Raw genomic sequence first — 57,671 nt, 5'->3', positions numbered from 1 at the left:
GTCCTGCATGGTCGAAACCAATTTTGCGAAATCCACAAGGAAAGTCTGTTTCATCTAAGAGATGTTCAAAGAGATTTTTATGAAAACAACCATCATTTAAACCATAGAGAATTTGTGTTGGAACGGTAATTTGTGAATCTAAAATTCCTAATATACTTTCTCTACCTGATTCAGTAAAAAGATCATTTAAGTTTCTATAATAAGCAAGTGCTGAAGATAAAATTCCGGGGTTTTGGAAATTGGCTTTAATCTCTGCTAAATGATCTTGGTTTGGCGAATATCCAGGTGACCAATCTTTCCATAAATAATCTACCAAAGCAAATCCATTGGATCGGATGGTTAGTTCTGCCAAAAATGGAATTTGAAATAAAACTACATACCATGAATGGATCGTTTGTTGTGGGGCCCAAAAAAAAGAATCTTGGTAAGTTCGAAGGAGAGGTACTCCAATGCTTGTGATGGATTTGATACGATTGGGGTAATACATTCCTGCAGCATAAGCAATGACAGCACCCCAGTTGTGTCCTACCAAATGGACCCTGTCCCATTGTCTGTCTTCCATCCAACCAAGGATATCATCCACCAAATCCACTACATGTAATTTATGAGCATGCGAGATGGTAGAAGGTTCATAACCACGCATAATAGGTGCTATGCACTGAAATCCCTTTTTGCCAATGGATTCCATTATCGGTGCAAAGCTCTTATGGTTATCAGGAAATCCATGTAAAAAAAGAACAGGATCACCTGTTCCTGTTTCTAAAGTTGTAAATACAGTAGAAGAATTTCTAATTTCCGAATGGTGCATTGTTATTTACCAACTTTTCTTTTTTATAAGTCGTTCGAAAGAATTGTAACACAATCTCTCTTGTATCCAAGTCCTTACTTAAGTATCCGTATTGTTTTTCATTTTGGTAATAAAAACCGTTTGGCCAAATATGCCCTCCCTCAGGGATTAAATAACCTTCAACAATTTGGTCAGACAAACAATCCGTAAATTTAATGTATTGAATGTCCCTTTTCCAAAATTTGTTGAGATGTCTTTTTCTAGATTTTGTTTCTTCCTTACAGGAAAAACTTGAAGTCCAGTATTCTAATGATTCAAAGTAGGAAAGAACGTCACCTGCTGCAATTCGTTGTGACTGGTTATTTGGATTGGAAGGAATAGCTACGATTCCTCCTTGGTAAGGTACCACATCATCAGACATTCCCATTATAAAGCCGATTGATTTCTGAGGGGGAGGATTACAGATTTCTTTTAATCCTCTAGATGTCACTGCGGCAACTGAGTATCCAGAACTAAATAAATCTGGTGCTTCACATAACAAACGCTGCGTCATAAATCCGCCGTTAGAAATCCCAACCGCATGAATTCTATTATAATCAATGGGACGTTCTGTATCTAAATGGCGAACCATATCACGAAAAAATTCGACATCATTTGTGTTTCTTTTATCAGTCAGCGAATGAGGAATTTTTCTACCGTCGTTCCATCGGTTTGCATATCCATCTGGATAAACTGCGATAAACCCATACTCTTCTGCTTTTTCTGACATTCGAGTGAGGTATATCATACCTTCTCCAGTCCCTCCACCACCATGTAAAAGAAAAACCACTGGCAACTTATCCTCTTTCGTTTGTTTGGGAATGTAATAACGAAAGGTTCGTAGAATTCCATCAGAGGAAATCGATTGTTGTTTGTGTTCTTTGACAGGAACAATTGAAGGTAATGATTTACAAAAAAAAGAAAAGGAAATCATAAATACGAAAAGATAAAACGCATTCGGCAAAGATAACCTAGTCATAAAAAAAGTGATTCAAAGAATTTGATGGTTTCGATAAAATTTGAGTCACCTTCTAACGGATACTTTGGATGAAATTCTTTATCGATGTTTGGATCATACGGTCCGGACTTTCCTTCAAAACAAACGGCTGTTTCGGACAAACAAACCAAACTATGCCAAACACCTGGTTTTAAATCGATTCCACGTTTTGGCCCTTTGGCAGAAAGTTTATGCGTTTCCTTTACTTCACCATTTTCATTGAAAATTAAAAATCCAATTTCACCTTCTAGGATGATGAAGGTCTCTGGTTTTGGGTCCGACAAATGTCTATGAGGTGGAATGTATGTATTTTTAGAAAGTACGTTTAAAAATCTTTGGTAGACTTCCTTTTGTTCATGGAAGTTGTGATTCGTCCGTTTTCTTTCGGTGGTTTGGGCTTTTTTAACGAGGGTTCCGATTAAGTCGGAATCAATGACTTGTATTTCCTGCAAGTTGACCTTCCAATTCCTGCTCGATGAAGGCTAACATATCCGGAACACATGCCGTACAAGTATCAGCCGCTCCCATCTCACGGGCGACTTCTAGTATAGGCCGGTTCGTATCTTTGACAACATTTAAGATAGATTCAAAGAAAACTTCTGCACAGTGACACTTGATCATGGTTCTGAGAATCAGTCTCTTAGTTTCCGAATGGTACGACAAGAATTTTTTTGGGACGTAATTTCGTAAAATTTCCAGAAATTGCTTAAATGTCTGAAGGTTTTTCCGCTGTTTTTGGTTTTAGCAGCGATTCGTAGACCTGGTTTAAGGACTGGATTGCCAATTTCCATTGGAAACGTTTGGCATTTTTTTCTCCTAAAACTTTCAACTGACTGAGCCGCTTAGAATCTTTTAGTAAAGTGAGTAATTTGCTTTGGAAGGAATCGGAATCCTTTGGACCAAAGGCCTCGTAACCATTTCCCAGAACTTCTGGCAATACACTGGCGTTAGATGAAAAAACGGGAGTGCCCACACTCTGTGCTTCTAAAACGGGAAATCCAAAACCTTCAAATAAGGATGGATAGAGGAATACTTTTGCAGCTTGGTAAGCCAGTGGAAGTTCAGAGTAAGGCAGATGCGATAAAAAATAAATTTTGTCAGGAAACTTCTTTTGGATTTCTAAAAAATCTTCTGGGACTTCTTCCCTTAAACCACCTACGACTAAAGGTAAGGATAGTTTTTGTTGGTTCCAAAGTTTTTCTAAATTGGATAATAAAAATGGAAAGTTTTTATGTGTTTTGCCAATTCCTACAGTGAACAAATAAGATTTAGGAAGCTTGTGTTTTTTGATAAATTGAGAAACTTTTGCAGGTGGTTGTTTTGAAAAGTTTTGTAAGTCGATTCCGTTATAAACAACAGAAATTTTTTCTTTTGGATATCCAAAACTTTTTACTAAATCTTCTTTTGTGTATTCCGAAACCGCAATGATTTTGTGAGCAAACCATTTGATCCAACGAAATACAATTTGCATATACACCCGTTTGACGAGAGAACTATGTGCCGCTTTGAAATGATAAGGAATGAGATCGTGAATGGTAACAATGCATTTACGAATGTATGGAAAGGGAATATTAAAATGAGGGATGTCTAAAAAATCCATTTCGGCCATTCTGGAATGACCTAAAAACTCTTTAGGGGAATAGATATTTGTTTTGTATTCTATGATTTCCGCATGATTTGGAAGTTCGTATTTTTTTAATACAGAGGGATCACCAAAAATAAATAAATCGGCTATCTTTGCAGAAATGGGCCAAAACTTCAATATATGTTGGATCCGAATCCCAATCCCTGAGTTTTCGATCATCCTTGCATCGTATCCAATTTTAATCCGCATTCTGATTTGATTATGTCCTTTAGAATTAATTTAAAAAAAAGGAAATGTATCTTTTCCCGATGAGTCAAGTCTAGTCAAATTACTAGTAAATATTCTGCATTCATAATTTGGAAGGCAGGATCACGACACCAGAAACATATCTGTCAAAAGGAATCGAATGGAAAACTTAATCGAAGAAATCCTAAAACAAATTGGTGAAGATCCCTCGCGAGAAGGTCTTGTGAAAACGCCTAATCGTGTGAAGAAGGCTTATGATTTTTTAACCAGTGGGTATAAGGCTGATTTAAACCAAATTGTGAATGGTGCGATTTTTGAGGAAAGCACAACCGGTATGGTTTTGGTGCGCGACATCGAAATGTATTCTTTATGCGAACACCACTTACTTCCTTTTTATGGAAGGGCCCATGTTGCTTACATTCCAAATAAAAAAATCATAGGAATTAGTAAAATTCCAAGAATTGTTGATGTGTTTGCTCGTCGATTGCAGGTGCAAGAACGACTTACTGACCAAATTGCCCAAGCCATCCAAGAAACTTTAGATCCACTAGGTGTAGGTGTTGTTATCAAAGCCAAACATTTATGTATGATGATGCGTGGAGTGGAAAAACAAAACTCAGAACTTTTTACTTCTAGCCTACTTGGTCTATTCAAAACAGACCCTACCACGCGAAGCGAATTTTTGGATCTGATCCGAACCGGCTCGCATTAAGTTCATTTTTTAAATTCAATTTTTCAGATTCATGCTGGACTTTTTTAAAAAAAAGTTCAGCATTCTTTCTCTAGAGGGAATCTATGCCGAAAGAAAGAATCGTGGCACCGTCCAAAGACTTCGCTAAATTAGCGAACGTTAGTTTAAAAGAATATAAAACTAAATACAAAGAATCAATTGAAAAACCAGAAAAGTTTTGGGCTGAACAAGCCAAACGCCTGACTTGGTTTAAAAAATGGACTAAGGTTCTCAAACACGATTTTGCCAAAGCAAAAGTAGAATGGTTTGTTGGTGGGAAACTCAATGTTTCTTATAATTGTTTAGACAGACATTTAGATTCGCCTCTCAAAAATAAAGCAGCTCTCATTTGGGAAGGGGACAATCCTGATGAATCCAAAGTCCTTACTTACCATGACCTCCACCGTGAGGTAAATCATTTCGCCAATGTTCTAAAAAAGTTCCATGTGAAAAAAGGGGACCGAGTTCTCATTTACCTTCCTATGATCCCAGAACTTGCCATCACTACGCTTGCTTGTACACGAATTGGTGCGGTACACTCTGTTGTGTTTGGTGGATTTTCGCCAGAAGCCCTACTCGGCCGGATTGAAGATTGCAAACCTACACTTGTGATTACTGCTGATGGTGGGTATCGCGGTGGTAAACCAGTCGAACTGAAAAAAAATGTGGATGTTGCATTAGAAGAAAGTAAATACAAAGTCAAAGACGTAATCGTTGTTAAGCGAACTGGAGACGAAGGAAATTTGAATTGGAAAGAAGGTAGAGACCACTGGTACCACTACCTGATGAAAGAAACGGATATCAAAAAAGAATGCCCTCCTGTCGTCATGGATTCCGAAGACCCACTTTTCCTTCTTTATACTTCAGGATCTACGGGAAAACCAAAAGGTGTCCTCCATACCACAGCAGGATATTTGCTCGGTGCCAATCTTACCTTTGCCACCATCTTTGATTATAAAGATACAGATACATATTGGTGTACGGCAGACATTGGTTGGATTACGGGACACAGTTACATTCTCTATGGACCTTTGTCCAATGGTGCCACATCTCTCATGTTTGAAGGTGTTCCGAGTTATCCGGATGCCGGTCGTTTTTGGGATGTGATTGATAAATATAAGGTCACTGTATTTTACACAGCACCGACGGCCATCCGAGCACTGATGCGAGAAGGGATCGAACCTATTAAAAAAAGATCCTTAGCTTCTTTAAGACTTCTTGGTTCTGTGGGTGAGCCTATCAATCCAGAAGCTTGGGAATGGTATCATACCAATATTGGTAAATCAAAATGCCCGATTGTGGATACTTGGTGGCAAACAGAAACTGGATCCATTATGATCTCTGGAGTTCCCGGAGCCATCCCACAAAAGCCAGGTTCGGCGAGTTGGCCATTTTATGGAATCCTACCTGTTCTTGTGGACAACGAAGGGGTGGAGATCAAAGGCAAAGGAGAAATCTCTGGAAATCTATGTATCGCGAAACCTTGGCCTTCCATGATGCGAGGTGTGTATGGCGATCCAAAACGGTTTTTTGATACCTACTTTTCGCAATTCAAAGGGTATTACTTCACAGGTGATGGTGCCAACAAAGACAAAGACGGATACTTTCGCATAACAGGAAGAGTCGATGATGTACTCAATGTGTCGGGACATAGAATTGGTTCTGCAGAAGTGGAGAGTGCTCTTGTTGAACATAAATCAGTTGCCGAAGCTGCGGTTGTGGGATTTCCACATGATATCAAAGGCCAAGGGATTTATGCTTATGTGACTGTGAAACATGGAGTGACCACCAATGATGCCTTAAAAAAAGAACTCATTGCCATGGTAGAAAAAGTGATCGGTAAAATTGCAAGGCCAGAAGTCATCCACTGGGCTCCGGGGCTTCCGAAAACTAGGTCAGGGAAAATCATGCGCCGAATTTTAAGAAAAATTGCCAATAACGAATTTGATACTTTGGGAGATATCAGTACCCTCGCTGATCCATCCGTAGTACAGTCGTTAATTGATGATAAGAAAAAATTTCATAGTTAAGATTAGGTTTTCGGAAATATCAGTTCTTCTTCCTTCGGTGAAAACTAACTAGGAAGAAGATGGTTTTAAAATCCCAACTTCTTCTATGAGTTGGGTCCTACCTGTTTTAAAGATCCTGCGGGAGAGCGGAAAATACTCCCATCACCCGCAGGAATTCAGATTCTTCGAATTCCAAATCCCTATCTTTTAATTTTTTCCGATATTCGTTTGCTTTTGTTTCATCTCGTTTGGAAAACCAGTGGATACAAAATAACAAATACTCTCTGTTTTTACGATACGTGTATTGGTGGTTTTCTAATTCTGTAGCAGTGAGTTTGTTTTGGTTTTTAAAATCTTTCACCAAAGAATCGATGGCAAGGGTGTCTCTATCTTTTCCAAGATTCGCATAACTTTGACGAATGAGAAATAAAATTTCACCAGCATCCGAATCTGGATAAAATTTGAGTAAATTGTAAAATCCCCGGCGAAATAAAGATAAGGCTTCCAAGTATCTTTGTTTTTCTTGAAGAAACACTCCATACCTCGTAAAGTATCTGGTTTCATTTAAAAAAACTGTAGATGTCCATTGGTAGGCTTGTTCTAAAAGTTCAGACTGCCTTCCTCTCCGAGCCAAAATTAAGGTTTCGTACATCCCTTCTTCACGAGGAAAATAAACCAAATACCGCAAACTCAAATCATCTGCTTCTTTCCATTTTTTGCTTTTGATATTTTTTAATAGACTTGTTTGTAAGGCATCTTTTTCAGAAACAAAAGTTTTGTCTGATTCTAATATTTGAATATAGGATTCGTAATCGGATTCTAAACCGAGTTGTCTGGATAAAATGGCCGCGGTATACAATCTGTACTTAGCATTTGGTTTTTGTTCTAAATACAATTTGGTATAGAACAAAGCTTCTTTTTGTTTTCTTTCTTTTTCGTAAAAATCAGCGACATACAAAACCAAATCAAGTTGGTCTTTTTTCTTTTTGATAGATTCTTCATAGGAATGGATTCCATCAAAGACCTGCCCTAACTTCATATGGGCGCGTGCGGCTAAATTATAGTACCGATAGTCCGGATCTGGATTTAATTCTTTGGCTTTGATGAGAAAATCAAAGGCTTTGGCCGGTGTTTCTTGGACAATTTTATCTTCAGCCATTCGCAAAAGATCTTCGTATCCATAAAAAACCTTAACGGGGTTCAGAACCTCTGTCTGCGCTAAATTTGGCCTCGAAACCAGAAATAGACTTGTTACCAGAACACCAAATTGCCATATTCTCCTAGACCGAAGTATCATCTATGGATTCTCATCGGTCATCTTCTAAATAATCTTAGAAATTCAAATAAACAATCTCAAAGAGGATCTCATGAATGTAGAGTTAATCATCATCGTCATGGCACTGGTTTCCATAGTCACGGCGATATTCTACGCAGCTCGGGTGGTTCGCATCCAAGTGGGCGCAGGCGGCGGCAGCGAAAAAGAAACCGCTAAATTGAAAGAAATCTCCGCTGCGATCGCAGAAGGGGCAATGGCCTTCCTTCTCAGAGAATACCGAGTCATTTTGCTATTCATCAGTTTCATGACGGTTCTCATTTATTTACTTTTGGATAACCCAAAAACTGAGTTCAACGAAGGAATTTATACTGCTGTTGCTTTTGTTTCCGGTGCCCTCATTTCCTGCCTTTCTGGTTTTATAGGAATGAAAATTGCGACTGCTGGTAACGTTCGTACAGCAGAAGCCGCAAAAACTTCTCTTTCCAAAGCTTTCCGTGTTGCTTATGACTCTGGAGCCGTAATGGGTTTTGGTCTCATCGGTCTTGCGGTTCTTGGAATGATCGGTCTTTTCCTTCTATTCACAGGAACAAATGTAGGTGTTGCGAAACACATCCTTATGGAATCACTAGCTGGTTTTGGTCTTGGTGGATCATCGGTTGCTCTCTTTGGTCGTGTGGGTGGTGGTATTTATACCAAAGCCGCTGACGTTGGTGCTGACCTTGTGGGTAAGGTAGAAAAAGGAATTCCAGAAGATGATCCTCGTAACCCAGCAACCATTGCTGATAACGTAGGGGACAACGTGGGTGATATTGCTGGTATGGGTGCTGACCTTTTTGGTTCTGCTGCGGAAGCAACTTGTGCAGCTCTTGTGATTGGTGCAACAGCATCGGCACTTGCTGACAATAACTCGGCGCTCCTCTATCCGCTATTAATTTCTGCGATTGGAATCCCAGCTTCTCTTATCACTACTTTCTTTGCTCGAGTGAAAGAAGGTGGAAACGTAGAAAAAGCTCTCAAACTCCAACTTTGGATTTCTACATTCATCGTAGCTGCAGCTCTTTATTTTGTAACTGATATCTTTATGATCGATAGTTTCCAAATCGGAGACAAAACTATCACTAAGTGGAATGTTTATACATCAGTCGCATTAGGTTTGTTTGCTGGTATGTTCATTGGTTGGATCACTGAGATTTACACTTCTCATTCTTACAAACCAGTACGCGAAGTGGCTGACGCTTGTGAAACCGGTGCGGCAACAAACATCATTTATGGTTTGGCACTTGGTTACAAATCCACTGTGGTTCCTGTGATTTTACTTGTGATCGTGATCGTCGTTTCCAATATCCTTGCGGGTATGTATGGAATCGCAATCGCTGCTATCGGTATGATTTCTACCATTGCAATTGGTCTGACGATTGATGCTTACGGCCCTGTTTCTGATAACGCGGGTGGGATTGCTGAGATGGCCGAGCTTGGAAAAGAAGTTCGTGATAGAACGGACAACTTGGATGCAGCGGGAAACACAACTGCGGCCGTAGGAAAAGGTTTTGCGATTGGTTCGGCGGCTCTTACTTCCCTTGCCTTATTTGCAGCGTTTATCACTAGAACACAAAATGCTTCTAAAGAAATGGGTGAAGGTGCGATTGATTTAACTTCGATCGAACTACTTGATCCACTCGTATTTGGTGGGCTTCTTTTTGGTGCTATGCTTCCTTTTATCTTTTCTGCGATGACTATGAAGTCAGTAGGAAAGGCAGCTCTTGATATGGTAAAAGAAGTTCGTCGCCAATTCAAAGAAATTCCAGGCCTTATGGAAGGAACTGCAAAACCAGAATATGCTAAGTGTGTGGATATTTCTACTTCAGCTGCTCTTCGGGAAATGATTCCTCCAGGTCTCCTAGTTCTTCTAAGCCCGATTGTCGTTGGTTATTTGTTTGGCGTGAAGTCACTTGCTGGTCTTCTTGCTGGTGCCCTCGTTTCTGGTGTGGTTCTTGCGATCTCATCCGCAAACTCCGGTGGAGCTTGGGACAACGCTAAAAAATACATCGAAAAAACAGCTGGTGGAAAAGGTTCTGAAAAACACAAAGCTGCGGTTGTGGGTGATACAGTAGGAGATCCGTTCAAAGATACTTCTGGCCCTGCGATCAACATTTTGATTAAACTTATGGCGATCACATCACTTGTGTTTGCTGAGTTTTTTGTAACCAAAGGCGGGATCGTTTTAAATTTCTTTAAATAAGAAATTAAGTGAGACCATAAAAATTTAGTAGAGGTCTTTGATTCAAAGGAATCTACCGAATACAAACAATCAATTCTAGTTTCCTTAAATGGGGAATGAAAGAGAGAAGCCGGCGGAGACGTCGGCTTTTTTTATAGAGTTGTAAAACTGAAACTGGTGTTGGTGCCGAGGGTTAATCCAAAAATAGATTGAATGTTCTGATTTAAAGTGATGGTGTAAGTGGTTCCGGTGATCAGAGCACTGGCTGGAGTTAGGGTGATGGTTCGGTTGGAGGCACCACCGCTGAGACTTGGGCAAGAAGGAGAACAACTAATATTTGTATTGAGAGTTGTGGCTTCGATTGCCTGGGTCATTACAATAGTGATTGTGGGAGTTAATGAAACACCTGTCGCACCATTACTAGGGTTTGTTGTTTCGATGGTAAAGTTAGCTGAGGTCTGAGTGACTAAAGGTAGAACGAGGATTCCTAAAAGAGAAGGTTGCGGCTCCGGAAGACAGTTTAAGGAGGAAAAAACTAACAAGAATGATATATGAATTTTCTTCCATGCACTCATAGGTTCTAGATTTAGTTTCGACTAATTTCCCTTGGTAATTGTGCATAGTTTTGCGTAAATCCCCAAGAAATTGTAAGTTTCTAGTTCAATAGACGCAATTTCTCTGATATTTCCATTGTTCTGAGAGGATTCTACGGAAGCATCTCCTAGAGCTAGAAGGCCTAAATAGGATTTGGCACATGCAATTCCCTCTTTGGAAGCAGAAAGTCCGGTTTCCATCATGCTAATCTTTTGGTCTTCGTAGAGAAGGCCTTGTGTTCCAAAACCAGAGCTTGCACAAGAGATGGACAAGAATGAACAAGCGATTGCAGTAAAAATCAGAGTCCTATGTAAGATAAGTTTATTTGTTAAGTTCCTGGTCCAAAATTTTGGAAAGTTTGTTTTGTAGTATAATGATATCATCATAGAGTTTTTCAATTTGTTCTTCTTTTTTTCGAATCTTGTTGGTTAAAGCATCCAATGATTTATTCGATATATTGTTTTTTTTGGAATGGAATTCTTTTAATTTGGATTCGATTTCTTCGTAAATGAGTCCATTTTTAATTTTTTTTGCGAACTCGCTCAGTGAATCAATATTCTGTTTCATCGGCCTGTGATGCGTAAACAAAGTTCTTGGAAAAAGAAATACTGATTTTTGTAATAATGATCCAAACTATGAATTTCTTTCGGTCGAGAATGGCGAGAGATATAATCTAAACTTGCATTTCCAATACTCACCAAACCGAAGTAGTTAGTTGTACATGATTCTACGTATGTATCAGTTGGTGAAGGTACCTTTCCCGGAGAAAACCAGCCCTCTTGGCCTTTATTTTTAAATAAAGTCCCCGATGGATTTCCAATTTGAATGCTCAAACATTGGAAAAAAAAGAAAACCAACGGGAAAAATAAATTTAATCTCATATTACTGGCTTGTATCGAAGAAGTAGAAATATGAAAAACGAACTCCTCTATCCATTGCATTATCTGCTTTTGGTAAAACACCCAATAACACAGAAAAACTAAATGTTCCGAAACTTTCTGTGTTCATTGAGATCCCGGGATAAAGATTAAAATACCTTAAGTTTTTATCAGCGATTTTGTCCAAAGGTTCTCTATATTCTAGTTCTGTAAAAATTCGAACTGAATCTGCGATGGCAAAGGAAGGAGCAATCCCAACTTGGTAATAGCGTTTGAATTCTTCAAAATGTGATTCTTTGCCATGCTTATTCGTTTCTGTCTGAAAACGAAACTCTGACATAATCTGGAAGATACCAAATTTGTAGCCTAATCCAAAATTAGGTCGGATTAAGTAAAAATCTGGATTTTCTCTTTCTCTAAATTCTGAATTTCTTTTTTTATCATAAAGTCGTAATCCAGCTCCAATTAAAAATTGAGAAGAACCGTTTTCAAAAATTTTACCATATTTAATTCCAGCGTTCCAACGATCCCATGTGATTTCTTTCGCCGTATCTGTTTGAGAATATTGATTTCGCCCAATAGAAGAGACAACTGAGAACGATTCGGTGAATTTATACTCGCCTTCAATGTTTATATTTTTGTTAATTTCTTTGACTTGATTGAAGTCTTTGTCCCAGTAACTGAGATTACCCCGGAGTTTAGTATAGACAGCAATTGGCTCAATTTGAAGGGGATGCGCAAAACCAGAGTTTGACGATTGCGACAAGAGAGGAGCAGCTAAAGAAAGAAAGGAGAATATTAGAATAATTTTATTTTTCATTGTTAAAATCCTACATTTGTAATCGGATAAATAGCTCTAGCCAGTTTATCCGCTAACATCGTAAAACCTAAGTTATTTGCATGAATGCAATCCAACATAAGCTCTGCACGAGAATTTGGTTTTCCACCTAAAGTGTTTCTTAAATCGACATAAATCAGCGCAGGTTCTTCACGAGTAACTTCTACAAGTAGATTGTTAAGTCCATCCACCTGAGATGCTGTAAATACGGCTGCATCAGAAACAATCAGACCCACCCTATCAAATTTAGATTTACAACCTTCATCGGATCCAGCAATTACTGGTGACATATAAGGATTTGGGTAGTCATACCCGTGGATGATCCATTTTAATGGAGCTCCTCCAAAGCGAGCAACTTTATATGCATTGCCCGTAATGATTAAATGTTTAAGGTTTGCTTTTAATGTTGCTAAGCGTTGTGCCTGGACGCTATCTATCTTTCCAATATATTCGGAAAGGTTTGCTTGAATATCATTTCCTCCTAAAGATAGAATGACAACTTTCATGTCAGCTCCACCTTGATCGATGACTTGGAATTGAAGTCCTTGACTGACTACTTGCTGTAAAGTTCGTCCTCCTAAAGTGGCACCTACAAATTTATACTGAAAGCGATTTTCTAATTGTGGTCTTAGTGTTTCTACAAAGGGAAATCCAAGTAGAATGTCTGTCCAGCTGTCGCCAATAATGCCGGTTTTGGCTGGAGTTTCACCTTTACATACAGCAAATGATGTACAAAGTATATTGGCTCCAATACCATCAAGATAGTCTTTTTTTGTATCACAATGCGTTAGGAACGTTATTATCCCTAACAAGAGTGTGTATTTAAGTTTTTTCATTTGGTTTTGTTTCCTTCCAGATATAGTCCATGATAAATGCGCAAGATAAATCGCCGGTCAGATTTACTGAAGTTCTACACATATCTAAAAAGCGGTCAACCCCAAAAAGAATTGTGATTCCTTCGATTGGGATTTGGAAAGTATAAAGGATAGAAGCAAGAATGACAAGCCCAACTCCCGGTGTGGCAGCAGTGCCAATCGAGGCCGCAGTTACCGTACCAACTAACAGAAACAAGTCTAAAGGGCTTAAAACTACTTGGTATACTTGGCTTAGAAACACTGTTGCAACTGCTTGGTACAAAGCAGTTCCATCCATATTGATTGTTGCGCCAAGAGGAAGAACAAAGTCAGCGACTGTTTCTTTTAATTTTAATTTTTCCTTTGCCAGTTTTAAGGAATAAGGAAGTACGGAGCTGGAACTGGAAGTAGAAAAACCAAGTAAAGGAATTTCGCGAACTTGGTTCAGAAAACGGACTGGATTTTTTCTTGTAAAAAGAAAAATCAAAATCCCATAAAAAATCAAAATACAAAAAAGTCCAAAGAGAACAGTTCCAATATACGAAACAAGTCCAAGTAAAAGAGAAAATCCAATTTGAACCATTGCATAACTCATAAGTCCCAAAACAGCTAAAGGAGCCAGTTTCATCGCTGTTGCAACAACCCAAAGACAAAAACTTTCTAGCGAATGACAAAATGCTTTTAGTGCAGCTCCCGAATCCCGTGAGGTTAGGAAAAAAATTCCTAAGATCATTCCGAAAAACACAACAGATAACATTTGTTGTTTGGACCAAACATTGACTAAATTTTTCGGAATGATGTTGGCAATGATTTCCGGGATGGATTCGCTTTTTTCATCCAAGTTTGTAGAAGTTATGTTCTGAGTTGTTACGTTTGTTTGATTTTGGATATGGTTTCCAGGTTTGATGATCAGAGTCAGCGTAATCCCAATACTTACCGAAACGATTGTTGTAAAAATAAAATACAAAAGTGTTTTACTTCCCAAACTCCAAAGATCTTTTAAATTTCTTAGACTAGAGACTCCAAGAGCAATGGAAACAATCACCAACGGAATCATAATCATTTGGAGTAAGTTTAGAAAAGTATCTCCAGGTAGTTTCATCCATGGTAGATAAGGTTTTAAAGTAAGAGCAGAGATATAGCCCGTTTCAGGATTCAATAGGATCCCAAAAAACAAACCTAACATTAAGGATACGAGAATCTGAATCCAAAAAGGAATTTTGGCAAAGAACATTCCCAAAATCTAACTTTTGGAAATTCTATGTAAATGAATTTAAATACTTATGTAAGTTTGAAAAAGTCGGATTTTGTGGAAAATTTTTGCCCCATTTTTGATTTTGCGAACTTCTATTGTATACTCATCCTTTGCTCTTTGGATTTCTTTCATTGTTTTATGAAGTACTGCTTTTTTTTCAGGACGATTGTCCCATTTATAAGCGGCTTCTTGGCGCATTAATTTTTCTTCGAGTTGTCGGATGGTTTTTTGGTGAGAAAGTTCTACTTTGTATTCTTCTTTTTGAAAAATAGACAATGTTTCCTTTCTGAGAATTTCTTTTTTTGTTTCTGCTTCTGTTTCAACAATCGGATAACAATGAATAAAGGCTTCTTCTAACTTTGACAAAGGAATTTCTTTTTCTGGGACATATGTCTTTGCTTCTGTCCAATCGCTTGGTTTTTCTGTAAAAACTAGAGTTTTCTTTTTCTTTAGATCAAATTCGATAAAGAAAAGATCTTTTCGTTTGAGAGAAAAATCGAATTCCACTTGGAATACAAAAAGAATTTTTTGGCCTAAAGTATTTGAGTGTAAATATTTCTTTTTACGTCCCACATCACTTTGAGTGAGTAACTCGGTAACTTTTTCTACAAATGGATGACCAAAGGCCATAAATTCGAGAGAGTCATTCGTTAGCGCCAGGTCGGAATCAAAGGTAGCTTTTTTAACTTTACCTTCGGCATTTTTATATTCGTAGGATCCTTTGCCAACAGAAGTTAAAGTTCCTGGAAGATGTGCTTGGAAAAACTTGGAACCTTGGGCTACCACTTCTTCAAGATGGCTATTGTTCCATTCTCTTTCTTCGAGAGTGTGATCGTAATAATCTTTTAAGTTAAAATCTAAAACTTTTGGTGTTACAAGTGCATTGAGTTTTTCAAAACCTTTCTGAGCAACTTGGATGCGAAGGTCAAATTCCGTTTCTAATTCTTCTTTGGTTTTTGTACCCGTTACAAATTTCATTAAGCTTGAATTGAAATCAAGTTCCTCTTCGATGGTTCCAAGTAAATCATCAGAAGCACCAATGGATTCTTCAAACAAACGAATTTTATTTGTAAGTACTTCTAAAATTCTTTCTGCTACTGTATCTTTGGAAGCAAAGTTAAAGATATAAACATTATCTTTTTGACCAAAACGATGGATCCTTCCAATTCGTTGTTCGATTTTTAGTGGGCTCCAAGGTAAGTCATAATTAAAAAGTATATTTGCAAATTGTAGGTTACGACCTTCCCCACCTGCTTCCGTACAAATTAGTATTTCGAAATCTTCTTTGAATTTTTGAATCGCTACTTCTTTTTCATCCATACTTAAGGAACCATGGAAAGGTGAAACTTTGAAGTCAGGTTCTAGTACCGATTGTAAATGGTCTTGTGTGGTTCTGAATTGTGTGAAGATGATGAATTTTTTATGACCTTCTTTTTTTAAACGATAAAGAGTTTCTTTTAGTTTTTGAGTTTTTTTATCTTCTTTGATTTGTTTTCCCAAATGAATGAGTCGGTTCAAAGTAAAAAGCTCTCGTTTGATCCTTTGGAAACTTGACATCTCTTCATCTTCTAATTCGGTGATGAAGTCTTCGACACCTTCCGTTTCATCTAAATCCCAATCATCCAAAGTGGTTTCGTGTTCTTTCATGTAATGGAATTTGGATTCCAGCATAAACTTTCTTTTTTGTAAGGCAGAAAGAAGTGCAATGACAGAGGAATCCAAAAGTTTTTGGAAAACCACCATTACAAATCCAATGGCACGGTTTTTAGTTCCCATTGCCATATTGTATTCTCGTTTTACATAATCAGTAGTTTCATCATAAAACGCACGTTCAATGGGAGATAGATCAATACGAACCGTTTTGGCAAAACGTTTGGTAAATCCACCCACTTCTACTTTACGGCGACGAAGGAGAACTTTTGAGATTTTTTCTTTTAAATCACCTTTTTGACCAACCACATAGTCGTTTACGAAAGTATGATACGGCCCAAGGATATTCGGATCAACCAAGTGCATCAGGTAAAAAAGTTCTTCTAACTTTCCGCGAAATGGTGTAGCAGTAAGGAGGAGGAGACATTCTGTTTTTCTAGCAATTTTCTCTGCAAACAAATATCCACGAGTAATCTTAGAATAATCACGACGAAGTCTATGTGCTTCATCAAAAACAACAATATCCCATTTGGTTCCTAGGATTTCTTCAGCATATCTTGGGTTTTTGATAAAATCGATGGAAGTAATGATTTTATTAAAATTTCTCCAATGATCTGGACCATTTGTAACAAAATTTCTTCTGCGAACAATCGCAAACTCTTCATTGAATTTATTTTTCATCTCTTGTTGCCATTGGACAAGAAGAGGAGAAGGCGCAACTACGAGCACACGTTTGAGGCCACGACGAAACATAAGTTCCTTTACCGCAAGACCAGCTTCAATGGTTTTTCCTAGGCCCACTTCATCCGCCAAGATAAATCTTGGTTTTAAACTATTAGCCACAATGAATGTGGACTCAATTTGGTGAGGTAACAATCGAGTTCTGGAATTCGAAAGAGAAGAAAGTTTATTAAAATTATAAGTGAGTTTAAGTTGGCTTGCCGCAAGTGCCAAGTCCATTGCCTTTGGAAATTCTTCCCAAACGCGCAGAGAATCGGGGTATTGATTTAAAAACTGTAAGTTTTTGTTTGATTTGTTAACGTTTCGAAAAATTTCTTTCGATTCAAAAAATAGTTCCACAGAAGTGGGAGACTCTTTTGTAACTTTTGCTAAACCTAACTCTGGTTCATCGATGAGAAACCCATACTCATTTGTTTGTTTTGGTTCAACCGTTGTTTCAAAATCTAAACTTAATTGAGTAGGGATGTCCATCAAACTCCTTTCTGATTTCCCCAAAGCACTTTATGAATTTGAAGCGACAAACGACACTTAGGTGGGTTGTCTACTTTGATCCATTCAACTAGTTCTTTGGCATCCACTTCACCGTGGACTGGCGAATACAATATATTTGTGTGTATTTTTTGTTCGCGAATGACTTCGATACTTCTATCAAAGTCGATTCTATCTCGCACAACGAACTTGATTTCGTCAAGTGAATTATGTCTCTTTTCTAGAATCCGAAAATTTTCCTGATCCATTCGGTCTTCCATCCCAGAACCCGGTAATTTGTAGTCCATTGTGAAAATAAAATAAGGATCCTCGGTGATTTTTTCGCTTCCGTTTGTTTCCACACGTGCCGCAGGGTAAGGCAATCCCGCGCTTGTTCTATGTTTGTAGATTTTGTTCGCAATTGTAATAGAGAGATCTCGATTTTTTCCTTCTAAAGGTTCGCCTCCAGTCAGCAGGACTTGGTAGCCGTGATGTGGATCTAAGTTTTCTAACTCTAACCAAATTGATTCTAAACTTTTTTCTATACCTTGGTTTGGTCCCAAAGCATAGGCAGTGTCACACCACAATGCTCTTGAATCCGTTTTGCCACAACGTAAGGAACAGCCGGCAAATCTGATAAAGACAGTAGGGATTCCCTGTGAAATTCCTTCGCCTGAAATGGAAGAATAAACTTCATGAATTTTTCCAAACATTGTGATGATTCCTTCTATGTCAGATTATGGTAAATTGTTCTTGCGAAAACATTAATTCAGAATTTGCTTTTTATGGTCATGTTTATAGACGCAAAATTGGAATACCCGTTGATCCAAGAAAAAGAAGTACAAGAGAACCACCTTTTACTTCGGTTTCGAACCCCGGCCAACCCGAAAATCAATGAACGCAAACCCTTGGTCATTGGGTTAGCTGTTGATAAAAGTTGGTCCATGAAGGGTGAAAAAATGGAATCTGTCATTGACGCATCCTGCGCTTTAGTAAACTGGCTAACAAGACATGATGCTGTAACTATCATCGCATATTCGGCTGATGTACAAATAATTCAACCAGTCACTCACCTAACAGAAAAAGTATCAGTTACCGATAAAATTCGGAACATACAAGTTGCCACTTCCACAAATTTAAGTGGTGGATGGCTTTCTGCTTTAAAAAGTCTAAGCCAATCAAAAATCCCAAACGCATACAAACGAGTTTTATTACTGACCGATGGAAATCCTACATCTGGCATCAAGGAAAAAGAAGCACTCGTAAAAATTGCCGAAGACCATTTGGCAATGGGAATCTCTACTACAACCATTGGTGTAGGAAACGATTTCAATGAAGAGATGTTAATGGAAATTGCAAAAGCGGGTGGGGGAAATTTTCATTATATTGACAATCCAGAAAAAGCATCCGACATTTTTTTCGATGAATTTGGTGATATTGGGGCCTTGTATGCTCAAGCTATAGATGTAGAGTTACAACTTGCACCCGGCGTTCGATTGAAACAAGTTTTGTCCGAAACTTCTCATCAAATAATGGAAGAATTTGACGAGTTTCTCGGTGATTCCAAAACTATATCGAGACAAAAAATCAATCTACAATTAGGAGACCTTAGAGCGGACGACATTCGAAATTTAGTTTTGAGAATGGAAGTAGATGATAGGATAAACCAATTCGAATCTCCTTTCTGTGAAGTAAATGTATCTTATTATAATTTATTACAACAAAATGCTTTAGAATCTGTAAAAGAATCTTTTCGGTTTCCAAGAGGAAACAATCGAGGCAAACAAGATCCCGATGTTTTAGTAGAAATATTGATTGCCAACGCAACAATAGGAATTAAAGAAATTACTGATTTTATAAAACGTGGGCAAGTGGAAGACGCTAAAGTATTATTATACGGTCTAATTCAAGATATTAAAAATAACTTACACTTTGCTCCCAATGCACTGGGTTCTGTCCTTAGTCGCCTCGAAGTTTTAGAAACAAAAATCACAACTAAGTCCGATGATTTGAAAAAACATCTGTTTATGAATTCGCAGATCATGATGAAAGGATCGGAAAAGTTAGATTTAAAAGATGTCGTTTTGCATAACGATATTTTTGAATATCGAATTAACGGGGATATTGATTTGTACAAATGCCCCGAAATTAAACTTCTTTTAGAGCAAAAAATGTCCGAAGGCTTTCGGTATGTAGTTTTTGATTTTTCTGATACATCACATATTGATTCCTCTGCAATTGGGATGGTGATTCAGATTGTAGGTTGGTTACGAAGGCGGGGTGGAGAACTTGTGGTTGCCAACATTCATGATTCTGTCAAAAAAATTTTTGAAATCACTAGGTTGTACAACCACATCCGTGTTGCAGAATCTGTTTCCTCTGCTAAAGAAATTTTACAAAGATTGATTTATGCAAACGAAGGAGATAAAAACTAGTTGGTTTAGGCAAGCCAACGTTCTGCTTCTTCGATTGCTTCTTTTAAGTCACCAACAAGTGTCGGCGCAATAGCGATTCCTTTTTGAGTGGGTTTTAATTCCCCGTTCGGATCTGTATACCATACCCGAATGTTAAAAAAAGTTTGCCCTTTGTATTCGGAGATCTCCACGCGGATGACTTCTCCTCTTCCTTTGTCAATGTCTCGAATGATTCCTGTTTTTGCCATGTTAGTACGTCTCTACAAAAAGTTGTTCTTTTTCCTCTAATTGTTTTTTGAATTCATCATACGAAAGATCCGTTCCACAAGCAGACATGATCTCTTGTATCACCCCTTTTTCCATTCCTTTCGGACCGCCACAAATATAAAACTTACCGTTTCCATTGACAGCATTTTTAATAGATTCTGCGTTTTCTTTTGCACGGTGTGTGATGTACATCTTTCCGCCATCAAAAGTGTTTTTTTCCTCTCGGCTAATGGCTGTTAAAAAGTGGAAATTTGGATGATTTTTTGCTATATCTTCAAAATAATCGCGAAGTACTATTTCGTCAGAATATGGTGCTCCGTAAACCAACCAAACATTTCCTTGGAAAGTAATTAGCTTCTGAACGAGGAGTTCCTCCACCATTCCAAAAAATGGACTAATTCCGGTTCCTGTTGCAAAAAAGAAAATATCTCCCGAAAAGTCAGTTTGGGGCAATAAGAACTTTTTCCCTGCAGGACCCGTCATTGTCACAGTGTCTCCTGGTTTTAAATCACATAAGTAATTAGAACATACTCCTTTGTGGAGGAGATTTCCGTTTTCATCGTACACATTGTCCCTTTTTACAACAAATTCAATATTGTCCTTGGTTTGACCAAAACTGAACGACGGTGAGGCGATGGAGTACAAACGGATGGTATATGATGGATCAGCTGATCCCTTGGCTTGTTTTTCGGGATCCACTCCAGGGGGAATGATTCCTGCGCTTTGCCCAATCATATAGGGATAAGTATTGTGATCGACGGCAATGGTGATTCGGTGAACGGCAGAATCTCCTTCCTTTGCCGGGCGTTTTCCTTTTCCTGGTTCTGGGGTCAAACGGGTATTGGCAATGACTTGGGCTAGGATGGGATTGGATTTTTTAAAAAGATTAATTTGAGGGGTAAGCAAGGTCGTCCTCGTAACAGGTGGTTTTTGGTCAAGTTTGGCATTCCGATGGTTCGGGAAAAGGAGAACTTAGAGTTTTCATTTTTCCTCCTCAGAATTATGTCTCTTCTTGACTCCTTTTTTAGAGTTTTTAAACTTTAGTCATTCCGGCCCCCTCGCCGATCCTAAAGACAACCGGGAAAACAAACTGCATGAGATCGACTGAAGCACAAGAAAAGAAACCATCATCATTTCCAAATACCGTTCTTCATCATAAATTGGAATCATTCACAAATACGATGATCCAATCTCTACAGACAAAATCGAAAGAGGAAAGAACTTGGGCTGTACTTTCGATGTCTGGAGAAATTTTAGCCCAAGGACAGCAAGTTCCGAGTGTTGACTACAGTTCGGAATCCTTATTTTCAATTTAACTACGGAGGGTTTTATGTTCACCCGAAGTTTTTTTCCTTATTTTAAAATTCAACTAGCAACCGTTATTTCTTTTGGGCTAATCATTTTGGCTCCGATAAATGCGGAACCATATGGAATGGCAGGTTGTGGACTCGGTTCAATGGTTCCTGTATGGAAAAATGATATTGGTCAAGTCCTAGCAGCCACAACTAATGGGAGTTTGTCTTCCCAAACATTTGGAATTACTTCAGGTACATCTAATTGTACAACAGATGGAATCGTGAGAGCTGATAGGGCTCAAGAGGTTTTTGTTGCCTATAACGAAGGTCCACTAGAATTAGAAACAGTTCGTGGAACTGGTGAAAGGGTTCAAGCCATTGCTTCTTTGTTAGGTTGTCCGACTCATAGCGATGAGTTAGGAAAATTAATGAAAGAAAAACATTCATTTATTTTTGATCATTCAAAAGAAGGTGGACCAAATGTTCGTTCTAAACTTATTTTGGCTCGATTGAAGGCAAAAATAGCAGAGAATTCTGAATTAAAACAAGTTTGTTTATATTAATCGCCTATCACTCGAGAAATTTCCGAGTTATAACGATGCGCTGCCTCTGTTTGGTTGAGATACCCATAAGCACCTAACTCAAATAAAAATGCAGCAGTAATTCCATAACCACCGTCTGAAACGGAGTCACATCCTTTTTTCCCAGCGGGATGGATCTTCCAGTCGCGCGGATTCAGAAATTGAAAATTCTCTGGGCAGACTACGTGACCATAATTTTTACCATCTGCATGCCTTGCTTCATGTAACAAAACAAGAACCCGGTCCAATCGGTTTAGATTAAAAAAACTTCTACCTAACAATACATCACCATCATGGTACATGGCTACATAATCTCCAGTAGACCCGTAAGAATATTTTTTGATTCGCAATTGAATCCAACGGGATAACTTTTTTCCAGAGAAACTAAACTTAAATATAGATTCAAATTGTGTAAGATGATTGTAGGTAGACTTATCGATTTTGATTCTTTTAGGTTCTAGAGATTCTAAATAGGAAAACGATTCTTTTAAAATTTTTGACTGTTTTCCACTTAACTTTGATTCGTCGGAGTATAGTGAAACTGCCGATAAACAATAAAGAACAAAAACAATGAAAACTGTTTTATACGAATTGTGTTCAAAAAGTGGCTTGAAGTCCACCATAGTAAAACCTGGGCCGAATAGGATTGTAAGTAAGCTCGTATTGGTCAAGGACGTTGTCTACTCCTAAAAACAGAGACATCCTTCCATCAAAGAATTTTTTCTCCATTCTTACGTTGAGTAAGGTAAACGGTTTCCCATATACTACTTTGTTATTTTCTTCTACGCTTTTGGTTTGTTGGTCGATGAGGGCAGTACTGGAACCCGCTGTAAATTCGTTGGTTGTACTATAAAACGGCCGTTTGTCTAAACGTTTGGCACGAAGGGCAAATTCCCAACCACCAGGAGCATTCACAAAAAAGTTCATTGTTCCTTGGTGTAAGGCCCTGCCTTCTAATGGTCTATCGGTTGTTAGGTCTCTGGTATCGGTTTGGTTGTAACCTAATTCTAATGCAAAGTATTTTAGAAATCGAACTCGTGATCCAGCTTCCACCCCTCTCGTATAGGCACGTTGGATGTTTTTTAGTTGGAAGTTAGCAAATTCGCTAGTTCTAGTTCCAAAACTGTATTGGATGAGATCGGTGATGTCATTCCGAAACACACTGAGAGATAAGGTCCAAAATTTGAATGGAGCATATTCAATATCAGCGTTGACCGTTGTTGATTTTTCAGGTCTAAGTTTGTCATTTCCATCCACAACATAACCGACACCAGGGTTTTCAAAACGTAAGTAAAGTTCTCGGAATGAAGGAGGTCGGAACCCTTTCCCGTAACTAGCACGGAAAACTAAATTACTAGTGATATCGACTTTGGTTGCAATTTTCGGAGTGGTTTGTCCACCAAATTGGGAATCCACATCATGGCGAACACCCGGAACCAATCGCCAAACAAAACCTTGTCGCCATACAACCCATTCATCTTGAATGAAAGCAGCTCTTCTCGTTCGATAGGCATTTCTTCTTTGTAACCTGTCAGATTGTAATTCTTCTGAATAGGATTCTACCCCAGCTGTTACCATATGATCATTGTTAATTTCATGATCAATTTGAGCGACACCTTGTGATGAAAACTCATTAGTGAGTTCTTTTACATCTAATTCGTTCGAATTTCTTTGGTCTAATTTATAATGATTTTCCCAACGTGAGAAATTTCCTCGAAGGGAAACCATATTTCTTTTTCCGTAGGCATACTCTAAAGCACCTAACCCAAGAAAGTCGTTTGTGAGATTGGTTCTATCAAAAACGCCACCATTAGCTCTGGAATCAATACCGGCCTGGTTTCGATTTAAATAGTTGATACCTGTTTTGACTTTAAATTTTCCATCTGGATTAAAAGTCATGTTTCCGCCAACATTGTTATCTTGGAATGCGTTTCCCGTTGTGGCTGGTGTTTTTGGATCGAGGTCGTATGCAGCAGATTGGTTGAAGCCTCCATAAAAATTGGAAGCAACAAATTCGTTTTTAAAACCAACATCCGCTATTAAATTTTTTTCACCTTGGGTTCCAAAGTTAGTCTGTCGACCAGTTCCATAGGATGTTCGGAATTGATAGTGTTCTGGTTTTTCTGCTTGTTTGGTAATGATATTGATGACACCGCCAATGGCATCGGCACCATACAAAGAAGAGGAACTGCCTTTTACAATTTCAACTCGTTCGATGTTTTGCACTTTAAACCGAGTGAGGTCGATTGTATTGTTCAATCGACCGGCAATCCGTTGTCCATCAACAAGAAACAATACATACTTGGAATCAAGGCCCAACATTTGAACCTGTGACCCACCAAAAAACGGCGTTACATTGATTCCCGTTTGAGTATCTAGCACCTCACCTAAGTTACGTGCTCCAGTTTGTTCAATCCGTTTTCTAGAAATAACTTCTGTTGCTACTGCTGAATCTTTGAGCCTTCTTTCGCCGCGAGAACCTGTAACCACAATTCCGTTTTTATTATCCAAATCTTTAAATCGATCCACTTCTTCAGTAGGAACTTCCTCTTTGTTGGCCTCTTCTGGAACGGAGGTTGGGGTTTGAGTTGTTTGATTTGGATCTGCCGGAGGTGTTTCCACCGAACCAGGCACCGTTGTTGTGTTAGGTGTCTTTTCTACGATTTTAGGAGTTTTTCCGTTTTCACGTGGACGTGTTTGGGAGTGTACTTCGCCAATGAACAATAGGAAAAGGCAAAGGATTGGCAATAAAAACGGATTAAAAAAATACATTAGGGAAGTTTTTTCCATCGGATGGTCGGATAACCAGAAGTTCCCGCATCACTATAATAATTTTCGATATGAATGGCGTAAGTAGCAAGACCCGTTCCGGAACGGATAAGAAAGATATCAGGTTTTGGAGTTAAATTTCCAATCGTATAATAATACCATTCGGTGACAATTGCATTGCCCACATAAACTGCGCCGGCTCCCCCGATTCCTTGAGTGGTAGTGGCAACATCTACTATAAAACTATTACATCCTTGGCTACTAGGTGAACTGGAACCGGCAAGTGCAAAATTTGTGGTATTACTTGTACAAGCTCCACCGAGTCCGAAACGATTCGTTTCGCCTGAATTTGTGGCCACCTTATATCTGTTAAAGGCAACATCCCACGTAAGGGAGTCTTTCTCTGCAAAAGGGATTTGTTTATTCCCTTCAAATTGAAAGTATATATAAAAATCTAAATTGGTTGCATTGAATCTTGTTGTATAACTCCCATCGCCATTGGCACGGGAAAATACAATTTTATCCAACGCATTGGGATTCCCTGCATTGATCAAATTTGTGACCAATTGGTTTACAAAAAGTTTCTGATCTGACAAAGCACTCTCTTGCCTTGCGCAGAAACTAGTTAGTAATAAAATAAAACCAATGCTAAGGAATCGAATCACAGTTACGGAGAAAAAGTATAATTCACAGCTGCAGATTGACCCTTTGATGGCTGCGCATAGATAAATACATAATAACCGCCAGCAGCTCCATTAAAAGTTAGAGTTGCCGTTTGGTTCGCGATTTTATAAGAACTTGGAAATTCACTGCTTGAATCTGATCCCCCAGTGATTGTGTATTGAGTTGTGATTGTTGCAATATTGCTAGTGTTTAGTGGGCATTCCGTTGTTTTGTAAACAATGATAAACGCACTACCGTTGACAGTCAGAACTGTGGAAGCATCAGAAGTTAGCTTTATTGCAGCCGTTGTATGACCAACAATCGGTACTGAACCCAATTTAGAAATGGTTCCAGCAGTGTTTCCCGTTACATCAGTGGTCCAAGTGTTGATGGTTGCCTTTCCAACTGCGGAAACAGAACAATCACCAGCAGAAGTTGTGAGTCCCGCAAGCGCCACGAGCGTTGCCGTGTTGTCGTCCTCTTTTTTCTTCTCACACTGGAAACTAAATCCAGCTACTAAACTCAAAACGATCAGTAATTTTGTCTTATTTTGAAAGGATTTCATAGAACCTCGGTCTTTTTTATCCAAACTTGTGTACTGGAAATGAGAATCAAATTCATTTTATAGTTTTCCCTTTTTTTTCGAACACTGCCGAAAAGATGACAGTAATCCTTGGTGTGGAGCTAATCCGGTATTCTTTATTACCTTCAAATCTTTTGGATCGATGAGAACGATTGAAATCTACCATCAAAAAAATCAATTGTAAGGAAAAGGATTTTTCGTCTACTATGCCAAGGTCATGTCGCTCAAACAAATTACCATCTATATAGAAGAGTTTGATCATGATTTTTATAATCGCATCCTTCGTGACATAACAAGCATTGAAACTTGCAATGTGCATAGTTTTCATTCTATTTTAGATATCAAACCTGGCACGATCCAAGAGTCCGCTGTATTTCTTTTTTGGAATGATTCTACAGTTTTAGAAAAACAAAAATTTATTTTTGAGCAATTTCCAGAATCTCCTTATATATTACTCTCTATTGCTATTTTATCTCCTTCTGAATTAGCTGAAGCGGCCCACCCAACATTTTTGCATCTTGCCGAACAAACATACACTGTTGGAATCTTAGATTTAGTACTAAATTTTGCGGAACGATTGATAGAGGACATGAATCGATCCATAGCTTATGACAAAATTAGAGAAAAAGTCATCGTCCTTCAGAATGTTTTTGAAGAGTCATTGGACATTCTTATGCAAATTGATCCAGGCACCAAACAGATCATCAATGCAAACAAACAAGCTGTTGTTGTATTAGAATATCCATTGGAAGAAATTGTTGGGAAAGAATTTTCCTTCTTTATGCCACCCGTGGAAGTGGATGAAGATGAAGAGTTCCAAGGAAATTTAATCGAAAGCACTGCTTTAAAAACTAAGTCGGGACATTTGATTCCTACAGAGTCTTCCTTTCGGTTGTTTCCCGTGAATGGAAAAATGGCAATTTGGGCCACCTTTCGTGATATTACAGAAAGGAAACGTTCCCAAGAACAGGTGAGAAATCAAAAAGCGTTTTACGAATTCATTCTAGATAACCTTGATTCTGACATTGCTGTGCTCAATTCAAATTTCCAATATGAATACACAAACCCTGTATTTTTATCAAACAAAGAAATTCGTAAATGGATTTGTAAAAAAACTGATGAAGAATTAGCAGCTCGTTTGGATTTGCCGAATGAATTTCATGAAAAACGAAAAAAGTATTTAGAAATAGCTGCTAAAGAAAACGAAATAGTCCAATTTGAAGAACTTATTCAAGACAGTAATGATAAGGTAACGTATCTCTTAAGAAAATACATTCCCATTGATGATACAGAAACTGACCAAAAAAGAATTATTAGTTTTGGCGTTGATATCACTGAACGCAAATTATCTGAAGAAAGAATTACATATTTAGCTTATTATGATGCACTCACGGGTCTTTCTAATCGTACGCTATTTATTGATCATGCAAACCAAGCATTAAAAAATCATAAGTCCACTGAGACTTTACTTGCCTTCTATTTTTTCGATATAGACAATTTTAAGTTTATTAATGATAGTTTGGGTCATACCAAAGGTGATATTCTTTTGCAAATGGTAGGTGCAAGACTCAAGCGTGTTATGACCGAAGTTGATACAGTAGCACGATTCGGAGGAGATGAATTTGCAATTTTAAAAGTAGATGTTCCGAATAAAAGTGCGGCCGCCGAATTTGCACAAAAGATTTTAGATATCCTCAGCCAACCATTTCATATCATGGGTCGTGATTTATTTACAACTATAAGTATGGGAATTGCACTTTCCCCAAATGATGGAATTTCTTCTTCTGAACTTTTAAAAAATTCTGATATGGCAATGTACAAAGCCAAAGAATTGGGCAGAAATAATTATAAATTCTACACAAACGAACTCATTCTTCGCTCAGAAAAACGTTTGTACATTGAAAATTCTTTGCGAAAGGCCATTCAAAACGAAGAGTTGGTACTTTTCTTTCAACCAAAAATTTCAACCATCACAAACCAAGTATGTGGAGCTGAAGCACTCATTCGTTGGAAACATCCAGAGAGAGGATGGGTTCCTCCTGTTGAATTCATTCCTGTTGCGGAAGATTCGGGTATCATCGAAAGGATAGGAGATTGGGTTTTAGAAGAAGCTTGTAGATTGAAAAAAATTTGGAACGAAGAAAATCTCCCTACATTTCCTGTCAGTATAAATGTTAGTGGTAAACAACTAGCGCGCGCTAATTGGTCTCATCGAGTGCAGTCTACCATACTCCAATATAATATTAATCCGGAAGAAATAGAGTTAGAACTAACAGAAAGTTCTATCATGGAAAATCCTGAAAAAAGTATAGAGGCTTTTGAATATTTATCCGGGCTTGGAATCAAAGTATCCATTGATGATTTTGGAACTGGTTATAGTTCCTTGAGTTATCTTAAAAAAATCAATGCAGATGTTCTAAAAATTGATAGGTCTTTTGTAATCGATTTGGAATTGAACGAAGATGACAGAGCCATTTGTAAGGCCATTATTAACATGGCACATTCGTTAGGTATGGAAGTGATTGCTGAAGGAGTAGAAAATCCTGCTCAAAGGGATTTACTTCATGATTTAGGTTGCCATATGATCCAAGGGTACCTTTACAGCAAACCGTTACCTGCAGAAGATTTTGTTGTTTTCGTTAAAAAATTTAACGAATCCGCACAAACAAAATAGCCGAAATTAATACTGATGATACGGTTTTTGTCTTTATTGATTCTGATTTTATCTTTTGTACGTGCTGTTCCTGCTGAATCTCGTGAGGTCAAAAAAAAACCTCCCACTCGAGTAACTCCGACAAATTACTTCGTAAAAAAGGAAGAAAAAAATTTTTCACTTCTGATGGAAGCACGACGCTTTGGAAGAGGAGAGGTAGTATTCCTTCGATTAACTCCCAAAGATAAAAAATGGATAAATGAATCGTATAAAGTTAGTTGGTTGGGAAAAGAAGTGATCCTTACCAAAAAAGAAAAGAGTATGATCGCATTTTTACCTGTTTCTCCCGACACTCCTGCAGGTGCGATGACACTCGAAATAGTATCAAAGATCTTTTTTGTTAAGCGGGGACAAAAACAATACCAAATCATTTTAGAACCAACTAAATTCCAAGTGATCAAAAAAAATCAACAGATCAAAGTGGATGAGAAGTTTATTACCAAAGAATTGCCGAAAGAAACTTTGGATTTTATTCAAGAATGTAAAACAGCAAAAGAGACTGCATTTGCAAAACAAAGCCAATTACAATTTGTTAATAATTTTAAAAATCCTTTGGATAAAATGTTTATTACAAGCAAATTCTATGTTAGGCGAGATTATAATAATAAACAAGGCAGACCGCACGGTGGTGTAGACTTTCGTGGAAAAGTGGGAACTCCAATATATGCAATTCAGGACGGAATCGTTGTTCTTGCTAGAAAAACATATTATGAAGGAAACTTCACAATTGTGGATCATGGGAATAAAATATTTTCATTTTATATGCACCAAAATGAAATCAAAGTGAAAGTAGGAGATGTTGTGAAACAGGGACAAGAAATTGGAACTGTTGGTTCGACAGGAATGTCAACTGGCCCGCACCTACATTTAGGTGCTAAAGTAAATGATACATTAGTGGACCCACTTTCCTTAATCGCTTTGCAATCGATTTCCGAATCGCATTGATGCTAGAAAATCACGAATGCCTTGTTCGTGAATTTCACCTTTCTCTAAATTTTCTGTAATATGTAATAGAAGTTTATCATGGTTGGAAGTTTCCACGAGAATAAAACCTGTTTTCGCATAACGGGGTCTAAGTAGGTCATAAAATGTCCAAAACTTAGATGTGATGACAGTGGGTTCTAATTCTTTTTGTTGGATTTCTTGAATGTCCTCAATGTCCCCCTTACTCACTTGTATTTTTAGGAATTCCGAAAATTCAGATATAGCTTGGTTTTCTTGAAAACCTAGGTAATCAGGAAAATAGAAAATTCTGACAAAAGGATATCTTTCTGCATCGTGATCACTGAAAGCGAGAAGACCAGCAATTTGTCCTGCTCCCGTTTTGTTCTCTAAAGTTAAATCTTCAGGTTTGAAAAAATAAAAACCTTCTGGAAGTGTAAATCCAAACTGAAGTTCTTCATTCCAATATTGATTATTTTCTGTAACGACCCAACCATTCAAATCCTTTTCTTCAATTTGGTATTTATTTTTAAAAAGAAGATAAGCAGATAAAACTTCGGCGCCTTGTAATGCTTTGAATGCAATGAGGGCATTACTTGCTACGAGACAGGCGGCAATTAAAAGACGTGCATACTCTTCGAGACGTAACACACGAATGAGAAAAGCAACCGCTACTAACAAAAATAAAAAAACAGTACCGGCTTCAAAAACTAAAACCTCTGCAAGCCAGAGTGCAAAAATAAAAAGAACAACAACTCCCAATTCAATGAATGGATGAAATGTTTCTACCCAATAACGTTGGATGACATACAAACTTGCATATGTGATAAACAATCCAACCACAAGAGAAACAAAACATAGGACAAAAATATAATGCCAAGGGAGATGTGATTCGTGGTAGATAAAAAAAGGAATGGCTATGATTGAATAGAGAATGAGTAGATTTCTTGCGGTTTTTGGCGCTAGGAATTGAGTAAAGAAACCACTTGCATGATTTTTGAATTTAGTTAGTATTTGCAACATGTCGGCGATAACAGACTTTTTTCAAAAAATCCAAAACCAAATCATTGAAATCCAAACTACCATCAACCAGATCAAAACCAGTTGGGAGAATTTTCAAAAGTTTTGGGATTTATTTTTTACTTTAGTCCCTTGGGAAGTTCTCCTGTTACTGATCTTTTCTGTCATCCTCCTTTCCATTTTCAATTCAGTTTCTCCAAAAACTCCGAAGGCAAACTTAACCATTGCTGTTTTGTTACTTTCTGCACTTTGGATCTATTTTTGGGGATTGTTCGGTGGAGAAGTATCTTTGGGAAAGGTGGTCAAGGTTTCTTGCTACATCCTAGTTCCATTGCATGCCATCGGATTTGGCCAATGGGTATACGGACTGGGAAAAAAAATCTATTGGAAAAAAAGAAGGATCACTCCAGAAAAATGGGAATCTGCCCTACACCAATTTTCTCTGGACTACCACCAATTGGTAGGCAAAGCCCACTTGTATCATACAGAAATTCAAGAGAACCGTGGAAGTTTGTTAGAAGAAATCAATCGAATCGAACAATCCATCCAAGGGATCAAATCTTTACTTTCGCAAAAGAAAGAAATTTAGATCAATCATACATAGGTAACATGGTTTCGGATTTTTTTGCTGAAGTTAATATGTAGAGTGAATCAAAAAACTACAAATTTTCTACTGACCAATGACTTTTGGAAAAAATCCAAGACTACTTTGTACATTATGGTCATGAGCGGGAACGATTTGTAATTCTGGATTGGTTTGGATTAAATCATTGACTCTGGCAATTTCTTCACCTAGACTTTTGGTATCAAAATCCACAATCCATCTAGCTCCTCTTGGTTTGTGTTTCTTTTCCGTAAATCCTTCTTTCCGCCAAACAATATCACCTGTGAGAAAGTAAACTTGTCCATTTTTCGTATGTAAGAAAAGACCAACAGATCCTTCACTATGTCCTTTCATTGGAACAAAAATGACAGTGCCGTCACCATACCAATCAAGACTTTTCGCATAAGACGCATAAGGTTGATTCGAAAAATCTAAGTGGCTCCAAAGGACGGAATTTCCATCAAACTGGGAAGGAATATATCCTAATTCTACTTTTGGATTATTCAATTCATCTGCTAAACTGTGTATTTTAGCCAAAGGAAAATCTTTTAAACCACTCGCATGGTCCCAATGGAGATGGGAAAAAAATACATCCTGAATGGAATTTGAAAGAACGCCATTGGAATCCAATTGATCTTTTGCTGTTTGGAATGGTTTGTAATCCATTAAAAGTTTCAAGTACAGAGGAAAAACTTGAAACTGTTCTTTCACTTTGGTTCCGAGTCCAGTATCAAATAAGAAATTTCCTTTCGGATGTTGGATATAAAAGGCGGAATGTGCCACTGTGGCTATTTTAAATATGGATCCACCTTCGATAATGAATCCTTCTAATGTTTTTGCTTCTCCAGTCTTTAGAATCGAAAAAACAACATTTGATTTTCCATTTGGTTTTGGGATGTGAGAAGAGATTGTTTTTTTATCGGCAATGAATGAAGGAATTGTTTCCTTTGGATATCCTAGAAAGTAGAGAAAAATTATAATTACGAAAGTTAGGCTTAGTGTAAAAAAAATTTTAGATTTGGAGGGAAGTTTCATTTTTGATTTTCCTATAAAAATTTAATTTTGTTTGAAAAGAGATTCAGCAGTTTTTGCGGCCACGCGTAATGGTTCTGGTGATTTCTGTAGTTTAGAAAGTAACAAGGCGCCTTCCCATAAAGAGAGTAGAGAAAGAGAAAGATTTTTGGCCATGCGACTTGTGTAACCTTTTTCCATTAGGTATGTCTCAAATGTTTTTAACCACATTGAATATATCTCAGCACATACATTCGAAATACTAGGTACGGATCCAGACGTTTCCATTGCTGTTGTGGCTATGGGGCATCCCTTTTTGTAATCACTGGAAACAATACGTTCTTCTAAGAGATGGAACACTTGTTTGATGGCGTGAGTTGGAGAATCCGTTTCTGACAATATCGATTGGAAGAATAAGTTCAATTGGTTTCCCGAATGGAGGAGGGCTAGGCTCGTGAGTTCGTCTTTTCCACCGGGAAAGTGAAAATAGAGAGAACCTTTCGGTGTATCCGTTTCTTTTCCAAGTTCCGTTAACCCTGTGGATTCATACCCATTTTCTTCCAGGAGCCCTGACATAACTTCAATCATCTTTTGTCTGGTTTCTAAACCTTTTTTACCCACTGAGCCATTCCATTACATAATAATAGACCGGTCAACATAAAAAATTTAATTATGATCCCGAATGGGAAAAATGGAATATTTGGAGATTCGAGTTGTAAGGAATAAAAAAAAAGCAAAACAAAGGTACGTTTGCGAGGTAAGCCAATATAAAGGTATGGTTAAGTTATCCAATCCATTTTTCTCTCAGAATAAATCTCATTGTTTTTTTAAGACTCCGCCGATAAACTAAGTAGTACGGATTTCGGGAAGAAGTATGATCAATAAGAAGCCATCGCTTACAGGAAGACAAAAGGCCGCCATCTTTTTGGTTGCGGTTGGAAACGATGTGGCCTCCGAAATCTTCAAACACCTCCGTGAAGACGAGATCGAACAAATTACGTTCGAAATTGCTCGTTTAGATAAAATTACTCCAGAAGATAAAGAAAAGGTACTTGTTGAGTTCAATGAACTCATGATGGCCCAGGAATTTATCACCAATGGTGGTATTGACTTTGCTCGGGGACTTCTTGAAAAAGCTCTCGGTAACCAGAAAGCAATCGATATCATCAATCGCCTCACTTCGTCCTTACAAGTAAGGCCTTTCGACTTCATTCGTAGAACTGACCCGGCCCACCTCCTCAACTTTATCCAGGGGGAACATCCGCAAACCATCGCCCTTATCCTTTCTTATTTGGACCCGCAAAAAGCATCCAATATCTTATCGAACTTACCGCACCAGATCCAAGCGGAAGTGGCTAAACGGATTGCAACCATGGACCGGGTATCACCGGACGTACTCCGCGAGGTAGAACGGGTGTTAGAACGTAAACTCTCCACTCTTGCTTCCGAAGATTATACCTCTGCTGGGGGTATCGATTCTGTGGTAGAAATTTTGAACTTGGTCGACCGGGGAACAGAAAAAACCATCATCGAAGCGTTGGAAGAAGAAGACCCGGAACTTGCCGAAGAAATCAAAAAACGGATGTTCGTATTCGAAGATATCGTTTTACTTGATGACCGCGCGATTCAAAAGGTAATGCGTGAAGTGGATAACACTGACTTAGCGAAAGCGCTTAAGTCGGTGGATTCCGAAGTACAAGATAAAATCTTTAAAAACATGTCAAAACGTGCTGCAAACCTACTCCGAGAAGATATGGACTTTATGGGTCCTGTTCGATTGAAAGACGTGGAAGATGCGCAGCAAAAAATTGTAAACATCATCCGTAAACTGGAAGAAGCCGGCGAGATCGTTGTGGCTCGTGCGGGAGAGGACGAACTTGTGGTTTAATCCACAGGTTTAGTTTTCTAGGTTTCTTTCTATTTTAGAAAATTTGAATATTGGAAAAACTATTTATGGCGATTGCTGAATTTTCCCCATTTGGGAGGAAATTCAATCAAGGCGTCTTTGGCTGAAATTTCATTTCGTTCTAGTTTTTGGTTTAACGTGATGAGTTTGTGAAGGTTTCCCATTGAAAAGGAAAATTCGGTAATATCAAAATCATCCAAACGAACTTTGGCATTCCTGCAGAAAAGTTTAAGTTCTGATAAAATTAAAGTGACCCTTGCATTGGCATAACGAGCCACAATCTCTTCAAATTCTTCTTCATTAAAAAATTCTTTTTCTAAATCATAATCGAATTCTTGTTTGATGAGATCAATGAGAGAAAGACCCAGCTCTTTCGCAACTAAAACGACATAATCGAACTTTGATCGGACCCAGTCTTCCGATTCTAAGAGTTCTACAGCAGAGCGAGGTATATCCAATTTTTCTGATAATTCCACTCTTGTCAGCTTTCGTTTTTCTCGGTAGTTTCTGAAATGATTAACTTTTTCCATGTTTTATAAAAAAATTCAAAATTGCCGTTTTTAACGGTCCGAAAAGGCTCCAAAAACGTTTTGAACGGTTTGGGAGAGTAAGATTCGCATGGATTCGGTTGACTTGCAAAGGAAAAGAATTGCTAGGCTCAAGCTACGCTAAATTTCCTTTCTGGAGTCCGCCACCGAGGTTAGCCTAGGTGGTGTGCTCGTTTTTTCCACCCTTTTATAACTTTGCTCCAGCGAAAATGTGTGATCATTCGCTTTGCTCAAATTCAGATTTTTACCCGAATTTAATGAAATTTTCTTCTATGTGGTGATAATATCGTAAGATACAATTCTTTTGAAAGGAAACCTTTGATGAACCGAATCCAAATATTTAGAAATAGTTTAATCTTGATAAGTTTGATCACTTTAACATTGAGCAACTGTGCTTCAGTAGAAACACCGAATCGTTTGCGTAAGGCGATCGATTTACAAGGACACCGCGGTGCGAGAGGACTCAAACCAGAAAATACATGGCCTGCTTTTGAAGAAGCAATCAAATATAAGATGGTCACTTTGGAGTTGGATACGGTTCTAACGAAAGACAAAAAAGTTGTGATGCACCATGATTCGGATACAAACCCAATCATTTGCCAAAATTCAAATGGAACTGAGATCAAAAAAACTTCCCTTTACGAGCTAACCTTAGCAGAACTCCAATCTTATGATTGTGGTTCCAAAAAAAATCCCAACTTTCCCAAACAAATCCCAGTTCCCGGAACTAAATTGCTTTCCTTAGAAGAATTTTTTGAAAAGGTATTGGCGATTGAAAAAAAATCAAAAGAAGTTTATGAATTCAATATTGAAACAAAATTTCCTGATGATGGATCTGCTCCCGATAGTTTAGTAAAAGAACATACAGAGAAACTAATTCAAATTATTGAAAAATACAAAGTTGTAGAACGTTCTACAATCCAATCATTTGACTTACGTACTTTAACTTTTTCTAAAGTTAAAAATTCCAAAATTAAAACTAGTGCTTTGTTTGTTCCGACATACTTCCAAGGATTTTTAATGACGGTTGGACTTGGAAATAGCTATAGAGAATCTATCTTATCCGCAGCTAAAGACAAAAATGCAGATATCGTTTCTCCATATTTTTTATATGTGACACCCAAGTTTGTAAAAGAGTCACATGACAAAGGTATGTTCGTGATCCCGTGGACAGTGAATACAGAAAAAGAAATGAAACGGTTAGTGTCTTGTGGAGTGGATGGAATTATTTCTGATTATCCTGATTTATTGGATTCTGTCGTTCGGCCAAAACCTTAAATTCCCCAGACAACCGTACAAAGAGATGAATAAAGAGAGAGGTAATTTGTTGCCTCTTTCTCAATTCGATAAATTTCGACGATCCCAGAAACATTTGCGGCGGCTCCAATACTTGCATTTCCTGAAGTAAAAAAGAATCCATATCGCTTTACGCATGACTTTCCTTTTTTAAGAGGAAGTTTAGGAAGACTTCGTTCGGACAGACCTAAGGAATAGGATGCATAGATAAGACCTGTGGGACCAAGTCCTTGTGGTTGTCCTAGATTGATACAATTGGTGATTCCAATACCCAAAAAAATTAAGAGGATTATGGCATTAAAAGTTGTCTTCTTGAATTTGGAACTAAACTTCATTCGTTTCCTGAGATTTCTACACAAAGGTTCGCATAAATTCCAAGTAAAGCAAAGGTTGTCCAATTGGTTTCAGTGACATTTTGAATTTTGGATCTAGATTTTAAAAATTCTAAAGATGCATCTCCAAAAGAAACAAGTCCGAGTACAGAGTGTACGCAGGATGTGGCTCTCCTTTTGGAAATCTCACCTGTGCCAAAAATACCAATTTTTGTTTTAGTAAATAAAAATCCCCTTGGCCCAAATCCGGGGGATGCACAGTTTTCAAAAAACAAAGTAAATAGAATCACAATTAAAAAAGTAAAACGAAAGGTTCGATTCAATGTTGTACCTTAGTTGGTGATCAAATCTTTATGTTTGTTTTTCATTTGGATGCATTTTTTCTCTGAATCAATTTGTTTCAAAAGAGTTTTTTTGACTGGTGCTGGCAGACGTGGATGGTTTCCCGTAAACTTCTTAAGAATGAGAAGAGTTTCATCAGTACAAAAATCAGGCGCTAAACTTTTGGCAAAGGCATCTAAATAGTTTTCATCTTCTCCATTACTAAACTGGTCCAAAGCATTTAGGTAAGTATCTAAAAAACTGAGTTGGATGTCCTTTTGGTTTTCTGGAAAAAGTGAATAGGAAACCGCTCTAAGTGTGGATGATGAATATTGGCTAGATTTAGGATTTAAAAGTATTTGAATCCATTTGTCTTTTACGGCACGATTGGGTTCTGCACCTTCTGCCGCCAAACTAGAGTTTACCCCACGGCTAGATGGATCTGCTTTTTTCTCGCGATCGATGATAGTTTGGATTTGTGTTCTATCAGTTTCAAGAGAACTAAGTTTTATAATTAAGGTCCATCGTAAGTCTTGATCAATTTTTAATCCAGTAACTGACGTTTTGTTTTCTAAGAAGTCATACAATCTTTTTTTAGAAGCCGTTGTATAAGTTGCATCAATTAGAGATAAAAATAAATATCTTTGTTCATCACTTCCTGGTTTTGCTTTTAATAATTCACCCCATAAAAATGTTTGTAAGGAATTGAAATCACGAATTCGTTTTTCTTCAGGGAACCAAAACCGACTTGTGGTGTATGTAGATCCATTATCACCGGCAACTCGAGTTAAAATCCAACGTTTGATTTTGATATCAGTTTCTACGGGATACAAACGAATGGCAGTTTCCTTAAATTCATCAAATGTAATATTTGCAAGTTGCACTTGTCTAAAATAATCAGTCCACAAAATGAGTTTTCGCATTGGATCTGAATCAAATTCTAATACATATTCTAAGTTTTCTTTGTTAGATTCTGTCCATTTCCAAATGGAAAAGTCATGGTCTTCTGCATTGATGAAACTATAATTCGGACAAACTTTGATTTGAAAAATAGCATTTGTCGATCTACCGGAATAAACTACAGGAAACTCTTCAAAGGAAAGTTGTTTGTTTGGCTTATCAAAATAATAAAGTCCTAAGACAGTTTTATGATCACGGAGTTTGTTTTCCAAACCAGGTGCGGACTGCACAATTTTCCAATAAAATTGGTTTTCGGCACAAATGGTTGTTAGTTCCACTTGGTTAGTCCCTTTAGTTTCTAACCAATCCTTGGACCATTTTTTCATTGGGAAACCACTCGCAAATTCCAACTCTTTTAAAAAGTCAGCGAGTGTAGAATTTGAATAAGAATACTTTCTAAGGTAATTTTGTACTCCACGTTGGAAAGCGTCCTCACCAATAAAATAAACTAGTTGTTTAAGGACAGAGGCACCTTTGCCATAAGTAATTCCATCGAATTGTGTGAATGCCTCTTCCGTGTCAGAAACTTTTGCTTCTACAGGATGATTAGTGATATAACTATCTTCTTCATAAGCCCATTGTTTCATTTTTTCAAAAAAACTAATCCACGTTTCTTTGAATTCGGAATTCTTTGCTTGCGCCAAACTTGCCATATAAGTAGCAAAACTTTCATTCAGCCATAAACCATTCCACCAACGCATGGTGACCAAATTTCCAAACCACATATGCGCCATTTCATGTAAAACAACATCAGAAAGATTTTCTCTTTGGGATCTTGTCATAGGAGCACGGGATACAAATCGTTCGGAAAAAGTAACTGCTCCAACATTTTCCATGGCACCGAAATTAAACTCAGGTACTATGATTTGATCATACTTTAAAAATGGATAAGGGATCCCAAAATAAGAATTAAAAAAAGCAAATCCTTCTTTAGTAAAGGTAAACCAATCTTTTGGGTCAACATACTTTGCTAATGACTTTCTAACAAATAATCTTAATGGGATGGATTCAAAGTTATCTTCCCAAACTTGGTAAGGACCAGCATGGAGGGAAAAAACGTATGTGGATATTTTTGCGGATTCTGGAAAAGAATAAGAAATTTCATCTGGGTTTGTTCCTTTGGTTTGGCCATTAGCTAGGGTTGTGGATATTACCTTCCAAGTTTTTGGAACAGTGGCATTTAGTTTGAATGTGGCTTTTAAATCTGGTTGGTCAAAACAAGGGAACATTTTGTTCGCATGAAATGCCTCGAATTGTGAATACAAATACACTTCTTTATCATCTGGATCTGTGAATTTATGAAGACCGTTTCCTGTTTTGGCATATGGAGTTTCAAACTCAACCGTTAGAGTGTTGTTCCCAATCATTAGATTGTTTGCTGGCAATTGGATATGACCATTTTCATAAGGTATATTGGTAAGATTTTCTTCGTTTAAAATAATATCTTTTATTTTTCCGTGATAATAATCCAATCGTAAATCTCGAAGCTTTTTACCAAAAAATTGAATTTTTACCTTCCCTTCAAAACTATCTTTTGGTGTTAGATGGACATCCAACTCATAATGGATGTTTTCAATGATTTCAAATCTAGTCTCGGCCTCTGATTGTGTTAGGTGGTATACTGGTTTTTTGAGACGGCAATCTATAACCAAAAGAATGGAAAATAAAAAAAGTGTTTGTAGGATTTGTTTCATAGAAGCTCCGTCTCGTTAAGGTTGAAAGTTTCGAAATAAAATCGCCCAGTCGATAGACTTTCGATTTTTCCATTCTGGCTCACTATAGTATTTGCCACCAACCGAATTTAGAATCATTTCCATATACTCTTCGCCTGGATCAAAGTCTTTTGCATTTAAGAAAATCGAACCACCCCATTTTTTCTTAGCTTGGGTATGGCTAAAAACTCCAGATAGATCTTCTAATTTTTCATTTGAAAGTGGGATTTTGTATTTGGTAGCCAATTGGATGACAAGATCCTTCACAGTTTTGATTTGGTCGGGTTGTTTGAATAGTTCTTCCGTATCTTTAGCTACGATTTCGATTTGTATACAATTGTCATTGGTTCCGGTTGCCGCTGCAGCTCGGTCCTCCAAAACATCGACTAACTGGTATGCCTTCCCATTGTTGTCTACCATAATGGATGCGGTTAGGTTTCTTGCTTCTAGCGTGCGTAAGGATTTAAAATATTCTGAAATCGCTGTGTAATGTAAAACAATACAACTAGGTTTGATTTTTCCACGAAAAGTGTATTTCACTCTGTACTCTTCGGGTGGGAATCCTTTTTCATCTTTTTCTAAACTGGCAATGACAATTTTTTCTGCCTTGGTGATTCCTCTTCCATTTGTAGGTTTAAAAGTATCTTTTAGTATATCTTTGTTTTCTTTTTTTAATACCCATCCAGTCACAAATCTATCTTTCCAATCATCTTCCTCGTAAAATTCACCATCGATTTCTGAAAGGATTTGTTTGAGTGCAAGATCACTTCCACAAGGAGAAAAATCTACAAATCCGCCAAATCGTCGTTTGGTTTGATTATGAGTAAAAACTCCTTTTTTTGAGATAACATCATAATTGGATTTAGGTATGTTTAATTCTTCTGTTAGGTAAGAAATAATTTGATTCAAAACTCCACGTTGTTTTCGGTTATTATAAAGAGTTTCTTGTGTACCTTCATAGACTAGATGAATGGATTCTAAATCAATTCCTGGTGCAGCAGACCATTCATGATTTAAAAAGTTTGGATCACCAAAAATATTCCCATCTGCATCTACATAAACATGAAACATAAATTGGTTTTCAACTGAGAGTTTTATGAAGTCGGGTAACTTTCTTTTTCCAGAATTGTGTAAGACAATGGCTGATATAGACTTTGGGTCTCTAAACTTGGAAAGTGAGTTCCATTTTATACTCTTTGTCGACTCGAGTTCATTATAAGACACCAATCCTGTGATGTGAATGGAAGGATAGTCTGGTGCCTTTCGAAAAAAACCAATACACCCACTGGAAATAAGGAAAATGAGTGATAATTTTACAAGATTCTGACACAATGGGTTCAAAATCAAAGCAAGGAAAAGAGACTTGGAGCCGTATACACCCTTTATTCTATCGCGAAATCGTTTCTTAAAATTTTCTCTCAAATGTTTTGCCCTAACTGCAGTTTCGATTCATGGAGTGAATTGTGGTCCTGGCCTTTCCACTCCCACTCTCCGTGGAATATCCCCAGAACAATACCATAGTTTTCGTAGCTTGCAAGAAGTCTTCCTAAGCGACAACCCCATTCCGAATTTTGATTTGGGACTTGCATTAGATAATTATGTATACGGACATCCTTATCCCATTGAAACTGAAAGCGTTATACAGTTGTTAGCTAGTGTTCCATCATCCATTTTAGCCGCAATAGCATTGGATTTTTCGTTTACTCCGATTGTAAAACTACCTATGGAAGAAAGAATCAAACGATTGCAAGAATGGAAACATTCGTCTCTCGGTCTCAAACGTGGAGTTTACGCCATCCTGAGACAAATTTCATTTTTCCTTTTAAGTTCTGACAAAGAATACCAAAAATTTGTCGGTTATATCCATTAAGGCGGACATCATGGGAATTCCTCATTTAAACCAAAAAATCATTACTCCAAAAAAACATTCAGATACTATCAAAGAAAATAATATCAAAGATGGAAAATGGGAACTTACTGCGGACGTTGTTGTCATTGGGTCTGGTGCCGGTGGTGCCGTTGCCGCAAGTGAACTTGCAAAAAACGGATGGAAAGTTGTATTAATTGAAGAAGGAAGTTACTTTACGCCTGCTCAATTCAATTCAGACGAATTCCTTTCTCAAGCTAGGCTTTATCGAGATGCAGGATTTATTGTTACAGAAGAACAAACTTTATCTATTTTGCAAGGGAAGTCAATAGGTGGTTCTACCACTGTCAATTGGCAAACCTCTTTGTATCCTCCAGAATATGTAACCAATGAATGGAGCGAAAGATTCGGATGGCAAGGTTATTCTAGAGAGGAAATGGATCCTTATGTTTCAGAAGTACATGAAAGATTAGGTGTTCATGAAGTACCAGATAACTTGGTTAATGCGAATAACAATGTTTTACGAGTCGGTGGAAAAAAAATTGGTCTGACTCCACAGGTGCTACGTAACAATAACCGAGGTTGTATTGGACTTGGACGTTGTGGTTTGGGTTGTCCTATCAATGCAAAACAATCGGCATTCTTAACTTGGATCCCGGACGCAATTGAGGCTGGTGCCATTGTTGTTTCAAACATGCGAGCGGCAAAAATTAAAGAAGGAAAAATAAAAACGGTCATCGCTGAGTTTACTCCTGATGCTTACGAAGCCGCTCCTTCAGAAGTGATTCAAATTATGGAAATCAAAGCACCAGTGGTAATCGTTAGCGCTGGTGCCATTGAAGGACCTGCTTTATTACAAAGGAGTGGGATTGGAAATGGCTGGGTAGGTCGAAATCTAAAAGTCCATCCCACATCTACCATCTTTGGGAAATTTGACTCAGAAATCAAAATGTTCCATGGACCACCACAGTCCATAGTGATCAAAGATGGTCATAACCAAAATGGAACGGGTTATGGTTATTGGTTGGAAGCGGCGCCTTATCGACCCACTTTAGCCTCTTCTCTCGTCCCATTTTACGGCAAACAACAGTTTGATGTAATGAAGGATTTTACAAAATACAACGCTGGAATAGTGCTTGTGCGAGATGGGGCAGATGGAGAAGCAAACGCAAGTGTGAAGTATAGTTTAGGAAGACGTAAAGTCTATTTTGAACTAACACCCACAGACGGCCTCAATATGTTACGTGGTCTGAAGGCACTTGCGGAAGTGACTGTGGCAGCGGGCGCTAAAGAACTGGTTTTCCCTTTCACCAGATTTACAGAACCATACAAAGTCACAGGAAACGACAATTTTGATTGGATTTTGAAAGAAAGTACGAAACCTGGAGACCTAACAGTTGGTTCTGCGCATCCACATGGGTCCATTCAGTCGGCAAACGACCCTGAAAAGGGTGCAGTTGATTTAAATTTGGAAATTTATGGTCATAAAAACATATTTGTCATGGATGCCTCAGTTTATCCTACAGGACTTTCGGTGAATCCACAAATAACGACCATGAGTATCGTTCTCAGAGCTTCAAGAAATTTGGCTTCGCAAAAAGAAGAAAGAACGAAGATCTAACTTTTTTCCAAAAATCCCTTTCATTCCCATGGGTTCCAACTAGTTTGGAATCCGTGCGGAAATATCTTTCCTTAGTTTTAATCTTTGTAATCTTTCAACCTACACTCTTTGCCATCGATAGTGATGCGATGAAAGAAGGAAAAAAAGCTTTTTCTAAAAAAGCCTATGGCGAAGCGATTAAAAAATTTACAAAACACGCCGACTCACACCCGCAAGACGGTGAAGCATATATGTATTTGGGTTATATTTATGAATATAAAAAAGATTATCCCAAATCCATTCAAAACTTTAGAAGAGCTGCCGATTTGGATCTGGACAAAGACCAGAGAAAAACTGTCCTATTGAAACTTGCACTTTTTTTTAATTACCACCAAGATTGGAATCTTTCGGCAACATACTCATCTCGTTATTTAAAATATGATCCAAAAAACGAAGAAGTTCAAAAGATATATAATCGAGCCGTGGGAAACAAAGGAAATCCTTCTTCCTCACAATCCTATTCCCACCAAACAAAAGTTGATTCCAAACCTTCAGAAACAAAACAATCAGAAGGCAAAAAAGATTCTGTAAGAAAACATGAAGAAGTTACTGATGATTCGGAAACTACTAAACCGAGCGAACACTATGAACAACTTTTGGCAAATCAACCAAATTTAGAAGATCTTCGTTGGGATTATGTTTTGGCACTCTTCGAAGAAAAAAAATATGATAAAGCAGAAGCAAATTTAAAGATCCTCATTGAAAAAAATGCATCTAGGTCTAGATACCATTACAAACTTGGGATCGTTAAACTAAGACAGGATGATCCTAAGTCTGCGATTGAATCATTCGAAAGAGCAAAAAAAAATCCATTTTCAAAAGATACCAATGTATTCTTGTATTACGTTTATTTAAACGAAGGTATAGCCTTTCAAAAGTTAGCTGAACTAGATAAAGCTGAAATTTCTTTCCAACAAGCCTACAAACAACTACAAAAAGATCCTCCGCTTTTAGCATTGGCAAGATTATACGAACAAAAATCGGATTGGGAAAATTGTATTTCTAGTGCAGACAAAGCTTTATCTCTCAATCCAAATCAAATTGAATCCCATATGTTTCGTTTTGTTTGTATGTTTGAGGCTGGCAAAAGAACTAAAAAATTTGAAACGAGTTTCGCAAAATACGCTGAATTCATAGATTCTAAATTTCCCGACCTAACTCAAACCCCTGAGAAATACCAAGTCGGTTTTATTAAACTAGCAAGGCGTTATACAGAAACCAATGCCTTTGACAAAGCTGAATCTTATTTTTCTCTTTTGGAAGAAGATCCATCTCGGGCAGAAACTCGGGAGTTTTTATTTTATCGTGGGAGAAATTATTTTTATTCAGGGAAAGTGGATTTGGCCATTTCCATTTTACAAAAAGTAACCGGTTCGTCTTCAGGACACTATCTACTAGCAAGATGTTATTCTAAAAAGGGCGACCTAACCAAAACGAAAGAACAGTTTAAATTGGCAGCGGATTTAAAACCTGAGTATTGGACCTCTGAATCACTAGAAAAAGATTTTAGAGAGGTTTGGAAAGATTCGTCCTTTCGGGATTTTATTAATACAAAAGCGGGAACTGTGACTTCCCAAAACCAATCATAATCAAAGAAGATCTCGTTCTAAATTTTGAAAAACACAAAATCAAAAATCCTCGAAATCAGCGCTCCGAGGATTTTTTTAGTCTTCTTTGGAATCTTTTCCTGAACCAGGAGTTTTAAATAAATCGGCACGAAGTTTTTTAAAAGTATCGACGGAAATTTGTCCTGGTGCTTTTGGTTCACCTAATGTCATGTAGGTGAAAGAAGAGTGAAATTTATCTCCAAAAACTCGAGAAATAAGTCCAAGTTCTCCCATACAAATACCAATCATTGTATTTGATTTTGATAAAAGTTTAATATCGTTTAAAAAATCTGCAGTTTCTTCTATATCCTCTGGTGTGATCGCAAACTTGAAGATTGGGTTTTTCTTTTTTACTGGTTTTGCTTTATTAATGAAATTTGTCATTTCATTGGCAAGGATGGATTTTTTAAAAGAATGATAAGAGTAAATGATTCTGTAATTTAGTGTATCGTAATTGCGAAAAATTGTGTCTTCGCGATTTAATTCTATGTCTAGGTAATTGGCATTATCATTAAAATCTTTTAATATTCCTTCGACATCTTCGTGAAAAAGTTTAACATAGGAACGTACACTGCTATCCTCAGCTCTTCGATAAGTGAATAAAACAGGAAGGCCAAGTGCCTTCAGTTTTTTTTTCATTTCTTTTTGTATGTAGTTCCTGGAAAAAAGATCCAATCGGACTTCAATGATATCGACGTCCTTCACATCTTTTTTTTGTAAATGGCGAAGATCATCTTCACCAACAGAAGCTACAATTTTATATGAATCTGGCATAATGATTTAAAGTCCTTTTTGTAATAAATCGTGAAGGGAGATCATTCCCACAAATAATCCTTTTTCATCCACAACTGGTGCCACAGATATTGGCCGCTCCCTACCTTCCATTTTGATTAAAACATCATATGCTTTTTCATCAGGTAGGAAACTGCTCGGATTTGCATTCATCATTTCCTTTGCAGTAACAGTCGGTGAGAGAGTATTTTTAGTCAAAAACTTTCGGATATCATAATCGGTAATCAATCCAACTAGTTTAGAATTGGAATCAACTACGCCTGTGGCACCAATTCCTTTTTCAGTGATTTCTTTTAGAATGGTTTCTAAATTTGCATCGATTGGAATTGAAGCATTTTTGTCACCTTTTCGCATAACATCTGATAAATAGAGGGAAAGACGTTTTCCAAGCCTCCCTGCTGGATGGTATAAAGCAAAATCATTGGCTTGGAAATTTTTTAATTCCATAAGTGCTACAGCTATGGCATCCCCAAGGACTAAAGCGATAGTTGTACTGGATGTAGGTGCTAAATCCAAAGGACAGGCTTCTTTTAGAACTGGTGTGATGATGACCACATCGGAAAGGGAGGCTAATTTTGACTTGGGATTGGCAGTGATTCCTACTATCTTTGCTCCAATTTTACGGAGTGTAGGTAAAATATAATTTAATTCTTCAGATTCTCCACTTTTGCCAATGGCAAGAACCACGTCATCGGGTCCAACAATTCCAGAGTCTCCGTGTGAAGCATCCGTTGGATGTAAAAAATAAGCCGAGGTTCCGGTAGAGGAAAGTGTATGGGAAATTTTTTTAGCAATATCGCCCGATTTGCCAACACCTGTAACAATTACTTTTCCTTTTGATTTTAAAATTAGATCAATACAATCTTTTACGGATGGATCCAATTGGTCACGAAAGTGAACGAGAGATGATATTTCATCATCTAGTGCTTGTTTTACGATTGAGATAGTATCTTTTTCTTTCATACAATTAATTCCTCCCAGGCCAAATCATCCACTTTGATTTCATAAGTAACAGCAGCGTCAATTCCTGGAATCCTAAGAACCACTAAGGTTTTATTTTTAACTTTTAAAATTTCCATTGTTTTGCCAATCAGAGCTCCATTGATGATCCGGACGGTTTTTCCTTTTCCCAAAACTGATTCAGGGCTTACTTTCAATGTATCTGCGTATTTTTGAAGGCCATTTTCTAATTGATCCAAATCGTCTTGGGTCACCGTAGCTGGTTGGCCTTTATGAAATACAAAATGGTGGGAACCCGGTAATTGGAGGACTTTATTTTTATCCCGCCAGAAGACAATTTTAACAAAAATATAAGAAGGTAGAACAGGGACTTGGATCCACTTAAATCGATCCGTCCATTTTTTTCGTTCCTTGCGGATGGGGAGATAGTTATCCAAATGATATTTTTTTAATAATTCGCTTAGTTTTTTTTCCGCTCTGGGTTTTGTATACACAATGTACCAAGCACTTTCTTCTATGGGGGGATTAGTCTCGGACATCTAAACGGAACCTAATGGGTAGAACAAATTCTTTACCTTTGGAATATTGGAACTGCCAATCGGCGAGTTGCCGACGCACCTGTAAATCAAAGACACCATACCTACATGGGGTGACCACTGCAATTTTTTCTAAGGAGCCGTCTTCTTTGACAGTCAGCCTATACACACAAACATCTTCTAATTTTTGTTCTAAGGCAAGTGCAGGATAACTAAGGCAATTTTGGAATTCAGTAATTTCATCTTCTGTGGTTTTTGTCCCTTCTTCCTTTGATTGATTTTTGGAAGAGGAAGTCGCGGTAGTTCCAATTCCTGCAGAAAATTGCATTTGAATGGTAGATATACTACTTCCTTCTTTCCATTTTAAAAAAGGAGAATCTATGTCCCTTTTTAGGTTATAACCGAGTAGAGCGAATAGTAACACTAGGTGAAAGCCAAAGGCAATCAAAAGAGCCTTATATTTTGGACCTTCGAAGAGGATATGCATTCCAAGTTCATGAAAAACTTTATTGGAGAGAATGCAATCTCCATTTTCATTGTCCGTATATGCCTTCAAGTTGGGGAAAAATTTTCAGAGTATCAACGTTTGGTGAGTCACACGGAACTTCTGTCGGAGTTGTTGTGGATGGAGTTCCTGCCGGCCTACCATTTCCAGAGGAAGAAATCCAAAAGGATCTAACACGCCGTAGACCAGGTCAAAATGATCTAACCACGCCAAGAGATGAAAAGGATCGAATGGTTGTGGAATCAGGAGTGTTCCAAGGTAAAACAACGGGAAGTCCCATTCTTATGAAAGTAAACAACCAAAACACCATTGGGAGTGACTACGATGAAATGGCACATGTGTTTCGGCCATCACATGCAGATTATACTTATTCAGAAAAATACGGACACCGCGCTCATGTGGGTGGGGGACGATCTTCCGTTCGAGAAACTATCGGAAGAGTTGCTGCCGCAGGACTTGCTCGTGTTATTTTAGAAAGAGAACTTGGAATCTCTACAGTGGGCTGGGTGGACTCCATTGGAACGATCGATTCCGATATTAGCGAATCAGAATATCCTATTTCAAGAGATTTTGTAGACAATTTTCCAACAAGATGTCCAAAACAATCGTCCAATGACGATATGGAAACTCTCATTCGCAAACTTAGAGATGAAGGAGATTCTGTTGGCGGAGTTGTAAAAGTTGCAGTTCGAAATTTGCCACCGGGATTAGGTGATCCCGTATACGATAAATTAGATGCTGATTTGGCAAAAGCGATTTTGTCTATTTCCGCTTGTAAGGGATTTGAAGTGGGTTCTGGATTTTCCGGGACACGCCAAACAGGCAGAGTTCATAACGATGAGTTTTATATTGAACCGGGAACTGGAAAAGTAAAAACAAGAACCAATAATTCTGGGGGAATTCAAGGTGGAATTTCAAACGGAATGGATTTGATTCTTCGAGCAGCATTCAAACCAACTTCTACAATTAAAATAGAACAAAAAACCATTAATGATAAAAAAGAAGAAACTGTTTTAAAGGCAAAGGGTCGCCATGATGCCTGCGTATTACCAAGAGCAGTTCCCATAGTAGAAGCAGTGGTAAATTTAGTGTTAGTTGATGCTTATCTTTACCAAAGAGCCTTACAACCAAAATGGTTTATGAAATACGCTAATTTAGATTCTATTCCAGAACAATAAAGGAATTCTATAATACATGAATCGACCAAAAGTTTATAAAGTCCTGCTACTTGAAGATGATGAAAGTAGCGCCAAATTACTATTACATACTTTGGAAAGATATAACTTTGATGTCACGCATGTTGTGGATGGGATGTCGGGCCTTGCTAAAATCAGAAACAATAGTTATGATTTGGTGATTAGCGACGTCAATATGCCTTATTTGGATGGTATTAGTTTTTTAGAAAAAGGGAAAGAGATGTTAAAGATGACTCCTGTCATTATGTTAACCGCTGTTGGCGAAAAAGACCAAGTGCGAAGAGCAGCTCTCAGTCACGTCACTGCATATCTTTTAAAACCTATTGCAAACCAAGCCCTTCTCGAAAAAATCGCACAAGTTTTGCAGCTAAAACCAGAGAACATCATCGATAAAAAACAATTTCCATTGGCGGTCAATGTCACGGAACTATCTATTTCTCAAATGGTTTTGGACATCAAAGGTTGCCCGGGCAAAAAATCCACTGAGGAAATCTTTGATCGCTTTATGTTGTCCCTTGGAGGAAGAGGGACTTTTACCAATTTGAGAATCAATCTCGATAACGCCTTCTTTTACGAAGTCAGATCCTTACAAATTTTGGACGATCTCATCGCAAAAATTCTCAAACAAACCAATATTCGTGCTAGTTCTTTGTTTTTAGACTCGGAATTCTTCAATAACCATGTCGTGGATTTACAACCCTACGCATACCTTACCGAGGTAAATATAATTTCAAAATGAAGGTTTGACAAAAACCAAAGACCTAGGTCTAATCAAACCTAGGGGGCCTGTTCTTTGGTTAAGATAAAGATAGACGGAGTCGAATACGAAGTCGACGAAAAGAAAAACCTCATCGACGCCACAAAAGAAGTAGGAGTCGAAATCCCTTACTTTTGTTACCACCCAGCACTCAGCATTGTCGGTATGTGCCGCATGTGCCTGATTGAAATTGAGGGTGTTCCGCGTTTACAAGCGGCATGTAATACTCCTGTAAAAGAAGGAATGGGAATTGTTACTAAATCAGACCGAGTGATAGAAGCTCGCGCTGGCACAATGGAATTTTTACTCGCAAATCACCCGTTAGATTGTCCCGTATGTGATAAAGCCGGAGAATGTCGTTTGCAAGACAACGCATTTGGTTCTGGTTCGGGACATTCAAGGTTTGAATTCGATAAAAGAAATATTCCTCAAGAAGAGATTGGAACCAATCTCATCATCAATCATAATCGTTGTATTGTTTGTTATCGTTGTGTTAGATTTGAAGAAGAAAAGGTTGGTCAATCCAATCTTGGACTTTTTGAAAGAGGAAATCATTCCATCATTGGCCTTGCAAAATCAGAACCAATCGATCACAACTACCAAGGTGCTTTGGCAGATATTTGTCCAGTGGGAGCACTCCTTAATAATAAAACATTGTTTAAGTCTCGAGTTTGGTGGTATAAATCACACAAATCAGTATGTCACGGATGTTCCACAGGTTGTAATGTAACAACGAATGTGCGAGACAATAAAATGTATCGTTATATGGTTCGAGAGAACTATGAACAAGGTATGTTTTTCCTTTGTGACAAAGGAAGATTTGATTTGGATTGGATGAATGAAAATCGCCTCCATAGTTATTTGGAAGCTGGTAATCCTTCTACATCAAAAGAAGTTCTTTCTAAAATCTCAGATCGAATGAAAGCAGCTAAGTCGATCGCCGTTCTTGGTGGAGCCCATGAATCCAATGAAACTTTAGAATCTTTGAAAAAAGGTTTTGAATTGATTTCACGTGAGTTAGGTGGTAAATCTATCCAATGGGAATCACGTGTGACTGAGGCTCAAAACAAAGATACCGAACAAGTGGATTTTTTACTTACAAAAGACAACCATCCGAACACAAAAGGAGCTGTCGACTTAGGTATCACTACCACTTCGGGAATTTCTGGAATCATTAGTGCTGTTAAGTCCGGTGCCATTGATTTGGTGATTGTTTTGAAAGAATCCATTCCTGAAGGAATTGATCCTTCTAAAGTGATTGTTTTTGATACCAATTTGACAGATGCAGCGAAAAACGCAAGTTTGGCGGCACCAATTCAAATTTTTGCAGAATCGGCAGGTAGTTTTACCAATAAAACCGGGCTCAAACAAAACTTCGAACAGTCTTTGAATCCAATCAAAGGATTAGAATCGTCTGCCGGTGTTGTGAATTTGATTTTCCAAAAGTTAACTGAAAAAGTGGAGGCATCCGTTGGGAACCGTTAATATAGTCAACGTCGCCAAAAAACACCAGTTTTCTTGGTATGAGAAGTTCTATTTTTGGTCCATAGGCAAAGGCCTTTGGATCACGCTGAAACATTTCATTAAGGTAGCTTTGTTCAACAAACAAGTGACCATCGAATATCCTGATAAAAAACGTCAGTATTCGACTCGGTTTCGCGGAATGCACTCCATGAAACGAGATGAAAAAGGTAGGGAACGATGTACTGCTTGTTTTTGTTGTATGTGGATTTGTCCAGCCAACGCGATTCATATCGAAGCGGCAGAAGTGCCAACGGAACGCCAACACCTCCATCCAGAAGATAAGTTTGCTAAGAAGTTTGAAATCAACTTACTCCGATGTATTTTTTGTGGTCTTTGCGAGGAAGCTTGTCCTAAGGGTGCGATTTACCTAGATGGAACTGGGGAAATGGCTGCCGACAACCGTGAAGATTTATTTTTAACCAAAGAAAGAATGATGGAAAAAACTGGCGGACCGATTCTCGGCCAAAGGGTTTAAGTTTATCTTTTCTTTTTGATCAGACCACCCGGTTTTTGTTTTTAAAGAATCAATGCCGGGTTTTTTTAGTAATACCAACTTTATATAACTTCCGTGAATTCACTTTCTTTGATTCAAAAATCCCAAAACAACTTTTCTGATACAGAATTCTCAAAGAAATTCATAACGATTAAAAGTTTAAAATTTCTTTTTAGAATTTTTGTTTGGATGATAGTACTTGGATCTCATTTTGCACTCTCTGCTGAAACAACTATTATCGAAAATGAAGAAGATGAAAAACGTGTTTTAGAGAATCATGCATTTGAAAAGTTACGGTTTGGTCTGGCAAATCACATTCACTATTATAAAGTTAAAAAAACAAAAAACACAGTCGTAGAACAACGATCGGGCCGCAAACGTTTGTATGATCATAATTTGATTTTACGTTCGATCTTTCGAAATCGAATTTTACACCATGAATATGGTTCCATCGGACGTTTGTTAAATGGTGCTAGTTTTATTGATTTTGGAAGTGCCATTCTGTATGAAGAGGGAGCAGTGACGGTTCGTGATTTGTATGAAGACCAGTTCCTTTCTCGGTACATCAAAAAAATTGTAGCCACTGACATCAATGACCCGGAATACGATCACACACGGTACATTGAAATTCATATGACGGAGAGGGATCCTTTCCCTTTTGCTTTCAACGAAATTCCATATCGATTGGATGATCCTGAATACATTCGTGTTTTAACACGGATCTACACACCGAATGAATTTTCTCCAGTGATCTTTCGGAGTACCAATTCCGGTCCTGATTTGTTTTATACGGTGGATGAAATGCGGGAACATTTTCAATCGGTTTTAGAAGCAAACCCCCATCGCACGATTCTTTACTTTTTCAATCGTTACATTTTTTTTAGAACTCCCTGTGAATCCAAATTCCAACTCCTAGGAACCATCGATGAAAAGGTGGGAGTGAACCATAGTTTCAGCGCTTGGCGTTATGTAGACTGGAACAAACGAGAATTTTCAGAAGCCATAGAACCCAACTTCCGGTACATCCGCATCGCCGAAGAGCGAAATGAAAGCAAGGCAGACAGACTTGATTCTATGTTTTTGGGCTATGGATGCCAAATCCGGGCAAAATTACTCTTCTACCGTCACAAATTCATGAAAACTATGACGAAATGATGATTTTTTTACTTTTCTTATGAGGCGAACTCTGTACGTTTTTCCTAGAACACCCAGAGAGAGGTAAACCCATGGGGAATTCCTATATTATTGATGCTGTCCGAACTCCGAGAGGAAAGGGCAAAAAACGCGGGACACTTGCATCCGTCCACCCACAAGAATTAGCTGCTGCCACATTAAAAGCCATCCAATCACGTACCGGAATTGATCCAAAGACGGTTGAAGAAGTTGTAATGGGTTGTGTATCTCAAGTCGCTGACCAGGCTGCATGTATCGCACGTTATGCGGTTATGGCGGCACATTGGCCAAAAGACGTTCCTGGTTATACAGTAAACCGTTTTTGCGGATCTGGATTACAAGCCCTCAACAACGTTGCAAACCATGTTGCTTCTGGAGCTATGGAAATCGGAGTTGGTGGTGGAGTTGAATCCATGAGCCGTGTGAAAATGGGTGATGATATGATGGGACGTGATTTTAATGTTGGTAACGATAAAATTGCTGCTCACTACAACCTAGTACCGCAAGGTATTTCGGCTGACCTTATTGCAACGAAGTATGATATTTCTCGTGAAGAAGCAGATCGTTTTGCAGAATCTTCACAACAAAAAGCACATGCCGCAGTTCAAAATGGATACTTTAAAAAATCTGTGATCCCAATTACTTTGGATGATGGAACTGTTGTGACTGAAGAAGAAAACCCACGATTGGAATCAGATTATGCATTCCTTTCAAGCCTTGGTCCTGTATTCAAAACGATTGGTGAAAAAGAATTAGATGCAATTGCACTTCGTTCTTACCCTGAAGTAACAAAAATTAACCACATCCACACACTCGGAAACTCTTCCGGTATAGTGGATGGTGCTGCTGCGATTTTAGTAACTAACGATGAAGGACTCAAAAAATACGGTTTGAAACCACGAGCAAAAATTCTTGCAACGGTAGCAACTGGTGAAGATCCAACGATTATGTTAACTGGTCCTGTTTCTGCTTCACAAAAAGCATTGAAACAAGCTGGGCTAACGGTAAAAGACATTGACCTTTGGGAAATCAACGAAGCATTCGCTTCTGTAGTGTTATACGTAAAGAAAACACTCGGAATTGATGAATCTAAAATCAATGTGAACGGAGGAGCGATTGCTCTTGGACACCCACTCGGTGCCACTGGTGCGATCCTTACAGGAACTGTTCTTGACGAGTTGGAAAGAAGAGACCTTCGTTACGGACTCATCACTCTTTGTATCGGTGGCGGTATGGGTATCGCAACGATCATCGAAAGATTGAAGTAAGATAAAACTTTAAAAATTTAAAAAACACGTTTGGATCTCGTTAAACCGGGGTTTAAACGTGTTTTTGCTTTTTTGCTCCCTATGCCGCTTGCTTAGCTACTTTGTTTTTTTAATTTCCGTGTCATGACCTTCATAAATTCCTCTTTTCCCTTTTTCACTTCTTTGAGTTGAGATTTGATTTCTGCGGGAATTTCAAAATACTTTTCTGCCCACAATTGTATTTCAACAAGGATTGGTAAAAGTTCGATTGCTTTGTTTGTCAGTTGATAAAGGACTTTTGCTTTGCTAGTTGGATGTTCTGTTTTTTCAATGAGGTCGTTTTCTTCTAAACTTTGGAGTCTTGCTGCCAGGATGTTTGTGGCAATCCCTTCCTCTGATTTCAAAAAATCACCATAGGTTGATTTATTAAAGAACATCATATCTCTAATGATGAGTAAAGACCATTTGTCGCCAAATATGTCTAGTGAGCAGCTGAGAGGGCATTCTGACCTTTTTTTGGCTTTTTCCATTCATTTTCCTCCAATAAAAACTTAAAAAATATTATAAAAATATCACTTGCAAAATAAAAGTGATATTTTTACTTGCAAATTGCAAGTAAAAATTAAAAAACAGAGTCCAATCTATTATGAAACAAACAATTTTAATTACCGGCGCTTCCTCAGGTTTTGGTTTGATTGTCGCAACCAAACTTCACGAAAAAGGTTATCATGTCATAGGTACAAGTCGTGACCCAAACAAAGTAAAAGTGCCTTTCCGAATGTTGCCTTTGGATATTGCCGATGATAGTTCTATCAAGGTTTTCCGTAATGAATTGTTCAAGCATATTTCCCATTTAGATGTATTGATCAATAATGCCGGCTTTTATTTGTCGGGACTGGCAGAAGAAACATCCATTGAAGAAGGTAAAAGGCAATTTGAAACTAACTTTTGGGGAACAATCAAACTGACAAAAGAATTATTACCTGACTTTAGAAAACAAAAATCCGGTAAAATAATTACCGTTGGATCCATTATGGGTCTATTGAATTTTCCAAGTGCTTCGTATTATGGCGCTTCCAAACATGCGTTAGAAGGTTTTTTTAAATCATTACGTTTTGAATTAAATGAGTTTAATGTTAAAGTGGCAATGGTGGAACCAATGGGTTTTAAAACCAATATCATTACTAATGCTGTGAAATCTGAAATCAAAATTGATGACTACAACCAATACCGAGGTAAAATCGAAAGATTTGCAAAAGATTTGTTTGGAAATGCACCAGAACCAACTCCAGTGATCGATACTTTAATCAAATTGGTTGAAACTAAGAATCCAAAATTTAATCATCCCGTAGGGAAAGGTGCATCGGTAATTTTGGCAATACAACACTTCGCATATAAATTATTTGAAAATTCAATGATTAAAAACATCAATCGATTTAAGGGATAAAACGATGAAAGCTTTTCAAGTAACACGTTACGGTAAAAAAGAAAAACTGGTACTTTCAGAAGTACCAGTTCCAAACATTAATGATAACGAAGTTTTGGTGCAAATTTATGCAACGGGAATTAATCTACTAGATTCATTAATCAGAAATGGTGACTTTAAAATTTTCCTTCCTTACAAACCTCCTTTTACTAACGGACATGATATGGCTGGTGTTATCACAAAAGTGGGAGTCAATGTTTCGAAATTTAAAGTTGGTGATGAAGTTTATGCAAGGCCTTCTGATTTTCACATTGGAACCTTTGCGGAGTTTATCGCTATTTCGGAAAATGATTTAGCATTGAAACCAAATAACATTTCGATGGAAGAATCCGCATCGATACCATTAGTTGGGCTTACTTCTTGGCAAGCATTGGTGGAGATAACAAAGGTTCAAAAAGGGCAAAAGGTATTCATCCAAGCTGGTTCTGGTGGAGTAGGGACATTTGCAATCCAACTAGCAAAACATCTGGGTGCCTTTGTGGCAACTACAACCAGTTCGGCAAATACGGAATTGGTGAAAAGACTTGGCGCTGATTTAATAATCGATTACAAAAAGGAAGATTTTTCAACTATATTAAAAGATTATGATTTGGTGCTACATAGTAACCGAGAGTCTAAAATACTTCATCAGTCTCTGCAAATTTTGAAACAAGGTGGAACACTAATTTCTCTTACGGGGCCACCAACCAGTGAATTTGCAAAAAAAATCGGCTTAGGTTGGTCTTTCCAATTTTTGATGAGTTTGTTAAGTATGTCGGTAAAACGAAAGGCAAAAAAGTTAAATGTTAATTTTGAATTTTTGTTTATGAAGGCAGATGGAAATCAGTTAAGTGAAATTACCAATTTGATTGAAGCAGGAAAAATTCGTCCAGTGATTGATAAGGAATTTCCGTTTGAACAAACCAACGAAGGCATTTCTTATATAGAGTCCGGGCGTACTAAAGGTAAAGTGGTTGTAAAAGTCAAATAACCAAAATTTTGCTTAGAAAGATTCAAGAATATTTTGGGACAATTTCACCTAACAATAATTTAAACGTATTGCAAATTATTCTAGATCAAATAAGAAATGTAATATGAGCGTAACACAGACATTTACTGGCACAATTTGCAACCATTGTAACTTCAAATTTGCTGAAGTTTTAAAGGGTTGTCCATCCTGTGGCAGTGAATCCACTGAAAAAGTGGACTTAAAAGAGAATGGAACCATTCATTCGTTTACTGTTGTGTACGTTGGATTCGGCCATATGGCTACTCGTGCACCTTACGTTCTTGCGATTGTTCAAACCGAAGAAAATGTAAAACTGACGACGGTAATTGAAGGTGTAACTGATTTTAGTACGGTTAAAATTGGAGATAAAGTTAGATTCAAAGGTACCGACGAAAAAATTGGTCCCGTATTTCAATATTAAGTCCGTTTGCTTATATCTTTTTAAATTCAAATTTTTTCTACTACCAAGTAAATAATGATCAGGGATGTATTGAGTAACAGTTAGCTGAAAATGAAACCTACTCCCTCAAATCAAAAAACTAAAACTAAATTAAAATTTCCCTCGGAAGAAGTTTCATCTTATTATTTTAACCTTACACCAATGATGTTAGAAAAATTTATGGAGATTCGAAATTGGATTTATGAACTGTCAGAAAAGGATCAACGTATAGGCGAAATTGAAGAATGTTTGAAATGGGGAGAGCCTAGTTTTTTAACTCCAAAAACAAAATCAGGCTCAACCATTCGGATTGCGAAAGTAAATGAATTCGAATTTGCACTTTATTTTAATTGTAAAACCACAATAGCTAAAGAAATTGCGATGGAATTTCCGGAATGGAACTGTGATGGGAAAAGGGCTTTATATTTTTCTGTAACTAAAAAACTATCTAAACCAAAACTCATTGTTTGCCTAAAGAAAGCATTGTTGTATCACAAAAGATAAGAATGATAATTCGGTACTATATAATTATAAAATTAATTTAAAAATTTTTTCGCAGAAGTATCTTACTTTAATACATCAATGAATTTATCAAATATCTCTTTTTTTGAAACTGGTTTTGATAGAAAACCGCTAAATCCTGCATCATCTATTTCACGTTGTTCCTCCAAAGTCACATTAGCAGTAAAAGCTATTATTGGAGTGAATTTAAATCGATCAGAATCTATTTTGCGGAAAATTTTTAGTAATTCGAATCCATTTAAAGTGGGCATTTGAATATCCATTAAAACAATATCGAACAAATTCTCTTCATACATAGAAACTGCTTCGTAACCACCTGCAGAAAGATTTATATGAAACACTTCTTTTTCTAAGAATTTTTTTACAATAAGCAAATTTTCTTGGACATCATCAATGATTAGCACTTTTAAATTTTGAAATTGCCCTTTTGTTTGTGTGAATTGAAAATTTTCTAAATTGGTAGAGGTAGAAATAATTAATGGAATTTTAAATACAAATTCTGATCCCATTCCTAATGTACTTTTGACGGAGATACTACCATTCATAAGTTCAACTAGTTTTTTAGAAATTGCTAAGCCTAAACCAGTACCTCTTTGAAAAATTTGATTCGAATCGTGAGCTTGGTAAAATCTTATAAATAATTTACTAATTTTTTCCTCGGTCATCCCAATTCCAGTATCTTTGACTTTAAAAACAAAGTACTGATTATTTTCCAAGCTAAGTGTTAAACTAACTTGTCCATTATTGGTAAACTTAAATGCATTACTCAGCAAATTAAATAAAATTTGTGATATTCGATTTGAATCACCCTTAACAA

Annotated in this window: 59 protein-coding genes (1 of these 59 running past the window's edge); 24 read left to right on the top strand and 35 right to left on the bottom strand. The window is 37.6% G+C overall.

Going from position 1 to position 57,671, the window contains the following annotated elements; genetic code table 11:
* From CH364_RS15015 to CH364_RS14995, 5 genes are all read right to left on the bottom strand, one after another.
* Positions 1 to 808, bottom strand: the 5' portion of a protein-coding gene (locus CH364_RS15015) for an alpha/beta fold hydrolase (protein WP_100743684.1). Its footprint begins 71 nt before the window's first position; only the first 808 of its 879 coding nucleotides appear in the window; it begins with the start codon at positions 806 to 808; the stop codon falls past the left edge of the window.
* Positions 789 to 1,805, bottom strand: a complete 1,017-nt coding sequence (locus CH364_RS15010; RefSeq protein ID WP_100743685.1) for a CE1 family esterase — start codon at positions 1,803 to 1,805, stop codon at positions 789 to 791. Before CH364_RS15010 ends, CH364_RS15015 begins: the two co-directional genes overlap by 20 nt.
* Positions 1,802 to 2,275: a WbuC family cupin fold metalloprotein gene (locus CH364_RS15005; RefSeq protein ID WP_100743686.1), complete on the bottom strand. Its 474-nt coding sequence runs from the start codon at positions 2,273 to 2,275 to the stop codon at positions 1,802 to 1,804. Before CH364_RS15005 ends, CH364_RS15010 begins: the two co-directional genes overlap by 4 nt.
* Complete coding sequence (locus CH364_RS15000; RefSeq protein WP_100743687.1) at positions 2,253 to 2,444, bottom strand: (2Fe-2S)-binding protein; 192 nt, start codon at positions 2,442 to 2,444, stop codon at positions 2,253 to 2,255. The genes CH364_RS15005 and CH364_RS15000 overlap by 23 nt, the downstream gene beginning before the upstream one ends.
* Positions 2,445 to 2,529: 85 nt before the next feature.
* Positions 2,530 to 3,657, bottom strand: coding sequence for a glycosyltransferase family 4 protein (locus CH364_RS14995; RefSeq protein WP_243401334.1), 1,128 nt, complete (start codon positions 3,655 to 3,657; stop codon positions 2,530 to 2,532).
* Positions 3,658 to 3,793: 136 nt separating this feature from the next.
* Here CH364_RS14995 and folE point away from each other — a divergent pair, with 136 nt between their 5' ends.
* Together folE and acs are read left to right on the top strand one after the other, a co-directional pair.
* Positions 3,794 to 4,366: a GTP cyclohydrolase I FolE gene (folE, locus tag CH364_RS14990; RefSeq protein WP_265395020.1), complete on the top strand. Its 573-nt coding sequence runs from the start codon at positions 3,794 to 3,796 to the stop codon at positions 4,364 to 4,366.
* Positions 4,367 to 4,449: 83 nt separating this feature from the next.
* The gene (acs, locus tag CH364_RS14985; protein ID WP_100743688.1) at positions 4,450 to 6,414 is read left to right on the top strand and encodes an acetate--CoA ligase; all 1,965 of its coding nucleotides are present in this window, start codon (positions 4,450 to 4,452) and stop codon (positions 6,412 to 6,414) included.
* A 106-nt stretch (positions 6,415 to 6,520) separates the two neighbouring features.
* Here acs and CH364_RS14980 read toward each other — a convergent pair whose 3' ends face one another.
* A complete protein-coding gene (locus CH364_RS14980; RefSeq protein ID WP_100743689.1) occupies positions 6,521 to 7,690 on the bottom strand; it encodes a tetratricopeptide repeat protein in 1,170 nt (389 codons plus the stop codon).
* Between the two features lie 70 nt (positions 7,691 to 7,760).
* Here CH364_RS14980 and CH364_RS14975 point away from each other — a divergent pair, with 70 nt between their 5' ends.
* Positions 7,761 to 9,908, top strand: coding sequence for a sodium-translocating pyrophosphatase (locus tag CH364_RS14975; RefSeq protein ID WP_100743690.1), 2,148 nt, complete (start codon positions 7,761 to 7,763; stop codon positions 9,906 to 9,908).
* Positions 9,909 to 10,039: 131 nt separating this feature from the next.
* On the opposite strand, the gene CH364_RS14970 is transcribed toward CH364_RS14975, so the two are convergent.
* The 9 genes from CH364_RS14970 to CH364_RS14930 are packed head-to-tail and all read right to left on the bottom strand — an operon-like array spanning position 10,040 to position 17,878.
* Complete coding sequence (locus tag CH364_RS14970; protein ID WP_243401336.1) at positions 10,040 to 10,429, bottom strand: Ig-like domain-containing domain; 390 nt, start codon at positions 10,427 to 10,429, stop codon at positions 10,040 to 10,042.
* Positions 10,430 to 10,483: 54 nt separating this feature from the next.
* Positions 10,484 to 10,753: a TRL-like family protein gene (locus CH364_RS14965; protein WP_244280420.1), complete on the bottom strand. Its 270-nt coding sequence runs from the start codon at positions 10,751 to 10,753 to the stop codon at positions 10,484 to 10,486.
* Between the two features lie 49 nt (positions 10,754 to 10,802).
* Positions 10,803 to 11,048 carry a hypothetical protein gene (locus tag CH364_RS14960; RefSeq protein ID WP_100743692.1) on the bottom strand — a complete coding sequence of 82 codons (246 nt, stop codon included), beginning with the start codon at positions 11,046 to 11,048 and terminating at the stop codon, positions 10,803 to 10,805.
* Entirely contained in the window at positions 11,045 to 11,362 is a 318-nt protein-coding gene (locus CH364_RS14955) for a TRL domain-containing protein (RefSeq protein WP_100743693.1), read from the bottom strand. Before CH364_RS14955 ends, CH364_RS14960 begins: the two co-directional genes overlap by 4 nt.
* 1 nt (position 11,363) lies before the next feature.
* The gene (locus tag CH364_RS14950) at positions 11,364 to 12,179 is read right to left on the bottom strand and encodes a hypothetical protein (protein WP_100743694.1); all 816 of its coding nucleotides are present in this window, start codon (positions 12,177 to 12,179) and stop codon (positions 11,364 to 11,366) included.
* Between the two features lie 2 nt (positions 12,180 to 12,181).
* On the bottom strand, positions 12,182 to 13,033 hold the full coding sequence (locus CH364_RS14945) for an SGNH/GDSL hydrolase family protein (RefSeq protein WP_100743695.1): 852 nt from the start codon (positions 13,031 to 13,033) through the stop codon (positions 12,182 to 12,184).
* Positions 13,020 to 14,285, bottom strand: a complete 1,266-nt coding sequence (locus CH364_RS14940; protein ID WP_100743696.1) for a dicarboxylate/amino acid:cation symporter — start codon at positions 14,283 to 14,285, stop codon at positions 13,020 to 13,022. Before CH364_RS14940 ends, CH364_RS14945 begins: the two co-directional genes overlap by 14 nt.
* Before the next feature lie 39 nt (positions 14,286 to 14,324).
* Positions 14,325 to 17,168, bottom strand: coding sequence for a DEAD/DEAH box helicase (locus CH364_RS14935; protein WP_100743697.1), 2,844 nt, complete (start codon positions 17,166 to 17,168; stop codon positions 14,325 to 14,327).
* Positions 17,168 to 17,878 carry a 7-carboxy-7-deazaguanine synthase QueE gene (locus tag CH364_RS14930; RefSeq protein ID WP_100743698.1) on the bottom strand — a complete coding sequence of 237 codons (711 nt, stop codon included), beginning with the start codon at positions 17,876 to 17,878 and terminating at the stop codon, positions 17,168 to 17,170. Before CH364_RS14930 ends, CH364_RS14935 begins: the two co-directional genes overlap by 1 nt.
* Positions 17,879 to 17,950: 72 nt before the next feature.
* On the opposite strand from CH364_RS14930, the gene CH364_RS14925 reads away from it, so the two are divergent.
* The gene (locus CH364_RS14925) at positions 17,951 to 19,600 is read left to right on the top strand and encodes an anti-sigma factor antagonist (RefSeq protein ID WP_165779505.1); all 1,650 of its coding nucleotides are present in this window, start codon (positions 17,951 to 17,953) and stop codon (positions 19,598 to 19,600) included.
* Positions 19,601 to 19,605: 5 nt separating this feature from the next.
* Here CH364_RS14925 and CH364_RS14920 read toward each other — a convergent pair whose 3' ends face one another.
* Positions 19,606 to 19,827, bottom strand: a complete 222-nt coding sequence (locus CH364_RS14920) for a transcriptional coactivator p15/PC4 family protein (RefSeq protein ID WP_100743699.1) — start codon at positions 19,825 to 19,827, stop codon at positions 19,606 to 19,608.
* A gap of 1 nt (position 19,828) precedes the next feature.
* Positions 19,829 to 20,752 carry an FAD-binding oxidoreductase gene (locus tag CH364_RS14915; RefSeq protein ID WP_100743700.1) on the bottom strand — a complete coding sequence of 308 codons (924 nt, stop codon included), beginning with the start codon at positions 20,750 to 20,752 and terminating at the stop codon, positions 19,829 to 19,831.
* A gap of 188 nt (positions 20,753 to 20,940) precedes the next feature.
* On the opposite strand from CH364_RS14915, the gene CH364_RS14905 reads away from it, so the two are divergent.
* A complete protein-coding gene (locus CH364_RS14905; protein ID WP_100743701.1) occupies positions 20,941 to 21,162 on the top strand; it encodes a hypothetical protein in 222 nt (73 codons plus the stop codon).
* 14 nt (positions 21,163 to 21,176) lie between these two features.
* Positions 21,177 to 21,704, top strand: a complete 528-nt coding sequence (locus CH364_RS14900; RefSeq protein ID WP_100743702.1) for a DUF3015 domain-containing protein — start codon at positions 21,177 to 21,179, stop codon at positions 21,702 to 21,704.
* Here CH364_RS14900 and CH364_RS14895 read toward each other — a convergent pair.
* The 4 genes from CH364_RS14895 to CH364_RS14880 all read right to left on the bottom strand — a co-directional run bounded on the left by CH364_RS14895 (position 21,701) and on the right by CH364_RS14880 (position 25,719).
* Positions 21,701 to 22,345, bottom strand: a complete 645-nt coding sequence (locus CH364_RS14895; RefSeq protein WP_100743703.1) for a hypothetical protein — start codon at positions 22,343 to 22,345, stop codon at positions 21,701 to 21,703. The two genes, CH364_RS14900 and CH364_RS14895, sit on opposite strands and share 4 nt — an antisense overlap.
* Entirely contained in the window at positions 22,320 to 24,494 is a 2,175-nt protein-coding gene (locus CH364_RS14890; RefSeq protein ID WP_100744715.1) for a TonB-dependent receptor, read from the bottom strand. Before CH364_RS14890 ends, CH364_RS14895 begins: the two co-directional genes overlap by 26 nt.
* A complete protein-coding gene (locus CH364_RS14885; RefSeq protein WP_100743704.1) occupies positions 24,494 to 25,087 on the bottom strand; it encodes an HmuY family protein in 594 nt (197 codons plus the stop codon). Before CH364_RS14885 ends, CH364_RS14890 begins: the two co-directional genes overlap by 1 nt.
* A gap of 71 nt (positions 25,088 to 25,158) precedes the next feature.
* Positions 25,159 to 25,719: an LIC20153 family lipoprotein gene (locus CH364_RS14880; RefSeq protein WP_100743705.1), complete on the bottom strand. Its 561-nt coding sequence runs from the start codon at positions 25,717 to 25,719 to the stop codon at positions 25,159 to 25,161.
* Between the two features lie 235 nt (positions 25,720 to 25,954).
* On the opposite strand from CH364_RS14880, the gene CH364_RS14870 reads away from it, so the two are divergent.
* Positions 25,955 to 28,411 (top strand): sensor domain-containing protein, encoded by a 2,457-nt coding sequence (locus CH364_RS14870; protein WP_100743706.1) that lies wholly within the window; start codon positions 25,955 to 25,957, stop codon positions 28,409 to 28,411.
* A 15-nt stretch (positions 28,412 to 28,426) separates the two neighbouring features.
* Positions 28,427 to 29,395, top strand: a complete 969-nt coding sequence (locus CH364_RS14865; RefSeq protein ID WP_100787871.1) for a M23 family metallopeptidase — start codon at positions 28,427 to 28,429, stop codon at positions 29,393 to 29,395.
* Here CH364_RS14865 and CH364_RS14860 read toward each other — a convergent pair.
* Positions 29,360 to 30,415 carry a hypothetical protein gene (locus CH364_RS14860; RefSeq protein WP_100743708.1) on the bottom strand — a complete coding sequence of 352 codons (1,056 nt, stop codon included), beginning with the start codon at positions 30,413 to 30,415 and terminating at the stop codon, positions 29,360 to 29,362. The two genes, CH364_RS14865 and CH364_RS14860, sit on opposite strands and share 36 nt — an antisense overlap.
* Here CH364_RS14860 and CH364_RS14855 point away from each other — a divergent pair.
* Positions 30,414 to 31,001, top strand: a complete 588-nt coding sequence (locus CH364_RS14855) for a hypothetical protein (protein ID WP_100743709.1) — start codon at positions 30,414 to 30,416, stop codon at positions 30,999 to 31,001. The two genes, CH364_RS14860 and CH364_RS14855, sit on opposite strands and share 2 nt — an antisense overlap.
* A gap of 81 nt (positions 31,002 to 31,082) precedes the next feature.
* Here the strand turns inward: CH364_RS14855 and CH364_RS14850 are convergent, their stop codons facing one another.
* Both CH364_RS14850 and CH364_RS14845 read right to left on the bottom strand, forming a co-directional pair.
* Positions 31,083 to 32,051: an MBL fold metallo-hydrolase gene (locus tag CH364_RS14850; protein WP_100743710.1), complete on the bottom strand. Its 969-nt coding sequence runs from the start codon at positions 32,049 to 32,051 to the stop codon at positions 31,083 to 31,085.
* Positions 32,052 to 32,072: 21 nt separating this feature from the next.
* On the bottom strand, positions 32,073 to 32,648 hold the full coding sequence (locus tag CH364_RS14845) for a TetR/AcrR family transcriptional regulator (protein ID WP_100787870.1): 576 nt from the start codon (positions 32,646 to 32,648) through the stop codon (positions 32,073 to 32,075).
* Between the two features lie 253 nt (positions 32,649 to 32,901).
* Between CH364_RS14845 and fliG the strand changes: the two genes are divergently transcribed.
* Complete coding sequence (fliG, locus tag CH364_RS14840; protein ID WP_015681495.1) at positions 32,902 to 33,915, top strand: flagellar motor switch protein FliG; 1,014 nt, start codon at positions 32,902 to 32,904, stop codon at positions 33,913 to 33,915.
* Between the two features lie 59 nt (positions 33,916 to 33,974).
* Here fliG and CH364_RS14835 read toward each other — a convergent pair whose 3' ends face one another.
* Positions 33,975 to 34,463, bottom strand: a complete 489-nt coding sequence (locus CH364_RS14835) for a helix-turn-helix domain-containing protein (protein ID WP_100743712.1) — start codon at positions 34,461 to 34,463, stop codon at positions 33,975 to 33,977.
* A 339-nt stretch (positions 34,464 to 34,802) separates the two neighbouring features.
* Between CH364_RS14835 and CH364_RS14830 the strand changes: the two genes are divergently transcribed.
* Positions 34,803 to 35,759, top strand: a complete 957-nt coding sequence (locus CH364_RS14830; protein ID WP_100743713.1) for a glycerophosphodiester phosphodiesterase — start codon at positions 34,803 to 34,805, stop codon at positions 35,757 to 35,759.
* Here the strand turns inward: CH364_RS14830 and CH364_RS14825 are convergent.
* Genes CH364_RS14825 through CH364_RS14810 form a run of 4 tightly spaced genes read right to left on the bottom strand, consistent with a single transcriptional unit; the run spans position 35,756 to position 40,524 of the window.
* Positions 35,756 to 36,112, bottom strand: a complete 357-nt coding sequence (locus tag CH364_RS14825; protein ID WP_100743714.1) for a TRL domain-containing protein — start codon at positions 36,110 to 36,112, stop codon at positions 35,756 to 35,758. The genes CH364_RS14830 and CH364_RS14825 overlap by 4 nt on opposite strands.
* Positions 36,109 to 36,432, bottom strand: a complete 324-nt coding sequence (locus tag CH364_RS14820; RefSeq protein WP_100743715.1) for a TRL-like family protein — start codon at positions 36,430 to 36,432, stop codon at positions 36,109 to 36,111. The genes CH364_RS14825 and CH364_RS14820 overlap by 4 nt, the downstream gene beginning before the upstream one ends.
* A gap of 9 nt (positions 36,433 to 36,441) precedes the next feature.
* The gene (gene pepN, locus CH364_RS14815) at positions 36,442 to 39,084 is read right to left on the bottom strand and encodes an aminopeptidase N (protein ID WP_100743716.1); all 2,643 of its coding nucleotides are present in this window, start codon (positions 39,082 to 39,084) and stop codon (positions 36,442 to 36,444) included.
* Between the two features lie 15 nt (positions 39,085 to 39,099).
* Positions 39,100 to 40,524: a peptidoglycan recognition protein family protein gene (locus CH364_RS14810; RefSeq protein WP_100743717.1), complete on the bottom strand. Its 1,425-nt coding sequence runs from the start codon at positions 40,522 to 40,524 to the stop codon at positions 39,100 to 39,102.
* Between CH364_RS14810 and CH364_RS14805 the strand changes: the two genes are divergently transcribed.
* Genes CH364_RS14805 through CH364_RS14795 form a run of 3 tightly spaced genes read left to right on the top strand, consistent with a single transcriptional unit; the run spans position 40,466 to position 44,218 of the window.
* Positions 40,466 to 40,972 (top strand): hypothetical protein, encoded by a 507-nt coding sequence (locus tag CH364_RS14805; protein ID WP_207762258.1) that lies wholly within the window; start codon positions 40,466 to 40,468, stop codon positions 40,970 to 40,972. The two genes, CH364_RS14810 and CH364_RS14805, sit on opposite strands and share 59 nt — an antisense overlap.
* 7 nt (positions 40,973 to 40,979) lie before the next feature.
* Positions 40,980 to 42,590, top strand: coding sequence for a GMC family oxidoreductase N-terminal domain-containing protein (locus CH364_RS14800; protein ID WP_207762281.1), 1,611 nt, complete (start codon positions 40,980 to 40,982; stop codon positions 42,588 to 42,590).
* Between the two features lie 44 nt (positions 42,591 to 42,634).
* Complete coding sequence (locus CH364_RS14795) at positions 42,635 to 44,218, top strand: tetratricopeptide repeat protein (RefSeq protein ID WP_100743719.1); 1,584 nt, start codon at positions 42,635 to 42,637, stop codon at positions 44,216 to 44,218.
* Between the two features lie 75 nt (positions 44,219 to 44,293).
* Here CH364_RS14795 and CH364_RS14790 read toward each other — a convergent pair whose 3' ends face one another.
* The 4 genes from CH364_RS14790 to CH364_RS14775 are packed head-to-tail and all read right to left on the bottom strand — an operon-like array spanning position 44,294 to position 47,011.
* Positions 44,294 to 45,010, bottom strand: a complete 717-nt coding sequence (locus CH364_RS14790; RefSeq protein ID WP_100743720.1) for a type I 3-dehydroquinate dehydratase — start codon at positions 45,008 to 45,010, stop codon at positions 44,294 to 44,296.
* 6 nt (positions 45,011 to 45,016) lie between these two features.
* Positions 45,017 to 45,991 (bottom strand): KpsF/GutQ family sugar-phosphate isomerase, encoded by a 975-nt coding sequence (locus CH364_RS14785; RefSeq protein WP_100743721.1) that lies wholly within the window; start codon positions 45,989 to 45,991, stop codon positions 45,017 to 45,019.
* The gene (locus CH364_RS14780; protein ID WP_100743722.1) at positions 45,988 to 46,527 is read right to left on the bottom strand and encodes a UpxY family transcription antiterminator; all 540 of its coding nucleotides are present in this window, start codon (positions 46,525 to 46,527) and stop codon (positions 45,988 to 45,990) included. Before CH364_RS14780 ends, CH364_RS14785 begins: the two co-directional genes overlap by 4 nt.
* A complete protein-coding gene (locus CH364_RS14775) occupies positions 46,514 to 47,011 on the bottom strand; it encodes an LIC_10042 family TonB-like protein (protein WP_243401339.1) in 498 nt (165 codons plus the stop codon). Before CH364_RS14775 ends, CH364_RS14780 begins: the two co-directional genes overlap by 14 nt.
* Positions 47,012 to 47,070: 59 nt before the next feature.
* Between CH364_RS14775 and aroC the strand changes: the two genes are divergently transcribed.
* From aroC to CH364_RS14745, 6 genes are all read left to right on the top strand, one after another.
* Positions 47,071 to 48,207, top strand: coding sequence for a chorismate synthase (aroC, locus tag CH364_RS14770; RefSeq protein WP_100743723.1), 1,137 nt, complete (start codon positions 47,071 to 47,073; stop codon positions 48,205 to 48,207).
* Between the two features lie 16 nt (positions 48,208 to 48,223).
* Positions 48,224 to 48,964, top strand: coding sequence for a response regulator (locus CH364_RS14765; RefSeq protein ID WP_100743724.1), 741 nt, complete (start codon positions 48,224 to 48,226; stop codon positions 48,962 to 48,964).
* A gap of 54 nt (positions 48,965 to 49,018) precedes the next feature.
* The gene (locus CH364_RS14760) at positions 49,019 to 50,467 is read left to right on the top strand and encodes an NADH-quinone oxidoreductase subunit G (protein ID WP_100743725.1); all 1,449 of its coding nucleotides are present in this window, start codon (positions 49,019 to 49,021) and stop codon (positions 50,465 to 50,467) included.
* Entirely contained in the window at positions 50,454 to 50,981 is a 528-nt protein-coding gene (locus CH364_RS14755; protein WP_100743726.1) for a NuoI/complex I 23 kDa subunit family protein, read from the top strand. Before CH364_RS14760 ends, CH364_RS14755 begins: the two co-directional genes overlap by 14 nt.
* 207 nt (positions 50,982 to 51,188) lie before the next feature.
* A complete protein-coding gene (locus tag CH364_RS14750; protein WP_100744718.1) occupies positions 51,189 to 52,154 on the top strand; it encodes a hypothetical protein in 966 nt (321 codons plus the stop codon).
* Between the two features lie 71 nt (positions 52,155 to 52,225).
* A complete protein-coding gene (locus CH364_RS14745) occupies positions 52,226 to 53,440 on the top strand; it encodes an acetyl-CoA C-acetyltransferase (RefSeq protein ID WP_100743727.1) in 1,215 nt (404 codons plus the stop codon).
* A 92-nt stretch (positions 53,441 to 53,532) separates the two neighbouring features.
* Here CH364_RS14745 and CH364_RS14740 read toward each other — a convergent pair whose 3' ends face one another.
* Complete coding sequence (locus tag CH364_RS14740; RefSeq protein WP_100743728.1) at positions 53,533 to 53,949, bottom strand: winged helix-turn-helix transcriptional regulator; 417 nt, start codon at positions 53,947 to 53,949, stop codon at positions 53,533 to 53,535.
* 116 nt (positions 53,950 to 54,065) lie between these two features.
* Here CH364_RS14740 and CH364_RS14735 point away from each other — a divergent pair, with 116 nt between their 5' ends.
* From CH364_RS14735 to CH364_RS14720, 4 genes are all read left to right on the top strand, one after another.
* Positions 54,066 to 54,866, top strand: coding sequence for an SDR family oxidoreductase (locus tag CH364_RS14735; RefSeq protein WP_100743729.1), 801 nt, complete (start codon positions 54,066 to 54,068; stop codon positions 54,864 to 54,866).
* 4 nt (positions 54,867 to 54,870) lie between these two features.
* Positions 54,871 to 55,875: an NADP-dependent oxidoreductase gene (locus CH364_RS14730; RefSeq protein ID WP_100743730.1), complete on the top strand. Its 1,005-nt coding sequence runs from the start codon at positions 54,871 to 54,873 to the stop codon at positions 55,873 to 55,875.
* A 103-nt stretch (positions 55,876 to 55,978) separates the two neighbouring features.
* Positions 55,979 to 56,314 (top strand): Zn-ribbon domain-containing OB-fold protein, encoded by a 336-nt coding sequence (locus CH364_RS14725; protein WP_100743731.1) that lies wholly within the window; start codon positions 55,979 to 55,981, stop codon positions 56,312 to 56,314.
* A gap of 90 nt (positions 56,315 to 56,404) precedes the next feature.
* Complete coding sequence (locus CH364_RS14720; protein ID WP_100743732.1) at positions 56,405 to 56,836, top strand: hypothetical protein; 432 nt, start codon at positions 56,405 to 56,407, stop codon at positions 56,834 to 56,836.
* Positions 56,837 to 56,898: 62 nt separating this feature from the next.
* Here CH364_RS14720 and CH364_RS14715 read toward each other — a convergent pair.
* On the bottom strand, positions 56,899 to 57,671 hold a 773-nt coding region (locus CH364_RS14715), incomplete at its 5' end, for an ATP-binding protein (RefSeq protein WP_125232009.1).

Origin of the sequence: Leptospira harrisiae, from assembly GCF_002811945.1 — a bacterium.
GTDB lineage: Bacteria > Spirochaetota > Leptospiria > Leptospirales > Leptospiraceae > Leptospira_A > Leptospira_A harrisiae.
Note: the sequence above shows the minus strand (reverse complement) of the source record. Positions and strands in the feature narration are given on the sequence as shown.

Coding starts and splice junctions, on each gene's coding strand:
- CH364_RS14775 (WP_243401339.1), bottom strand. CDS start 47,011: ATGCATATCCTCTTCGAAGGTCCAAAATATAAGGCTCTTTTGATTGCC.
- CH364_RS14950 (WP_100743694.1), bottom strand. CDS start 12,179: ATGAAAAATAAAATTATTCTAATATTCTCCTTTCTTTCTTTAGCTGCT.
- CH364_RS14955 (WP_100743693.1), bottom strand. CDS start 11,362: ATGAGATTAAATTTATTTTTCCCGTTGGTTTTCTTTTTTTTCCAATGT.
- CH364_RS14880 (WP_100743705.1), bottom strand. CDS start 25,719: ATGAAATCCTTTCAAAATAAGACAAAATTACTGATCGTTTTGAGTTTA.
- CH364_RS14830 (WP_100743713.1), top strand. CDS start 34,803: ATGAACCGAATCCAAATATTTAGAAATAGTTTAATCTTGATAAGTTTG.
- CH364_RS14980 (WP_100743689.1), bottom strand. CDS start 7,690: ATGATACTTCGGTCTAGGAGAATATGGCAATTTGGTGTTCTGGTAACA.
- CH364_RS14940 (WP_100743696.1), bottom strand. CDS start 14,285: ATGTTCTTTGCCAAAATTCCTTTTTGGATTCAGATTCTCGTATCCTTA.
- fliG (WP_015681495.1), top strand. CDS start 32,902: ATGATCAATAAGAAGCCATCGCTTACAGGAAGACAAAAGGCCGCCATC.
- CH364_RS15010 (WP_100743685.1), bottom strand. CDS start 1,805: ATGACTAGGTTATCTTTGCCGAATGCGTTTTATCTTTTCGTATTTATG.
- CH364_RS14860 (WP_100743708.1), bottom strand. CDS start 30,415: ATGTTGCAAATACTAACTAAATTCAAAAATCATGCAAGTGGTTTCTTT.
- CH364_RS14765 (WP_100743724.1), top strand. CDS start 48,224: ATGAATCGACCAAAAGTTTATAAAGTCCTGCTACTTGAAGATGATGAA.
- CH364_RS14905 (WP_100743701.1), top strand. CDS start 20,941: ATGAGATCGACTGAAGCACAAGAAAAGAAACCATCATCATTTCCAAAT.
- CH364_RS14785 (WP_100743721.1), bottom strand. CDS start 45,991: ATGAAAGAAAAAGATACTATCTCAATCGTAAAACAAGCACTAGATGAT.
- CH364_RS14865 (WP_100787871.1), top strand. CDS start 28,427: ATGATACGGTTTTTGTCTTTATTGATTCTGATTTTATCTTTTGTACGT.
- CH364_RS14750 (WP_100744718.1), top strand. CDS start 51,189: ATGATAGTACTTGGATCTCATTTTGCACTCTCTGCTGAAACAACTATT.
- CH364_RS14720 (WP_100743732.1), top strand. CDS start 56,405: ATGAAACCTACTCCCTCAAATCAAAAAACTAAAACTAAATTAAAATTT.
- CH364_RS14995 (WP_243401334.1), bottom strand. CDS start 3,657: ATGCGGATTAAAATTGGATACGATGCAAGGATGATCGAAAACTCAGGG.
- CH364_RS14890 (WP_100744715.1), bottom strand. CDS start 24,494: ATGTATTTTTTTAATCCGTTTTTATTGCCAATCCTTTGCCTTTTCCTA.
- pepN (WP_100743716.1), bottom strand. CDS start 39,084: ATGAAACAAATCCTACAAACACTTTTTTTATTTTCCATTCTTTTGGTT.
- CH364_RS14730 (WP_100743730.1), top strand. CDS start 54,871: ATGAAAGCTTTTCAAGTAACACGTTACGGTAAAAAAGAAAAACTGGTA.
- CH364_RS14975 (WP_100743690.1), top strand. CDS start 7,761: ATGAATGTAGAGTTAATCATCATCGTCATGGCACTGGTTTCCATAGTC.
- acs (WP_100743688.1), top strand. CDS start 4,450: ATGCCGAAAGAAAGAATCGTGGCACCGTCCAAAGACTTCGCTAAATTA.
- CH364_RS14895 (WP_100743703.1), bottom strand. CDS start 22,345: ATGGTGGACTTCAAGCCACTTTTTGAACACAATTCGTATAAAACAGTT.
- CH364_RS14745 (WP_100743727.1), top strand. CDS start 52,226: ATGGGGAATTCCTATATTATTGATGCTGTCCGAACTCCGAGAGGAAAG.
- CH364_RS14920 (WP_100743699.1), bottom strand. CDS start 19,827: ATGGCAAAAACAGGAATCATTCGAGACATTGACAAAGGAAGAGGAGAA.
- CH364_RS14930 (WP_100743698.1), bottom strand. CDS start 17,878: ATGTTTGGAAAAATTCATGAAGTTTATTCTTCCATTTCAGGCGAAGGA.
- CH364_RS14740 (WP_100743728.1), bottom strand. CDS start 53,949: ATGGAAAAAGCCAAAAAAAGGTCAGAATGCCCTCTCAGCTGCTCACTA.
- CH364_RS14850 (WP_100743710.1), bottom strand. CDS start 32,051: ATGAAACTTCCCTCCAAATCTAAAATTTTTTTTACACTAAGCCTAACT.
- CH364_RS14870 (WP_100743706.1), top strand. CDS start 25,955: ATGTCGCTCAAACAAATTACCATCTATATAGAAGAGTTTGATCATGAT.
- CH364_RS14790 (WP_100743720.1), bottom strand. CDS start 45,010: ATGCCAGATTCATATAAAATTGTAGCTTCTGTTGGTGAAGATGATCTT.
- CH364_RS14825 (WP_100743714.1), bottom strand. CDS start 36,112: ATGAAGTTTAGTTCCAAATTCAAGAAGACAACTTTTAATGCCATAATC.
- CH364_RS14900 (WP_100743702.1), top strand. CDS start 21,177: ATGTTCACCCGAAGTTTTTTTCCTTATTTTAAAATTCAACTAGCAACC.
- CH364_RS14925 (WP_165779505.1), top strand. CDS start 17,951: ATGGTCATGTTTATAGACGCAAAATTGGAATACCCGTTGATCCAAGAA.
- CH364_RS15000 (WP_100743687.1), bottom strand. CDS start 2,444: ATGATCAAGTGTCACTGTGCAGAAGTTTTCTTTGAATCTATCTTAAAT.
- CH364_RS14945 (WP_100743695.1), bottom strand. CDS start 13,033: ATGAAAAAACTTAAATACACACTCTTGTTAGGGATAATAACGTTCCTA.
- CH364_RS14780 (WP_100743722.1), bottom strand. CDS start 46,527: ATGTCCGAGACTAATCCCCCCATAGAAGAAAGTGCTTGGTACATTGTG.
- CH364_RS14835 (WP_100743712.1), bottom strand. CDS start 34,463: ATGGAAAAAGTTAATCATTTCAGAAACTACCGAGAAAAACGAAAGCTG.
- aroC (WP_100743723.1), top strand. CDS start 47,071: ATGCCTTCAAGTTGGGGAAAAATTTTCAGAGTATCAACGTTTGGTGAG.
- CH364_RS14960 (WP_100743692.1), bottom strand. CDS start 11,048: ATGAAACAGAATATTGATTCACTGAGCGAGTTCGCAAAAAAAATTAAA.
- CH364_RS14855 (WP_100743709.1), top strand. CDS start 30,414: ATGTCGGCGATAACAGACTTTTTTCAAAAAATCCAAAACCAAATCATT.
- CH364_RS14735 (WP_100743729.1), top strand. CDS start 54,066: ATGAAACAAACAATTTTAATTACCGGCGCTTCCTCAGGTTTTGGTTTG.
- CH364_RS14725 (WP_100743731.1), top strand. CDS start 55,979: ATGAGCGTAACACAGACATTTACTGGCACAATTTGCAACCATTGTAAC.
- CH364_RS14935 (WP_100743697.1), bottom strand. CDS start 17,168: ATGGACATCCCTACTCAATTAAGTTTAGATTTTGAAACAACGGTTGAA.